Origin of the sequence: Mesorhizobium sp. BAC0120 (assembly GCF_033542235.1) — a bacterium.
Taxonomy (GTDB): Bacteria; Pseudomonadota; Alphaproteobacteria; order Rhizobiales; family Rhizobiaceae; genus JAWRCU01.
In genome coordinates this window covers 280,483-337,089 of the sequence record NZ_JAWRCU010000003.1, presented here as the reverse complement: position 1 = coordinate 337,089, position 56,607 = coordinate 280,483, and the positions used below count along the sequence as shown (strand labels likewise).

Sequence of the window (56,607 nt, the reverse complement as noted above, 5' to 3'; positions counted from 1 at the left end):
CCGCCCGTGTAGCGGAACTCGCGCATGCCGAGGAAGACGAAATTGTCGTCGCGCAGCCATTCCAGGAAGGCGATTGCCTCAGTGACATCCTCCCTGTCGAGCGGCACCGGCGCATAGCGGAATTCGGAGATGGCGCGATCGAGCCTCGCCAACATCGGCTTCCAGTCCTCGACCGCCGCCCGCACCTGGCCAAGCACCTTCGCGAGGCTTGTCTTCAGGCCTTGCGCACGTTCCTCTGAAAGCCTGGGGACATGAATCTGGATGACGCTGACGCGGTCGGCCGACTTTTCCTGTTTCTTGCCCTCGGCAACGATCTCGGCGACACCCGACTTGCCGTGAAGAACCCGGACCACGGGATGCGTGACGAGTGTCGGCTGGCCAGCGCTCTCGGTGATCTCGCCAAGCACGGAATCGAACAGGAAAGGCATGTTGTCGTTGACGATCGTAATCAGCGACACCGCCCGGCCGGAGGCCTCGATGCCCGGCTCGGTTCGGATATCGATGAGGCAGGCGCCGCGCCTATGGGTCGCAAGGACCTCGTGCGCGATCGCCACGGCCCGATCGAGATCGGCAGGGCGGTAGCCGGCGAGGTCCTCCTGCGGCGCACGCGCGAGAAGCATCTCGCGGAGATGCCGCATGTCGTCATGGACCGCGGGCACTCGCTTGGCCGCCTCGGCTTTGGTCCTTACCGCCATGGGTTCCTCCCACCCTTTGCTTTTCGACTCATCGCACCAGATCGTATCAGACGACTCGTACCAAATCGTATCAGACGACGCGTGTTTAGCGACATGCCCTGTCTGGCAGCGAAAATGCGGCGTGAAGATGATAGCCGCGTGAGGTTTCTCATCTCGATCCAGGCAACGTCGCACTCGCCGAGATCATGGAAGGCGCGACGCCGACGACCCCCTCCCCGTTGTGGAGAGGGATACAGGGTGGGGGTTCGAGGCACCAACCAAAGCCGAAAGGGGCTTCGGCTAACATTGCAGGGCAATCGCGAGGGACCCCCACCCTCAATCCCTCCCCACAAGGGGGAGGGGGTCACCGGCGCCGCGCCCGGCTGCAGCTAGAGAGTCGCCTCGGCGCGACCGATTAGACTTGGACCTGCAGGACGAAGGTCAGCTTCGCGCCGCAATCGCCGCAGCCGCGCCTGCCATTGTGCCGGCGCTGATGCGGTTGGCGATCTTCATGGCCGGCGCGCTCCGCAGCAGGCGGCGTGCCTGCGACGCCGCGGCCGCCCAGGCGACGTCGACGGTAATCAAAACCAGAACCATTGTGATCGTAAGCTCGGCCCAGCCGAGGACCGTGACCGAGTTGAGATCGATGATGGTGGGCAGCAGCGCCAGATAGAACATCATGATCTTCGGATTGCCGAGCGTGACCGCCATGCCGGCGAAGAAGAGCTTTGCCGCCGAATCGTTCTTCGGCAACTCGCCTTCGCGCACGGCGACCGGCGCGGTCCACATCTTCCAGGCGAGCCAGGCGAGATAGGCGACGCCGATCCATTTCACGACGACGAAGGCATAATGGAAGGTCTGGGCCACGAAAGCGAGGCCGAACACCGCGAGCGACAGCCAGATGCCCTCGCCGACCCACATGGCGGCCAGGAACGGCAGCACATCGCGCCAGCCTCTGGAGATGATCCTCGCAACGAGCGCGGCGATCGACGGGCCCGGTGAGCCGGCCGCGACGATCAGCGCGCCGGCGAAGATGAGCAGGGAGGTGAGCGACATCGTGAACTCCGCAACAATTCGTAGGGGATCATACCGAAACGGACGTGAAAGTGGATAGGGCGCCGCTTGCGCAGAACGACAGCGTGTTGACCAATAAAGAAGTTATGACTAGCTTAAGCTAGCTTAAATGAGGAATTCCATGCGTAGCGTAGGAGCTTTTGAAGCCAAGAACACCCTCGGGTCGCTGCTGGATCTCGTCGAGCAGGGCGAGGAGATCATCATCACACGCCACGGCAAGCCTGTCGCGCGGCTGGTCGGCCCTGCCGAGGCCGCCGTCGACAGAAGCGACGCCAGGAAGGCGGTGGAGGAGATCAAGGCAATGCGGAAAGGAGTGACTTTGGGTGGCATCTCGATCAAGGAGTTGATCGAGGAAGGCCGCAAGTGAGTATCATCCTCGATGCTTCCATCTCGCTTGCATGGGTTTTCGATGATGAAGCCACACCCACGATCGATGCAATCTTCGATCGCATAGCGTCGTCGGGTGCATTCGCTCCTGGTTTGTGGCGGCTGGAAGTTGCGAACGGCCTTCGAATGGCGGTTCGTCGAAGTCGGATGAGCCTCGAGTTCCGAGATGAGGCATTGGCTCGGCTTGCCCGTTTGCCGATCGAGATAGATCAGGAGACAAACCTGCATGCGTGGCAGGCGACATTATCTCTAGCAGATCGCTATGCCCTGACAGTCTACGATGCGGCCTATCTGGAACTCGCCCAGCGGCGGCGCCTGCCATTGGCTACGCTCGACCGGCGTCTCGACCAGGCGGCACGCGAGGCTGGAGTCGAAAGCGGGCTGCTCAATTAAAGTCGGTTACTGCGCGGAAACGGAAGTGCTGGCGCGGCGCTACAATCCCGAAACGCTGGGCCGATATCCCTCGGCCTAGCGCAGACATCTGCTTAGCTCTGATGCGGTCCTGAGCAGGGAAAGAGCTGGCCCGGTCCAGGCGCGCCAGACTGACCGGCGTCTGCGGACCGTTTCCAGGTGAGGCAACTTTAATGGCGAGGGCGCCGATAATCACTCATCATCTCTACGGGCAGCCGGATAATGAATATGAGGTGTTTCTACCGTTCGCCGAAACTCTGGTGAAGACGCCGCATCGCAGTGGCTACAAGCTGCATGTTACCGTATCAACGCAGCACCATGAGCAACTGGCGAGTGTCATACTTCCGACACTGCGTCTCTTGCACACCCATCACAAAGTGGTTCTGCCCGGCTGCTATGAAAGCTTCAATTCGGGCCCGCAGGCCGGAAAGTTCATTACGGTCTATGCCGGCCCGGACGGGCCGGCGAGAAGGATTGTGGAAACACTCGATCCCGTGCTGATGAGGCTGAGGCAGAACGGCATCCAGCCGGGACCCACGCCGAAGAACCGGCAGCTCAATCACGCTCAGGCGGAGGCGTATGTGGGTACCAGTAGAATGCTCACCTGGCTCTGGCTGGACAATCTGACACGCGGTTGAAAAGGGGTGAACGCCGGCCGTTCGGCCAATCAGGCCGCCCCGGCGCGCTGCTTCTCGAACCGCTTCCGCTCGTGCGGATCGAGATAGAGCTTGCGCAGCCGGATCGACTTCGGCGTCACCTCGACCAGCTCGTCATCCTGGATCCAGGCGAGCGCGCGCTCAAGCGTCATGCGCACGGGCGGGGTGAGACGCACGGCCTCGTCCTTGCCGGCGGCACGGATGTTGGTGAGCTTCTTGCCCTTCAAGACGTTCACTTCCAGGTCGTTGTCGCGCGTGTGGATGCCGATGATCATGCCGGCATAGACCTTGACGCCGGGGTCGATCACCATCGGCCCGCGGTCCTCGAGGTTCCACAAGGCATAGGCGACCGCCTCGCCAGCCTCGTTGGCGATCAGCACGCCGTTGATGCGGCCGGGAATTTCGCCCTTGAACGGCTCGTAGGCGTGGAACAGTCGGTTCATCACGGCCGTGCCGCGTGTGTCGGTAAGGAGCTCCGACTGGTAGCCGATCAGCCCGCGCGTCGGAGCGTGGAAGACGAGGCGCTGGCGATTGCCGCCGGAGGGGCGAAGCTCGACCATCTCGCCCTTACGCTCCGACATCTTCTGCACGACGATGCCAGCATGCTCCTCGTCGACGTCGATGACGACCTCTTCGACCGGCTCCAGCAGCTGGCCGCTTTCGTCCTTCTGCATGACGACGCGCGGCCGCGACACGGCGACCTCGAAGCCCTCGCGGCGCATGGTCTCGATCAGCACGGCCAGCTGCAGCTCGCCGCGCCCGGAGACGTAAAAGGAGTCCTTTTCCGGCGACTCCTCGATGCGCAGCGCGACATTGCCCTCCGCCTCGCGCAGCAGCCGGTCGCGGATGACGCGGCTCGTCACCTTGTCACCCTCGGTGCCGGCGAGCGGCGAATCGTTCACGAGGAAGGACATGGTCACGGTCGGCGGATCGATCGGCTGCGCCGGCAGCGGCTCGGTGACGGCCGGATCGCAGAAGGTATCGGCGACCGTGCCTTTGGTGAGCCCGGCGATCGCGACGATGTCGCCGGCGCCAGCGTCCTCGATCGGCTGCCGCTCCAGGCCGCGGAAGGCGAGGATCTTCGAGATCCGGCCCTGCTCGATGAGGTCGCCCTTGTGCGAAAGCACCTTCACGGCCTGGTTCGGCCGAACCGAACCAGAATCGATGCGGCCGGTGATGATGCGGCCGAGAAAGGGATTGGCCTCGAGGATCGTGCCGATCATGCGGAACGGCCCGGAGCCGACCTTGGGCGCGGGCACGTGCTGCAACACGAGATCGAAGAGCGGTGCGAGGCCCTCATCCTTCGGACCTTCGGGATTGGCGGCCAACCAGCCGTCGCGGCCGGAGCCGTAAAGGATCGGAAAGTCGAGCTGCTCGTCGGTCGCGTCGAGAGCGGCAAAAAGGTCGAACACCTCGTTGACGACCTCGATATGACGAGCATCCGGCCGGTCGATCTTGTTGATGGCGACGATCGGACGCAGGCCTACCTTAAGCGCCTTGCCGACGACGAACTTTGTCTGCGGCATCGGCCCCTCGGCCGCGTCGACGAGCACGATCGCTCCGTCGACCATGTTCAATATGCGTTCCACCTCGCCGCCGAAATCGGCGTGGCCGGGCGTGTCGACGATGTTGATACGTGTGTCCTTCCAAACGACGGAGGTCGCCTTGGCGAGGATGGTGATGCCGCGCTCCTTTTCCAGGTCGTTGGAATCGAGCGCGCGTTCGGCGACGCGCTGGTTCTCGCGCACGGCGCCGGATTGCTTGAGGAGCGCGTCGACCAGGGTGGTCTTGCCATGGTCGACATGCGCGATGATCGCGATATTGCGGAGGTTCATGCTTTCTCGAACTCGGGAAATGGCAGGCGCGGGCAAGCTTCAGCCGGCATCGCCTGATTACGTCGCGCGGGCTCATACATTGTTTTTCGCAACTGCGAAAGGGGCCGCACGGAAAGCTGATCGGGCGCGGGCTATCACGGCCGGCCAACTTGATCTAAACGCGCTGGGGGAATCAGGAATAAAAGAGGTCGGCGAACGATCCACGAAGCATGAGCGACATACCTGCCCCACCGCCCTTGCCACTGAGCTGGGCACACGAATCCCTTCTGCGCAATGCCAGGCTCGGCTCGGGCCTGGTGCTGATGGCGTTCGTGGTGCTGCATCTCGGCAACCACGCTCTGAACCTCATCTCGCTGGAAACGGCGGAGAGCGCCCGACGTCTTTTTGTCATGATCTGGCGTAGCCCGCTCGGCACCATCCTCCTCTACGGCTCGGCGCTTATACATGTCACCCTCACGCTTTATGCGCTCTATCGGCGGCGTACGCTCGCCATGCCGCTGCGCGAATGGGCGCAGCTGGTGCTCGGCCTGGCAATCCCGCTCCTCATTGCCGAGCATGTCGTCGGCACGCGCATCATGCACAGCATGTTCGGCGTGCAGGATAGCTACGAATATGTCGTCCGGTCGCTGTGGGTCGCGGCGCCCGCCGGTGGCGTCAAGCAGGCCGTGGCGCTCGTCGTCATCTGGGCCCATGGCTGTCTCGGCCTCTATTTCTGGCTGCGCTACCGCAACTGGTACGCCCGAGCGGCGCCGTGGCTGCTGATCCTTGCGGTCCTGCTTCCCGTGCTGGCCTTGCTCGGTTTCGCCCATGCCGGCCAGACGGTCGCGGCGATGCAGCCGAGCCCTATGCGCCTCGAAGCTTCCGTCGCCGCCCAACTGGCCGCGACAAAAGAAGAGATTGATCGCGCGATCTACCTTGCCTTCGCGATTGTCGTCGCCACGGTGCTCGGGGCGCGCCTTCTGCGCGACCAGATCGAGCGGCGCAACCTCGTCGAAATCCGCTATGGCGACGGGGTGACGGTGCGCGTGCCGAGAGGTTACAGCGTGCTCGATGCGAGCCGGCTCGGCGGCATTCACCATTATTCGGTGTGCGGGGGCCGCGGCCGCTGCTCAACCTGCCGCGTCCGGGTGGTCGAAGGACTTTCAGAGCAGCCGAAGCCGACTCCGGTCGAAGCGGCGACGCTTGGCCGCATTCATGCGGAGAGCGATGTGCGGCTGGCCTGCCAGTTGCGGCCGGTCGGAAGCCTCACGGTGGCGCCGCTGCTTAGGCCGCAGCCGCAACAGGAGATGCCGGCCGAAACTGCGGTCGCCGAGCCCGGGCACGAGAAAGTCGTGGCGGTGATGTTCTGCGACATGCGCCACTTCACCGAGTTCGCCGACCAGCGCCTGCCCTTCGACGTGGTCTTTCTGCTCAACCGCTATTTCGGTATTATCGGCAGCGCGGTGGAGAAGGCCGGCGGAAGGCTCGACAAATTCATCGGCGACGGCGCCATGGTGCTGTTCGGCCTCGAGACGCCGCCGGGCGAGGCCTGTCGCCAGGCGATCACCGCCGCGACCAATATCATCGAGGGCGTGAACCGGCTGAGTGACGACCTTGCGGCCGAACTCCGCACCTCGATCAAGGTGGCGATCGGCATCCATGTCGGCCAGACGATCGTCGGCACAATCGGCTACGGCGCGACGATGGGGGTGACGGCGATCGGCGATGCGGTCAATATTGGCAGCCGGCTCGAGGCGGCCGCGAAGGAGCTCGACGCCGACATCGTCATTTCGGAGGCCGCGGCGAAGCTGTCCGGTTTCGACTTCTCGCGCTTCCAGTCTCGTGAGATCGAGATACGCGGGCGTGCCCGGCCGCTGCGTGTGCTCGTCGTGCCGCGCGGGGTGCGAGTGCCGCTTGGGGCCGCGAAGCGCTGACCGTGCCGATGCGGTGATACGATCTTCACCAGAATGTCCATGCGACCTGGTAACGTGGCGTTGCCTCTCGCCAGCACGATGCGTAGGCTCACGCGCGAGGGTTGAAAGGTTAGAAACGCTATAGAGAAGCGTGTGTCATCCAGATCCAAAGACATGGCCGAGCAGTATCGCGACAGCCGCAAGCTGGCCGCGCGAGCCCGTCTCCACACGGAATATTCGGTTGCCGAAATACCCTGGTTTGCGTGGGTCGCGCGACAGTTGCCCCTCAAACCCGGGGATCACGTACTCGACATTGGCTGCGGTCCGGGTTGGTTTTGGGCTGGGGTAGCGGACATGCTGCCGGAAAAGCTCGAGCTGACACTTGCCGACTTGTCGCCCGGGATGGTCCAGGAAGCGATGGAACGGTTGCGGCCGCTCCCGCTCAGTTCAGTTGCCGGTGTTCAAGCAGATGCCGCAAGCCTCCCTTTCGGCGACGGCACCTTCGAGCTGGTTATCGCGATGCATATGCTCTACCACGTCGCCGACCCGGCCGCCGGCATCGCGGAAATGTACCGCGTGCTCAAGCCCGGAGGTGTCCTTGCGGTCACCACCAACGGCGCCGGCAATATGCGTGAGCTTTACGAATTGACGACCGTATTCGGCAGTGCTCCATCCGAGCCGGTGGCTGCGGTCTTCGGGTTTGATGCCGCCGAACGGCTGATGCGGTCGCAATTCGGCAATGTGACCAGAGCCCAGCATCCGGCGAGCCTGCGGATAACCGATCCCGAGGATGTATTTCTCGCACTCACTTCCTATCCGCCTGGCGACAATGCCGGCGATTCTGAGCTAAGGAGCTTCCGCGGAGCGATTGATGATGCTTTCCGCCAAGGGGGCGGTCTGCTCGAGGTTCAGAAGGAGATGGGGTTGCTTCTCAGCAAGAAGCCGTCCTGATCGGAAACCTGACCTCATGCTGGCACGGAAGCAAAATGATGATCATCAGTAATTTGCGAAGCGTTCGGGCGTTCGCGAAAACGGTTGCGGATCGCGCCTGGTACGAATGGTGGACGAACACCGACGTGTCGCTCGCTGAATATCGATCAGGCATCGAGCGGATGGTCGACGGTGATGATGACGCCATCCCCTCAGCACTGGTTGCGCATATCGGCAAACAGTATGCTGGATCCGTGCTTTTGATCGATAATGACCTCGAAACTCGCCCGCAGTATTCCCCTTGGATCGCTGCGCTTTGGGTGGAACCGGAGTTCAGAAGACAGGGGGTGGCGGGTGAGCTTATCGAAGCGGCACGGGGGCAAGCCGCGCGACTGGGTCACGGCACCTGCTACCTTTGTGCGACACCGACGAATTCTCCCTATTATCTCGCACGGGGGTTTCGCTTGCTGGAACCAGGTGTCGATGGCCTGGATGTCTTTGCCATATAAGTCTGTTTAGGGCTCAATCGAGTAGCGCGCGCTAGGTTGGGCTCAGCAAGAGGCGCAGGCGGCCGAGGACGAGCCCTTCACCCCGCCGAAGGCAGCGCCAGCCTCTGCGCCAGCGCCTCCATGCGCTCGGCGAGCGCACCTAGCGCGCCGGTAAGGGCGGCATCGTTCTTGTCGGCCTTGAGCAGTGCCTCGTCGCGGGTTTTGCGCAGCGTGCCGATTTCCCCTTCCATGCCCTGGATGCGCTTCTGCAGCTCGGCGAGCTCGTCCATCACCATGATCCCGGCCATGACTGTCAGCCGCTGGTCGCCGATCTCGCCGAACGATTCCTTGAGATGAGCGACATAGCGGTCGAAGCGCTGAGCGAGATCGATCAGGTGCTCCTCCTGGCCTTCGTCGCAGGCCATGCGATAGGCTTTGCCGTCGATCGTCACGGTGACCTGCGCCATCGTCGATGCTCCTACCTGTCGAGAACCGCGCGGATCGTCTCCATCGCCGTCACCAGCCGGCGCGAGACCTCCTTGTTGGCTTCTTCGAGCCGCTCGGCACGAGCCTCGGAATTGTCGAGCTCGGTCGCCAGCCTGGCGCGATCCGCATTCATGCGCTGCACCTCGGCCTCGGCTTCGGAATAATCCTGCTCGTGTTCGAGACGTAGGACGACCGCCTGCTCGAGCGCCTCCATGGCGCGGCCGAGCCGTCCGATGACTTCCCTAAGTGTCGCTTCCCCGGTCATGGTACTCGTCCAGACCCCGCCCATTACCGAATCGCGCGCGATCCTAACGCCTTACACAAAGAAAATTAGGCGCGGCTTGAACAGGGCGTCAACTGAGCGCTTTCGCTTTCCCCTGCAATTGGCCGGCAAATTGCTTAAAAACTTTCCACGGCGGACTGGAAAAATAGCGAATAGGGAATAGCGAGTAGCGAATAGGGAAAAAAAGAAGCGCCATCGGACAGGACCTCTGAAACCCCTATTCGCTATTCCCCATTATTTCTCGCTGTCGAGCGTGGCCATTCCGGCAGGCGCGTAGCGCTCTCCGGCGGCCGCCCCCTTCGGCACGGCCCTCTCGATCTCGGCAAAATCGGACGGATCGAGCTTGACCTTCAGCGCGCCAAGCGCCTCGGCGAGGCGGTCCCGGCGGCGGGCGCCGACGAGAGGGACGACGTCCTTGCCCTGCGCCGCGACCCAGGCGATCGCGATCTGCGCCACCGACACGCCCCTGGCTTCGGCCACTCTCCGCAGCGCCTCGACCAGAGCCAGGTTCCGGTCGAGGTTCTCGCCCTGGAAACGCGGACTGTGCGCGCGGAAATCGCGCTCGACCTTGCGGTCCTTGCTCCAATGGCCGCTGATCAGGCCGCGCGACAGCACGCCATAGGCGGTGAGGCCGATGCCGAGCTCGCGAACCGTCGGCAGGATTAGGTCTTCGATGCCGCGCGAGATCAAGGAATACTCGATCTGCAAATCGACAATCGGATGCACGGCCGCCGCACGGCGGATCGTGTCCGGACCTACCTCCGAAAGCCCGACATGGCGGACATAGCCGGCCTTCACCAGATCGGCGATGGCGCCGATCGTCTCCTCTATCGGGACATCGGGATCGAGCCGGGCAGGCCGGTAGATATCGATGTGATCGACGCCGAGACGCCGCAGCGAATAGGCGACGAAGCTCTTCACTGCCGCGGGGCGTGCGTCGTAGCCGACCCATTGATTGGCCGGATCACGCAAAGCCCCGAATTTCACGCTGATCACAGCCTTGTCGCGCCGGCCGCCGGCAAGCGCCTCGCCGATCAGCATCTCGTTGTGGCCCATGCCGTAGAAGTCGCCTGTATCGATGAGGTTGATGCCGGCCTCCAGCGCGGCGTGTATGGTTGCGATGCTCTCGACGCGGTCGGCCGGGCCATACATGTCGGACATTCCCATCGTGCCGAGACCAAGCGCCGAAACGGCCGGGCCGGTTTTGCCCAATTGACGCATTTCCATGGTCGGTTCCTTTCGTCCTGGAAGTGGAATTCAATTACGGGGGCTATATGCCTCCGCCGCGTTCGTGCGATAATGCGTCCAAAGCCGAACGGGCCGTGCGGAATTTCGAACAATGCCTTCACCGGACCTTGCCGATCTCGATGCGTTCACTGCGGTCGCCCGCGCAGGCGGCTTCCGGAGCGCGGCCGTGCTCAGCGGCGTCTCCGCCTCGTCGCTCAGCGAGGCGCTGCGCCGGCTGGAGGCGCGGCTCGGCGTGCGCCTCATCAACCGCACGACCCGAAGCGTCACTCTGACCGAAGCGGGCGCGCAGCTCTACGAGCGGCTGACGCCGGCGCTCGGCGAGATCGGAGCGGCGCTCGATGCGGTCAACAGCTTCCGCGACAGCCCGGTCGGCACCTTGCGCCTCAACGTGCCCACCGTGGTTGCCCGCGTCGTCTTGCCAGCGCTGCTCGGCCGCTTCCTGGCGGAGCATCCAGGCATTGTACTCGAGGTGACGGCCGAGGACAGCTTCATCGACGTGCTCGCCGCCGGCTTCGATGCAGGCGTGCGCTATGACGAGCGGCTGGAGCGCGACATGATCGCCGTTCCGATCGGCCCGCGCCAGCAGCGTTTCGTGACGGCCGGCGCGCCGGCCTATTTAGCGGCGCGCGGCCGGCCGACCCATCCGCGCGATCTGCTCGATCATGCCTGCATTCGCCATCGCTTTGCGAGCGGCGTCACACTGACCTGGGAATTCGAGCGGGCAGGGGAGGTGATCAAGGTCGTTCCGGAGGGGCCACTCATCGCCACGTCGAGCGATCTGGAGGTCGCACTTGCCGTGCAGGGTCTGGGCTTGATCCACACCTTTGAGGAATTCGCGGCGAAGGAGCTGGCCGACGGGTCGTTGCAGCCGGTGCTGGACGACTGGTCGCCGCCCTTTCCTGGCCCCTTCCTCTATTATCCGAGCCGGCGAAAGATGCCCGGACCGCTGCGCGCCTTCGTCGATTTCCTGAAGCGCGAGCATAGGGCTTGAAGGCGCCCGCCGCCGTCCCACTTTTGTTGACAGGCGGACGCCAACTGCTATGTGTCGCTGGCCTTCCGCACAGGCTTTGTCAATCCTCCAGCCCTGCGAGTGAACATGCACGAGCGCGCACAACATGACCGGATGGCCAACGCCATTCGCTTCCTTTCCATCGATGCCGTCGAGAAGGCCAATTCGGGCCATCCAGGCCTGCCGATGGGCGCGGCCGAAATCGCGACTGTGCTGTTCACGAAATTCCTGAAATACGACGCGGCCGACCCGCACTGGCCCGACCGCGACCGCTTCATCCTGTCGGCCGGTCACGGCTCGATGCTGCTCTATTCGCTGCTCTACCTGACCGGCTATCCCGACATAACCCTGGATCAGATCGAGCATTTCCGCCAGGTCGGCTCGCGCACGGCCGGCCATCCCGAATACGGCCATGCGGCGGGCATCGAGACGACCACCGGCCCGCTCGGCCAGGGGCTTGCCAACAGCGTCGGCTTCGCGCTCGCCGAGCGCATCATGAACGCTACCTTCGGCGACGAGCTCGTCGACCATTACACCTATGTGCTGGCCGGTGACGGCTGCCTGATGGAAGGCGTCAGCCAGGAGGCCATCTCGCTGGCCGGTCACCTGAAGCTCAACAAGCTGATCGTCTTCTGGGACAATAACGGCATCTCGATCGACGGCTCGGTCTCGCTCGCCGATTCGACCAACCAGCCGGCACGCTTCGCCGCTTCCGGGTGGAACACGATCGAGATCGACGGGCTTGATCCCGACCAGATCACGGACGCGCTGGAAAGGGCGAAGAGGTCCGACCGGCCGACGCTGATCGCCGCCAGGACGACGATCGGCTGGGGCGCGCCGACAAAGGCCGGCACGGCCAAGGCGCACGGCTCGCCGCTCGGTGCGGAAGAGATCGCCGGGGCACGCAAGTTCTTTGGCTGGGACTACCCGCCATTCGAGGTTCCGAACGACATCGTTGACGCCTGGCGCAAGGCCGGCGCCGCGTCGGCCGGCAAGCGCGCCGAGTGGCAGAAGCGCCTCGAAGCTGCCGACCCCAAGCTTCGCGCCGAGTTCGAGCGCCGCATCCGCGGAGACCTGCCGGAGCGCTTCGATGCGACGATCGCCGCGTACAAGAAGAAGCTCGTCGCCGACAAGCCAAAGGTCGCGACACGCAAGTCATCCGAGATGGCGCTGGAAGTGATCAACGGCCTCGTGCCCGAGACGATCGGCGGCTCGGCCGACCTCACCGGCTCCAACAACACCAAGACCAGCCAGACCAAGGAAATCTCGCCCGGCAATTACGGCAACCGCTACATCCATTTCGGCATCCGCGAGCACGGCATGGCCGCGGCCATCAATGGCATGGCGCTGCATGGCGGCATCATCCCTTACGGCGGCACCTTCCTTTGCTTCTCCGACTATGCCCGGCCTTCCATGCGGCTTGCCTCGCTGATGGGCATACGCTCGATCTTCGTCATGACGCATGATTCGATCGGCCTCGGCGAGGATGGGCCCACCCACCAGCCGGTCGAGCATCTGGCCGCGCTGCGCGCCATCCCGAACCACATCGTCTTCCGCCCGGCTGACGCGGTGGAGACCGCCGAATGCTGGCAGCTCGCGCTGGAATCGACGAAGAGCCCGTCGACGCTGGCGCTCACCCGCCAGAACGTGGCGGCGCTGCGCACGGAATATGTCGAGGAGAACCTCTGCCGCTATGGCGCCTATGAGCTCGCGGCGGCGAATGGCGAAGCGGCTGTAACGATCTTCGCCACCGGCTCGGAAGTGGAGATCGCCGTCGCGGCCAAGAAGCTTCTCGACGAACGCGGCCATCCGACCCGGGTCGTTTCCGTGCCCGCCTTCGAGCTCTTCGAGGCGCAGAGCGACGACTACAAGGCGAAGATCATCGGCAAGGCCAAGGTGAAGGTTGCAATCGAAGCAGCCATCCGCCAGGGTTGGGACCGCTTCATCGGCCCGGACGGCATCTTCATCGGCATGAAAGGCTTCGGCGCCAGCGGCAAGGCCGAGGACCTCTACCCGCATTTCGGGATCACCGCCGAGGCCGCGGCCAAGGCGGCCGAGGAGCGCCTCGGCGCATAAGCAGTTCCGCAAACTGTCCCATGTTTGCGACAGGAACTTGCGGCACAAAGGGATCCTGCAGGCATTCGGGGATAATCCCAGGAATGCCTGCACAGGGTGACGAAACGAAGCGATACGGTTGCCGCCGAGGTGCATTTAATCGGTTTAAATGTGAGCGCTCGGTGCTGGATTCTTTGGATACCCGACGCTATGAAGCGGCGGGCATCTATTCCCAGGACAGCCAACGCCCCGCCGCGTAGGAGGAAATCATGACCGTCAGAGTTGCCATCAACGGATTTGGCCGCATCGGCCGCAACATCGTGCGCGCGATCTATGAATCGGGCCGCAAGGATATCGAGATTGTTGCCGTCAACGATCTCGGGCCGGTCGAGACCAACGCGCACCTGCTGCGTTACGATTCCATCCACGGCAGGTTCCCGCACGAGGTGGCTGTCGAGGGTGACTCGATCAAGATCGGAACCGAGAAGTTCAAGGTCACCGCAATCAAGGACCCGTCGCAGCTCCCGTGGAAGGAGCTCGGTGTCGATATCGCGCTCGAATGCACCGGCATCTTCACCGCGCGTGACAAGGCCGCGGCCCACCTTGCTGCAGGCGCCAAGCGTGTCATCGTCTCGGCACCTTCGGACGGTGCCGACTTCACGGTTGTCTACGGCATCAACCACGACAAGCTAAGCAAGGACCACCTGGTCATCTCGAACGCTTCCTGCACGACCAACTGCCTGGCGCCGCTGGCGGCGGTCGTGCACAAGGCCGTCGGCCTCGAGAAGGGAATGATGACCACCATCCATTCCTACACCGGCGACCAGCCGACGCTGGATACGCTGCATAAGGACCTCTACCGGGCCCGCGCCGCAGCACTCTCGCAGATCCCGACTTCCACTGGCGCTGCCAAGGCGATCGGCCTGGTGCTGCCGGAACTGAAGGGGAAGCTCGACGGAATTTCCATCCGCGTGCCGACGCCGAACGTCTCTCTCGTCGACCTGAAGTTCAAGGCCTCTCGGAAGACAACGGCGCAGGAGCTGAACGAGGCAATCGTCGCGGCTTCCAAGGGCTGGCTGAAGGGCATTCTCAACGTCACCTACGACCCGAACGTCTCGGTCGACTTCAACCACGATCCGCATTCCTCGACCGTGGCGCTCGACCAAACCAAGGTGATGGACGGCGACTTCGTCTCGGTCCTTTCCTGGTACGACAACGAATGGGGCTTCTCGAACCGCATGGCCGACACCGCCGTCGCCTTTGCGAAGACAATCGACGCGAAGGTGGCCGCGGAGGCCACGGCCTGAGGGCTAAGCTTCGCTAGCCCGAGTGCTTGCAATCGGCCGTCCTGAGGGTCTCGGGACGTCCGATTTGCGCTGGGTTTGGAGCCGCCAATAGTAGATTTTAACGATTGGCGCTGCCCCTCATAGCCCTGCCGGGCACTTCTCCCCGTAAACGGGGAGAAGGACGCCGGCCGTTTATGAAGGCGCCTGTTCTGCAACGTTGGCGATTGGCGAAATCAAAGCGGCAATCGTGCCTCTCCCCGTTTACGGGGAGAGGATGCCGGCAGGCAGGTGAGGGGCAGCGCCAACGGTCAAACCTCAAAGTCGTTGGCACCCGGTCCCAACGGCTTTGCGGCTGAAGCCTGCCTCAAGCCAAAGGCAGCATGCTCTACAGCCGCAGCTGTCGGTCCATCAGCGGCTCGCGTTCCCGCTCCATGCGGCGGTAGAAGTCCGCCAGCAGCTTGCCGCGCTCGGGCTTGAAAGTGCGGCCCGCAGGCGCGACCGAAGCGAGGCGGTCGATACGAAAGGCGCGGAAGTCGTCGCGCAACTCGCACCAGGCGGCAAGGGTCCACACCTTGCCCCAGAACCATAGGCCAAGCGGACGTACGTCGCGTGCCGTCGAACGCCCGGCTTCGTCCCGGTAGTCGAGGGTCAGCACATCGCGCCGCTCGACGGCGCGCTCGAGCAGGTCGATATTGGCGCGGTCGGCGTCGGTCACAACCCACATCGGCGTATGGATCTCGGTCTTGGCGATGCGGTCCTTCTCGTTTTCGGGCAGCACCGCGCCGATCTTGACCAGCGCCTCGTCGGCCGCACGCGCCATCGCGGCACCGCCGAACGCACGGACCATGCGGGCCCCGGCGACCAGCGCCACGATCTCGTCCCGGGTGAACATCAGTGGCGGGAGATCAAAGCCCTCCCGCATCAGGTAACCCACTCCTGCTTCCCCATCGATCGGCACGCCGGTCGACTGCAGGTCCGCGATGTCGCGGTAGATTGTGCGCTCTGAGACTTCGAGCCATTCGCCGAGCTTCTGCGCGGTAACAAGGCGGCCGCCGCGCAGATGCTGGACGATCTGAAAGAGCCGGTCGGCGCGACGCATGGTTCAATCCTCAGACCTGGCTCGAGGCTCTGTCGGGCCCGCCATCGACCGGCCCTCGGCCGGTCGATGGCGACACCCGGCGAACGACGGCCTGACGCATCAGGTAGCCGACGCCGGCCTCGCCGTCGATGGGGACGCCGGTCGACTGCAGGTCGGCAATATCGCGATAGATCGTGCGCTCGGAGACCTCTAGCCATTGGCCGAGCTTCTGCGCGGTTACCAGGCGACCGTCGCGCAGGTGCTGGACGATCTGGGAAAGTCGGTCAGAACGTTTCATTCAGGTAATCCTTCCGCTCTGCGCCGGGCGCGCACGAATTCCGCGCCGAAGGTCAAACGGGCAGTGGTTGGTGTGGAGTCGTCAAGAACGCGCCAGAACGGCGCGATTTCCTGGATCGGCACGCCTCGCGCGAAGGCCTCGTATGCCGCCTCGGCAACCGTGCGCAGGTGATAGCCGGTGTAAACCGGGCAAGTCACCTCGGCGCCGTGCTCGAGCGCCATGGCGCGGCGCAGTTCCCTGACGTTCATCGAAGTGCCGGACGGGATCGTTCGCATGAAGTCGTCGACCTGCCTCGCGGTCGGAACCAGCATCGGCTGGCCTTCGACGACATCACCGATAGTGCGCGGCGAAGGCTTTACCTTCGCCACCTCCGGTGTCTCGAGCTTATCCGTCCAGCTCTTAACCATGTGTCCCTCAGACGAACAGGCCGAGGCTGTTGCCATCGAGATCGAGGCACCAGGCGAGCCGGCCTGCGGGGTTATTTATGATCGGCGAAACGACGTCGCCACCATTGCCAGGAACAAAGGAGGACATGTGAGACTCCGTTGCTTGATGTTTGGCATGACCCTCCTGACAACATTCTGTCAGGAGAGTGTCAGGAAGCGGACTGACGCTCGTTCACCAAGAGCTTGCGCCCCCGGCAAGCTGCGTCGGTTGATCAGGGTAAAGGCTCGCGAGGAATTCGAGCGCCAAAGCGATCGCTTTCGAGGCGGGCATGGCTTGCTCCTGTTTGGTAGCCGGGCCGCCCGGGGAGGAGGCGAGCGGCCCGGTGGCTCCCAATCGGCTCAGACGCTACGGCCGCGGAATTTCGGATAGCGGTCCGGCCAGCCGATGTCCTTGCGGAGGTCGGCGGGGAGCGAGTCGAGCATGCGCCGGGTGCGGACTTCGTCGCGCATGGTCTTCAGCTTGCCGGCATATTGCCTGAACGCACCGAGAAAGGTCGAGGTAAGCGGGGCCATGATCTGTCTCCTTCCTGTCGCTTTGATGGAGACACTATCGCACATGCCTCCTGCCAACAGTCTGTCAGGAGGAAGGAGGCAGGGGTTCCTTTTTCGTTCCCAATCGCGGAATCGCGGCCTCGGCGCTTCGATCCAAGGCATTGCGGGTTCGAGTAGGAACGCCGCGTCGGTCCGCTCCGAATACTTCACAAATTTTCGGCATGTGGTCTGGGCGTCCGTAGCGGCTCCTCTATCTCCCGATAGTGCACTTGTTATGCAATCGGAGGTTTTTGATGGATCGTCGATTATTTCTCACCGGGATGTTCGGGGTTGCCGCGGCCGGCCTTGCAGGCCTGGCCAGGCCTGGCCGCGCGCTGGCCGGGGTTCCGCTAGCCAGCGGCGGGATTCTCGATGAGCTGAACGCGCCGCTGGCGTCCCCCTTGAAGAACGACGAAACTCGGCCGGAAGGGGAGCCTGTCCAATATCGGCGGCCGCCGCCGCCTCCCGGGCCATATCGCGGGCCGCGTCGGTACAGGCGCCGCGTGTGGCGAAGGGTCTGCCGCCGCGAACGCTTTCGCGGCCGCTGGGTGACCCGCTGCTACCGCAGGCCCGTATGGATCTGGGTAGCAGGATGAAACGGGCGGGGTCATTCTTCCCGTTCTGACTCTTGTATTTGGAGCATGATGCCATCCGCAAAGTTTGCGACTCCCTGCTGCGCTGACCTTCGGTTCGGGATCATGCTCCGCGATTCGGCTTAACTTCCGATCCCGCGGTCCTTCAGGGCGAGCGCGATCTCGTCGAGGATTGCGGGATCGTCGATGGTCGCGGGCATCGTCCATTCCTGCCGGTCGGCGATCTTCTGCATGGTGCCGCGCAGGATCTTGCCCGAACGCGTCTTCGGCAGGCGTTTCACGGTCACTGCATTCCTGAAGGCAGCGACCGGCCCGATCTTCTCGCGCACGAGCGCCACAACCTCGCGTTCGATCGCGGCATTGTCGCGCGAGACGCCGGCATTGAGCACGATGAAGCCGCAGGGCACCTGACCCTTCATCTCGTCGGCGATGCCGACCACCGCGCATTCGGCGACGTCGGGATGCTCGGCGACCACCTCTTCCATCGCACCAGTCGAGAGCCGATGACCCGCGACGTTGATGATATCGTCGGTGCGCGACATCACGAAGAGATAGCCGTCTTCGTCAATGAACCCCGCGTCGGCCGTCTTGTAATAGCCCGGGAATTCGCTGAGGTAAGCGTCGCGGAAGCGCTTGTCGGCGTTCCACAGCGTCGGGAGACAGCCGGGCGGCAGCGGCAGCTTCACCACGACATTGCCGAGCGTGCCGGGCTCGACCGGCTTGCGGTCGTCGTCGAGGACGCGGATATCGAAACCAGGCATCGGCACGCCGGGCGAGCCGTATTTCACCGGCAGGAAGCCAAGCCCGGCCGGGTTCTGCGTCATGGGTGCGCCGCTCTCGGTCTGCCACCAATGGTCGATCACCGGCACCTTCACATGCCGCTCCGCCCACTTGATCGTGTCGGGATCGGCGCGCTCGCCGGCGAGGAACAGGGTGCGGAAACGCGAGATGTCGTAGCGGCCGATATGCTCGCCGGCCGGATCTTCCTTCTTGATGGCGCGGAAAGCAGTGGGGGCGGTGAACAGCGAAACGACGCCATGTTCGGCGATCAAGCGCCAATAAGTCCCCGCATCGGGCGTGCCGACCGGCTTACCCTCGAACAGGACCGTCGTGCAGCCGTGCAGCAGCGGAGCGTAGACGATGTAGGAATGGCCGACCACCCAGCCGACGTCCGACGCCGCCCAGAAGGTCTCGCCCGGCTCGACCCCGAACTCGTTCCACATCGTCCATTTCAGCGAGACCATGTGCCCGCCGGTGTCGCGGACGATGCCCTTGGGCTGTCCGGTCGTGGCGGAGGTATAGATGATGTAGAGGGGATCGGTCGCGGCAAGCCGCACGCAGTCGACGTAGCGCCTGGCGGCACGCGCGGCGCCGACATGATCGGCATAGTCGAGATCGCGGCCGGGAACCAGTTCGCAGGGCTGCTGCTGGCGCTGCAGGATGAGGCACTGCCGCGGCGGATATTTCGCCTGCGCGATGGCTTGGTCGAGCAGCGGCTTGTAGCTTACCACGCGGCCGGGCTCGAGCCCGCACGAGGCCGAGATCACCAGCTTCGGGCGCGCATCGTCGATACGGGTTGCGAGTTCCTTGGAAGCGAAGCCGCCGAATACGACGGAGTGCACTGCGCCGATCCGCGCGCAGGCGAGCATGGCGACGGCCGCCTCGGGCACCATCGGCATATAGATGATGACACGGTCGCCCTTGGCTATGCCATTGTCTTGAAGCACCGTGGCGAGCGCCATCACCTCGTCGCGCAGCTCGCGGTAGGTGAAGCGCTTTACCTTGCCCTGGATGGGGCTGTCATAGATCAACGCGATCTGTTCGGCACGCCCGCTGGTGATATGGCGGTCGAGGCAATTGAAGGCCATGTTGCAGACGGCGCCCGTGAACCAGTGGCCGTAGACGCCCTCGTCGGGATCGAACACCTTGTCCCAGCGTCGGAACCAGTCGATCTCCTCGGCCGCTTCTGCCCAGAAGCCCTCCGGATCGCGCTTCCAGTGCTCGTAGACCTCGTGATAGCGCGAAGCCATCGTGTCTCCTCCCACGTAGCCTTGTTTTGGGAGAGGTTAGCCAATCCTTGTGCCCGGCGTCCACCAGACTTGAGGCGAAGGACGTTTTGACAGCAAGCGCCGAGGCTGCTCAAAGGTCTCATGACGAAAGTGCTGGCGCTGGTAATTGTCCTGATGATGGTGGTCCATGTCATCAAGCCGCTCGGCCTTCCCGGCCTCAGGCAGCGCCGCGACTTCTGGAAACTGGCGTTTATAGCGCTGGCTGCAATCTCGGCGGCCGCACTGCTCAGTCACATCTTTATGCTTTGAGGGCCGAAGGGGGCGGCGATGACGCAGCCGCTCTAAATGCGAGGCCCGGACATTGCTGCCCGGGCCTGCGATATTTTCAAACCGAAGGGGCGTTAGGCTGCCTTCTCCAGCTCCTGCTTCCATTTGCCGGCCGCGGCGAGGGCATTCATCTTGGCGCGGTGGGTAAAAGCGCGCTGTCCGGCGGCGAGGTTGGCCGCCTTGCCGCCCCAGGCCTTCAGCGCCGCGGCCTGGAGCGCGCGGCCGTAGGAGTAGGTGAGCTTCCAGGGGTGCGTCCCGGTCGAGTTCAGGATCGACAGATGCGCGGTCGCTTCCTCGTCGGACTGGCCGCCCGAGAGAAAGGCGATACCCGGCACCGCCGGCGGCACGGTATTCTTCAACACGCGCAAGGTCTTCTCGGCGACTTCTTCCTGCGAGGCTTTGCGCGCGTTCTTGCCGTCGATCACCATGTTCGGCTTCAGCACCATGCCTTCGAGACGGACGCGGGCATCGTAGAGCTCGGCGAAGACGGTCTTCAGCACCCATTCAGTGACGTCGTAGCAGCGGTCGATCGAGTGCGTGGCCGGCTGGCCGTCCATCAGCACTTCGGGCTCGACGATCGGCACGATGTTCGCTTCCTGGCACAGCGCCGCATAGCGGGCGAGCGCCTGCGCGTTCTGCTTGACGGCGCCCCAGCTCGGGAGCACGTCCGAGATCGAGATCACCGCGCGCCATTTGGCGAAGCGCGCGCCGAGCTTGTAATATTCGGCGAGGCGGTCGCGCAGCCCGTCAAGGCCCTCCGTGATCGTCTCGCCGGGGTGCGCGGCGAGCGGTTTGGCGCCGGCGTCGACCTTGATGCCCGGCACGGATCCGGCGGCAGCGATCAGTTCCACCAGCGGTGTGCCATCGGCCGCCTTCTGGCGCAGCGTCTCGTCGTAAAGGATGACGCCGGAGATGTAATCCTTCATTGCCTCTTCGGTACGGAAGAACATCTCGCGATAGTCGCGCCGGCTGTCAGCTGTAGATTCCAGCCCGATCGTGTCGAAGCGCTTCTTGATCGTTGCCGAACTTTCGTCGGCGGCAAGAATTCCCTTTCCGTCGGCGACCATTTTCGCCGCAATGTCTTCAAGCCGTTCGGTCATGGCGTTCTCCCAATTGTTCAGAAGCAGGGCATCAGCTTCGATTGGCTACCGAGAGCCGGTCGTCAAGCGCAAAATCGATTGAAGAACTTGCGCCAGGACCGACTATTTCAGGCTCTTAGACCTCCTGGCCCAGCTTCAGGCTTTCAGCACCTCCACGCCCGGCAGCGGCTTGCCTTCCATCCATTCCAGGAAGGCGCCGCCGGCCGTCGAGACATAGGTGAATTGATCGGTCACCTCGGCCTGGTTCAGCGCGGCGACCGTGTCACCGCCGCCGGCGACAGAGATCAGGCCGCCTTCGACGGTGCGCTGCGCCGCGTGCTTCGCCGCGGCCACAGTGCCGCGGTCGAAGGGTTCTATCTCGAAAGCGCCGAGCGGTCCGTTCCAGACCAGCGTCGCAGCGCGGTCGATCGAGCGCTTGACCGCCTCGATCGTTTTCGGCCCGACGTCGAGGATCATGGTGTCGTCCGGCACGGCCGCGACGTCGACGGTTTCGTTCTCAGCCCCCGCCTTGAACTCCCTGGCGACAACGCCGTCGACCGGCAGCACAAGCGCGCAACCCGAGGAAGCGGCCTCGATCATGATCTGCTTGGCCGTCTCGGCGAGATCGTGCTCGCAGAGCGATTTGCCGACCTTCGTGCCTCGCGCGGCAAGGAAGGTGTTGGCCATGCCGCCGCCGATGACGAGCATGTCGACCTTCTTCACCAGATTGGTCAGAAGATCGATCTTCGTGGATACCTTGGCGCCGCCGACAATCGCGACCACGGGGCGGGCGGGATTGCCGAGACCCTTCTCCAGCGCCTCCAGCTCTGCCTGCATGGTGCGGCCGGCGAAGGCGGGCAGGTAATGGGCGAGACCCTCGGTCGAAGAATGCGCTCGGTGCGCCGCGGAGAAAGCGTCATTGACAAAGATGTCGCCGTTCTTGGCGAGCTCGGCCGTGAAAGCCGGATCGTTTTTCTCTTCGCCCTTGTGGAAGCGGGTGTTCTCGAGGAGCGAGATGTCGCCGGGCTGCATTGCGAAGATCGCGCCTGCGGCCTTCTCGCCGACGCAGTCCTCGACGAAGGCGACAGGGCGGCCGACAATCTCGGCGGTCGCTACGGCTACCGGCGCCAGCGAGAATTCAGGATCTGGCCCGCCTTTCGGCCGGCCGAAATGGGCAAGCAGGATGACCTTGGCGCCCTTGTCGGAAAGCTCGATGATGGTCGGCTTAACGCGCTCGATGCGGGTGGCGTCGGTTACCTTGCCGTCGGCCATGGGGACGTTGAGATCGACGCGCACCAGCACGCGCTTGCCATTTATGTCGCCGATCTGATCGAGCGTCTTGAATGCCATCGGCAGCTGTCTCCTTCGTGAATTGGTGTAGCCTTAGCGTTGATGCCGCCCGATGCAAGGCGGGAAATAGTCCAGCATCCATAATTCGCAGTCGCTGCGCTGTCGGCCATCAGGCACCGTGGCCCTGCCCATCCTTGGCCTGGGAGTCGGAGCCGTTAGCCGGCGTTCGACTGCGTTTCCTGATGTGTGCAATGAACGCGCGCAGCCGGTCGCCGATCTCTCCGGCACTCAGGAAAACCGGGATACGCGGCCGCGTTGCCGCAGGCTCGAAGGAGAGACCGACGGCGGTGATCTTGCCGTTCTCGTCGACGTCGCGCACGATGAGCTCGATCGATCCGAGCGGCACGCGATCGGCATATTCGGCGGAGCCGCCGAGGCGGGCCTCGATCAGCGCGCCGATCGTCAGCTTGCGCTCGGCCTCGGTCAGCCCCGGACCATATGCGGCCTCCAGATCAGCGGCAGGACGGTCCGGATCGACGGCGAAGGCGCCAAAGAAGTCGGCGTCCTCGGGGTCGACCTGGGTACGGCTCGCGAACAGTTTGTCGAGCAGGCGCGGATAGCGGTCCGGCACGAAGATGTAGACATGGTCGCCGGCTGCCAGCCGGCCTGCATCGCCAGGGCGCATCGACTTGCCGTTGCGGACTACGAGCGAAGGACGTGCCCAGCGCGGGATGCGCTCGCCGCGTGCCACCGGACTGCCGGACACGACCGTGTAGGCGAGCAGCTCATGGTGCGCTGAGCCCGGCAGCTCCAGCTCGACCTTCTCGAGCGGACCCATGCGCGCCGGGACGGTGAGACCGAGCCGGCGCGCCAGCCAGCCGACCGTCCAGCCTTGCACGAGGAGCGAGACGAGCACGACGATGAAGGCGATGTTGAAGATGTCGCGGCCACGCTCCAGCCCGCCAAGGATCGGTGTGATGGCAAGCAGGATCGACACTGCTCCGCGCAGGCCTACCCAGGAGACGAACGCCGTCTCGGCGCGCGGCAAGCGGAAGGGGAAAACGCTGAGCCAGACGGCGAAGGGGCGGGCAAAGAAGATCAGGAATAGCCCGAGCAGGATCGATATCGGGAGGATTTCCAGAAACTGACGCGGCGTCGCGTAAAGTCCGAGCACCAGGAACATGATGATCTGCGCCAGCCACGCTACGCCGTCCTGAAACCGCTTCAGGCTGGAGGCGCCGCGGATCTTGGAATTGCCTGCGACAAGGCCTGCAAGATAGACCGCGAGGAAGCCGGAGCCGCCGATCGCGCCTGCAGCGGCGAAGACGAGCAGCGACAAGGTGAGCACGAAGATCGGCTGCAGGCCCTGGTCGAGGTCGAGCTTCTCGGCCAGCCGCGCTATGGCGAGGCCGCCCAAAATGCCTACCACGCCGCCGATCACCATTGCCACGACGAAGCCGATGGCGATGTCTTCAACGAGGATATCGACCGCCGGATTGGCGCCGCGGGCGATCACTTCGACCAGCGTGATGGTAAGGAAAATGGCGATCGGATCGTTGGTGCCCGACTCGATCTCGAGAGTCGAGCGGACACGATCGCGCAGGTTAACGTTGCCGGCGCGCAGCAGGAAGAACACCGCGGCCGCATCTGTCGAGGCGACAGCGGCGCCGAGCAGGAAGGACTCCAGCCACGAGAAGCCGGTGAGCCAGCGGGCAGCGGCGCCGAAGATGACGGTGGTGAGCGCGACGCCGAAGGTCGCCAGCGACAGTGCGGGCGTGCCTGCCTGGCGAAGCGCGTTGAGCGGGGTGCCGAAGCCGGAATCGAAGAGGATCACGGCCAGCGCCAGCGAGCCGATGATGTAGGCCGCCTGCGCGTTGTCGAACTGGATGCCCAGCCCGTCGGCGCCGCTGGCGAGCCCGATGCCGAGAAAGAGGAGGAGGAGTGGAGCGCCGAAGCGAAAGGCGATCAGGCTCGAAAACGCGGCCGCCAGCACCATCGCCGTGGCAATCAGCGTTACGGCAAAAAACGCCTGATCCATCCCGTCCCTTGTCCCTGCCCGAGCATTGCGAAAAAAATGATCGCAATTCGTGCCTTAAGGCGGAGTGCGGCGAAGACAAGGCGGTGGCGCGAAGATTCTATTCGACGCGATCGATTTCGAGCAGTGCCCAGGGGGAAGTGCCGGGAACAGTTTGCTTATTTCGGCCGGAAGCCACTGCCCCATGCGGGTACGCACTTGCCGAAATAGGTAATCTGCCTCCTGAGCCTTCCCACGCTTGGCTTTACCCCTTTGCGAGGCCCGACGTCGGGCTGCAAAGGAGAGGCGGCCGCTCTTACTCCTCTTCCTCTTTCGACTTCAGCGAAGACAGCTTGGCAAAGACCTTGTCGGCGTCGAGCTCTTCCTCCTCGTCCTTCGGCTTCGGCGCCTGCTCGGGCGGCAGCCGTTCGGTGAGTGCGGCCGGCAAGAGCGTGTCGCCGGTAGGGGCCGGCTGCTCGCGGCCGCGCGAAGCACGCTGCACCTCGAAGTCGAGATCGATCTGCGAGCAGAGACCGAGCGTCACCGGGTCCATCGGCACGAGGTTCGATGAATTCCAATGCCTGCGCTCGCGAATCTGTTCGATGGTCGACTTGGTCGTGCCGACAAGCCGCGAGATCTGCGCATCCTTGAGTTCCGGATGGTTGCGAACCAGCCACAGGATGGCGTTCGGCCGGTCCTGGCGCTTGGAGAGCGGCGTGTAGCGCGGGCCCTTTCGCTTGGATTCCGGCACACGTACCTTCGGCTCCTGCAGCTTCAGGCGACGGTTCGGGTCGGCCTCGCCATTCGCGATCTCGTCGCGCGTGAGCTGGCCCGTAATCACCGGGTCCATCCCTTTGATGCCTTGCGCTGCCTCGCCGTCGGCTATCGCCTTCACTTCGAGCGGGTGCAGCCCGCAGAACTGTGCGATCTGATCGAATGAAAGCGAGGTATTGTCGACGAGCCAGACGGCAGTCGCCTTGGGCATGAGCAATGTGTTTGCCATTGGCATAAATCCTCTCTGGTCGCCCGCGTCCCGCCGCGGGCGGTGGTCAAGCCACCGATTTAGGGAAATCATGCCACATATAGTCGCTGCCGAAGCTCTAGGCAACGAATTTGCTGTTGCCGGGCTTTTTCGGCCAAAATCCAGCCGCCAAAATCCAACCGCTTGACAGACCGCATCGATGCGAGGCCCCGATCCGGGCACTCTCATCACTTCAGATCGATGCTTGGTAATGAGCCGCGATCCCCCGGCCTTGCCCGCTGGTGAATTTGGGCCACCTCAGATCGCATGCGTTTTCCACTGCAAGGGATCTGAGCATCAGCGCGTCCAGCGGCCGTGCCGCTTGGGCGCTCTCGATTACAAGAGCCGATGGGTCTCCTTGATCTCCTGCTGGCGGCGGAGCATTCCAATGGTGTCGGCATTCTTCCGCCGCTCGGCTGCCGCCTTTCGCTGCTGCTCGTAGCTGGCGATTGGCTTTTGCGGCGCAGTTGAAACCGGCTTAGGCGCTGTTGGCTTTTTCCAGAAACTCGCGAATGAGAGCATAGTATCAACCTCCCGGAACAGGTTCGGCGGCCCGAACGCATCGGACGACTACGATCCCTGAAGATGCTCGATTCCGGCGGCGTTGCACGCTACGTCGGACGTTGTCCGCGCGCCCTAGGAAGGTGCGCAGGGTTGGACGCCTGAGACCATCGCTGTATAACACACTCCGATCTCTGCTCACACTATTTTTCCTTCGCTTACATGGCGGGATTTAGGCGGCGCGCCTATTCGGGCTCAATTGCCGCGGTGCAGCTCACATTATGTTTCCATCGTGCACAGGCCGGAATGCCAGGGTCGTACCGTTGCAAGCTCCGATTTCGCGGAACGGAATTGATTGGAGAGGATTTGACGAGGCTGCAAACAGCGGCAATGTTTCTGGGATGGAACAGATCAAGGGCGTGCTGATCGACCTCGGTGGCGTCGTATATCAAGGCGGGGCGGCGATTCGGGGCTCGATCGATGCGGTCAGGCGTTTGAAGCAGGCGGGGATGCCGGTCCGTTTCCTGACCAACACGACCAGCCAGCCGCTGTCCGGCATTCTCGCCAAGCTCGCCGGGCTGGGCATAGAGGCCAGCCGCGAAGACCTCTTCACCCCGGCGATTGCAGCCAGAACCTACATCCTCAAGCATGATCTCGAGCCTTTCTATCTCATATCCCCTGCTCTGAAGCAGGACTTCGAGAGGCTGCCGATGGGAAGCCGGCCGGCCGTCGTGATCGGCGACGCACGCGACGGCTTCACCTATGCCGGCCTGAACGATGCGTTCCGGCGCCTCGACAAGGGAGCCGAGTTCCTGGCGCTTGCGAGCAATCGCGTTTTCATCGGCGAGGACGGGAAGCCCAGCCTCGATGTCGGTGCGTTCGTTGCCGCGCTGGAATATGCCACGGGCCGGACTGCCGTCGTTCTCGGCAAGCCGTCGCCAGCGTTCTTCCAGCTTGCCGTCGCGGATATGGGGCTCAAGCCAGGGGCCGTTGCCATGATCGGCGACGATGCCGAATTCGACGTGGCTGCGGCCATTGAGGCGGGGCTCTCCGGCTATCTCGTGCAGACCGGCAAATGGCGCCCAGGGACGGCGGAAAGGCTCTCCATCCGGCCCACAGGCGAACACGAGGATCTGGCCGCTGCCGTCGAAGGGTTGCTCGGCCACAACGCGTGAACGGCGGGCGCTGATCGCCTCAGGCCACGACCGTTTCGAAGGAAGGATATGAAGCCGTTTTTCAGCAAGATCGATAACCACCTCCTGCGCGTCGACGATCTCGATGCGGCAATATCCTTCTACCGGGACAAACTAGGCCATCCGCTCATCTGGCGCGATGAGGAGGCAGCCGGCTTCGCACTACCTCAAACCGATGCGGAGCTTGTCGTCCACCTTCGGATCGGCCCGGAGACGGACATGGTGGTCGAGAATGCGGACGACGCATTCGCTGCATTCCTCGCCGCAGGCGGCGCGGCCGTAGAGCCACCCTTCGACATCGCGATTGGGCGGTGTGCCCGGATCCGCGATCCGTTCGGTAATGTGATCGTCATTCTGGACCAGTCGAAAGGCAGGCTGAAAACATCGACGGACGGACGGGTCATGGGCATCGAGCCTCCTGACGCCTCGATCTAGCCTGTCGTGCCGCCGTTTCGTCGCTGAAGCAGGATCAGGCCCGCCGCGGCAATGAGCACGGCGCCGACAATGGTCGCCATGCCCGGAACGTCGCCGAACCCAAGATAGCCGATCAACGTGGCGCCGATCAGCTCGACATAGACCAGTGGCGCGAGCGTCGACGTATCGGCAAGCCGAAAGGCGACGATCGACAGCAGATGGCCGATGAGGGAAAAGGCGCCGAGCCCGGCGAAGAAGATGAGGTCGCTCAGCGCCGGCGTCGACCAGGTAGCCACCGCCTGGGGAGTGAGGAGCAACGCGCCGGCCGCGCATTGGAAAGCAAGTGTCTTGACGGGATCGCTGTGCGTCGCCGCATGCCGCGTGGCGACCATATAGAGAGCGAATGCGAAGCCTGCGCCGAGCGCCAGCAGGATTCCCGGCTCGATCGTGTGGCCAGGTTGCAGGATCACCATGGCTCCTGCAAAGCCGAGCGCGAGACTGATCCCCTTTCGGAGCGTCATGCGCTCCCTGAGGACCAGTATCGAAAGCACCACGGCCAGGACCGGCGCAATGAAGAAAGCGCTGATCGCCGTTGCCAACGGAATTCGGGCAATGGCAACGAAGTAGAGCGACATCGCCGTGACCAGGAAAATGGTGCGCAGCACATGCGAGACGAGCCGCTCGGACGGAAACAGGCGCGGCCCGTGAAGCGCTGCGGCGCAGGGCAGCAGGATGAGGAAGGCGACCGCATATCGCGCCCACCCGATGAAGAGGGGCGAATAGTCAGCGCTCAGATATTTGGCCAAGCCATCGACGATCTGAATCACGAAGGCCGTGACGGTCATCAGCGCGATGGCCTTCGCCTGACGTGAAGGGGCGGCCAAGGCTGTGGAGCTCATGTCGGAGTCCTGCGCGAGCGTTGGCGCGCTTCCCCAGAGTGCCTGCCCGGATTTCCTCGCTTGTGGCAGGCTCTCATCATGTTGAACAGGCTTGTGGGAACGTGCTTAGCAGTGGAGGCGAAGCCAATACAGCGAAAGAAATTGTGTGCGCGACCAAAGAAATTGAAGATGACCAGCCCCTTAATGCCGAAGTTCCGCGCATTGCTGACCTCGATTCCTTTGCATCACATTTCATGCAGCCTGCGTTCAAGTTGGACTGCTGTCCCTCTGTTTGTCATCGGATTCGTCTGAGACGGACGGTAAGTTTCGGGTCCGATGCGCTAGCGATAGCCAGACGCGTCGGCCGGCTTGCCCGCCTCCTGGATCTCCACGATGTAGCGCCAGGCGTCCGGGCGCGAGCCGTCCAAATCAGTGAAACCGTAGACCTTGGCCAGGCCGCCGCTGGACAGCGACTGTCCGTTCCAGCGCGATCGGTCGGGGTCTGCCGCGAGAGCCGCAACGGCGCGGCCGACGAAGCTCGGGGTCTCGGAGATCACGAAATGCGGCGTCTCGGCGAGAGCGTCGCGCCAGTTGTCTTCACCTACGCCGTAATGTTCCAACATCATCTCCGAGCGCAGCCATCCGGGCGTGATCGAGACCGAGGTCGCGCCACGCGGCCCCAGATCTTTGGCATGCGCCCAGGCCATGCGGTTAACCGCGACCTTGGCAAGATCGTAGAATGGCGAGAGCCGGTAATGGCTTGCATTATATTCCGCGGTACCGTCCGTCACCTCGACCAGGAGTCCGCCCGGCCTCTCGATCAGCAAGGGGAGGGCATAGTGCGCCGTGACAAGATGCGTATCGATGCCGAGCCTCAGCATGCGCAGGCCGTTCTCGAGATCGTGCTCCCAGACCGGCTTGTTCCATTCGAACAGCTTTTCCCCACCCCAGATGTCATTGACGAGGATGTCCAGACGGCCCTGCTCGGCGCGGATTCGTTCGACGAGGCTCCGCACTTCGTCGGCGACGAGATGATCGACCCTGACGGCGACGCCATTGCCGCCGGCCGCCGAGACCAGCTCCGCAGTTTCCTCGATCGTTTCCGGCCGGCCATATTCGGATTGATGGTCGCGCGTGGTCCGGCCGGTGACGTAGACGGTCGCGCCCGCGGCGCCCAGCTCGACCGCGATGCCACGGCCTGCCCCGCGTGTTGCGCCGGCCACCAATGCAACTTTCCCTTGAAGCATCGTCGTACTCTCCCGAAGCTGCATTCCTGCAAATTGACGGCTGTCGATATAGATATATAAATGACTATTCGGTTATAAATAGAAGGTCAAGATGCCTCGTCCCAAGACATTGTCCGACAGGGAAGTGCTGGAAGCCGCGCTGAAGCTGATCCATGAGCGGGGGCCGGAGACACTTACCTTTGCGAGCCTTGCAAAGGCCTGCGCTCTCTCACCCGCAACGCTGGTGCAGCGATTCGAGAGCAAGGCCAGGCTGAAGCAAAGCGCCCTGCTGCATGCCTGGGACCGGCTGGACGAGAAGACGGCGAGGCTTGCGGAGGCTGTTGCCAAGACACCCGATGGCGCGGTCGAGCTGCTTGTCGGGCTGTCGCGGGACTATGGCGGCATCGAATCCTATGCCGAAGGGCTGCTGGTCCTGCGCGAGGACCTGCGCGACCCGGTTCTGCGCGCGCGCGGGGCGGCCTGGAAAGCCATCCTTTCGGCTGCTCTCGACGGCTGCTTCTCTTCCGTCCCGCATGCCCCGCAAGGCATGGGCCTGCTGATCGCGGCGCAATGGCAAGGTTCGCTGCTCTGGTGGGGCTTCGACCCGCAGGGGAAGGTGGAGGATTTCGTCGCAGAAGGTCTCAGGCGCTTTGTTGCTGCCATCGTCGCGGCCGCGCCGGCGGGATAGGCGCGTGCCAATATGCGCAAAATGATATCCGATCTTGTCTGTTGCTGATTTTTTGCACAACGGTTCATTCTCGCTTCGCGTTGCCAAGTGTCGTCCAAAGCGGGACAATGCGCCTAGCAATCAATCCAGGGAGTGAAACATGATCGAGTACGGGCATTTCATCGGCGGCGAGCGCGTCGCCGGCACGAGCGGCCGCAGCCAGGAGGTCTTCCAGCCGATGGACGGCACCGTACGCGGCATGGTCGCGCTCGCTTCCAAATCGGAGCTCAGGAAAGCCGTAGAGAACGCAAAGGCGGCGCAGCCGGCCTGGGCGGCCACCAACCCACAGCGCCGGGTACGCGTGCTGATGAAGTTCCTCGAACTGGCCAACAAGGAGTACGATTCGCTCGCCGATATCCTCGCGCGCGAGCACGGCAAAACCATTGCCGACGCCAAGGGCGACATCCAGCGCGGCCTCGAGGTCGTCGAGGTCTGCATCGGCGCGCCGCACATGATGAAGGGCGAGTTCACCGATGGTGCCGGCCCGGGCATCGACGTCTATTCGCTGCGCCAGCCGCTTGGCGTGGTGGCCGGCATTACCCCGTTCAACTTCCCGGCCATGATCCCGCTTTGGAAGATCGCGCCGGCGATCGCCTCCGGCAACGCCTTCATCCTGAAGCCGTCCGAGCGCGACCCAGGCGTGCCGCTGCGCATCGCCGAACTCTTCATCGAAGCGGGGTTGCCGGCCGGCATCCTCAACGTCGTCAACGGCGACAAGGAGGTGGTGGACGCGATCCTCGACGATCCGGATATCAAGGCTGTCGGATTTGTCGGCTCAACCCAGATCGCGCAGTATATTTATGCACGGGGCTGCTCGGCCGGAAAACGGGTACAGTGCTTCGGCGGCGCCAAGAACCACATGATCGTCATGCCCGATGCCGACATGGACCAGACGGTCGATGCGCTTATCGGCGCCGGCTACGGCTCGGCAGGCGAGCGTTGCATGGCGATCTCGGTTGCGGTTCCGGTCGGCGAGAAGACGGCCGACCTGCTGATGGAAAAGCTCATCCCGCGCGTCGAGAGCCTGAAAGTCGGGCCTTCGACCGACGCCAGCGCCGACTTCGGCCCGCTGGTGACCAGGCAGGCGTTGGAGCGCGTCAAGGGCTATGTCGATCTCGGCGTGAAGGAAGGCGCCAAGCTTGTTGTCGACGGCCGCAACTTCAAGATGCAGGGCTATGAGAACGGCTACTATATGGGTGGGTGCCTGTTCGATGACGTGAAGCCCGAGATGCGCATCTACAAGGAAGAGATCTTCGGCCCGGTGCTCTCGGTGGTGCGGGCGAAGAATTACGAGGAGGCGCTGCGGCTCCCGAGCGAGCACGAATACGGAAACGGCGTCGCAATCTTCACCCGCGACGGCGACGCCGCGCGCGACTTCGCCGCGAAGGTGCAGGTCGGCATGGTCGGCATCAATGTGCCGATCCCGGTGCCGATCGCCTACTACACCTTCGGCGGCTGGAAGGCCTCGGGCTTCGGCGACCTCAACCAGCATGGCCCGGACGCATTCCGCTTCTACACCAAGACGAAGACGGTCACCTCGCGCTGGCCGTCCGGCGTCAAGGAGGGTGCCGAGTTCGTCATTCCGACGATGAACTGATTTCCTAGGAGTAGATGCAATGGAGTGCGATCCTGCGCTCCTTTGCATTGCAACTCGTCTGATTGAAAATTGCTGTCTGATCCTCTAAGTAGGCATAATAACTACTTTAGGTGCGGCATGGACGAAACCATTTCTGCTGCGGAGGCCAATCGCGAGTTCTCGCGTCTTTTACGCGAAGTGCGCGAGGGAAAGAGTTATGTCGTGACCAGCCATGGGCGGCCCGTGGCCAAGCTGGTGCCGATTGATGCCGACAAGAGCTCGCGAGAAAAGGCGAAGCAGGAGCTTTTGGCGGAGCTCCGAACTCGCCCGATTGTCAATGTCGGACCTTGGACTCGTGACGAACTCTACGACGATTGATGAAGATCGCGCTTGATACCAATGTCCTGGCCTATGCCGAGGGCATCAACGATCCCGTCAGGCATCACTCCGCCATCCGACTTATTGAAGGGCTACAGCCGCAAGACTGTCTTATCCCGGTTCAGGTGCTCGGCGAACTCTTTAATGTCATAATTCGTCGACGCCAACATACGCGGGAATATGCCCGGCAGCGCATCGAGCGATGGAGCAACACATTCCGCAAACTCGATACGACCACGGACACTTTGGTGATAGCGATCCGGTTGGCTGCCGAGCATGAGTTGGCGATTTGGGATGCTGTTGTTCTTGCCACGGCCTCCATTGCCGGTTGCCGTCTGCTGCTGTCCGAAGACATGCAGGACGGCTTTACCTGGGGTGGCGTCACGGTCGCAAATCCTTTCGCCGACGAGCCGCATCCTTTGCTGGCGGCAGCGCTTGCCGCCAGGTAGGGCCTGTCGTCGCCCGTTCGCAGCCTTACCGAACTGCCTCATCAAAGTGATGGAACGGTTAGGCCGTGAGCCGGTTGGATATGACCGGATGCTGGGAGGGCGTTCAGGTCATGAAACGAGGTGATGCTGCCGGCGCGGTGAACTGATCACATGCCGTCTCCGGCGCTTGGCGGCGAAGGAGACGCATGATGAACCGGTTTGCATTTGTCCTCGGCGCGCTTTCCTGTATCGCATTGGTTGGCCCCGCTGCAGCCCAGGCCGAACACCCAACCTGCGGGCCTCGCAAAGAGGTCGTCGCAAAACTTGCCCAGGATTTCAAAGAGAGTCAGCAGTCGGTCGGCGTCGTCAACGCGCAGGCGCTGCTGGAGGTCTTTGTTTCCGGCGCCGGAACCTGGACGATCCTTGCGACCGGCACCGACGGCAACAGCTGCATTCTTTCGGCCGGCAAGGATTGGGATAGCCTGAATTTCGTCAGAGGGCTCGATACCAAGCTGCAGCGCCCGGCCGCCGCGGTGCCGTCTTCCAGATAGCAGGATCGGGGTCCATCGACCACGATGCTGCGATCCGGCCGGTGAGTGTGCGCTGCAGGTGCTGCGGCAGGAGGCTCATTCTCGGCACGAATAATCTGTCTCATTGTGTCGCCACGGCTTCGGCGTAGCGCCGCAGCAAAGCCATCAGCCGTGCTGCTTCTTCGCCGGCCTCGACCGCGTCGCCGCTCAGGATCGCGCGGATCAGCGCCACGTGCCGCTCGGCGGCGGCGGCCACGCCGGTGTCGGCCTGATAGCGGAACCAGAAGCGCCGGCTATGGGTCTGCAACGGCGCCGCCAGCCGCGCCGCGAACGGGTTGTCCGCGGCGGCGCTGAGCGCATCGTCAAGCGCCTTGTCGGCTTCAAGAAAGGCGATGACATTGCCGGCAATCACCGCCTTCTGCATGGCGAGCGCAGCCGCATGGAACTGATCCGCAGTCTGCTGCGTGGCGAACCGCGCCGCTGAGCGCGCCAGCACGATCTCCACGCCGTTTCGAGCATCGAGGACGCGCAGCCAGTCCGCCGGATGAAGCGGAGCAATGGCCAGTCCGGCGCGCGGTCGCACTTCGACCAGCCCTTCCCAAGCGAGCCGCTGGATTGCTTCACGCACCGGCGTGCGGCCAAGCCCCACCTTTTCGATCAACGCCCCTTCCGTCGCCACGCTGCCGGGCGGCAGTTCGAGCGTGACGATTAGCCGTTCGAGCGCGCGATAGGCGCGTGCGGCGGCAGGGGCAGCCTCAAGGGCCGGATCGGCTGTAAGCAACTGTGGCTCCATTGATATATCTTTAATATATCAGACGCGAAAGTCGATTGACAGCCTCGCCCGGCTTGAGATATATCACTGATATATCAGAAGGAGAACAGTCATGTGGGCCGGCGTCTTCCCAGCAGTCACGACCAAATTCACCGAGGACGATCGCCTCGACCATGCGGAAAACGAGCGCTGCTTTGCCTTGCAGCTCGAAGCCGGCGTGGATGGCCTGATCGTCTGCGGCTCGCTCGGCGAGGGGCCGATGCTGTCGCATGACGAGAAGCTCGAGGTCTTTGCGACGGCGCGCAAGATCGCCGGCAAGAAGCCTGTACTTCTGACAATCAACGAGCCGGCCACGCGCGACGCTGCCGCCCTTGCGAAGCGGGCCGCCAAGGCGGGCGCCGATGGTTTGATGGTCGTGCCGAGCCCGATCTATCACACCAACCCGGATGAGACGGTGGGCACGCTGAAGGCAGTTGCCGCCGCCGGCGGCCTGCCGGTGATGATCTATTCCAACCGCATCGCCTATCGCGTCGACGTCACCATCGACATCATGGCCGAGCTGGCATCGGATCCGCTCTTCGTCGCCATCAAGGAATCCTGCGACGACATTCGCCGCTCGACCGAGATGATCAACCGCTTCGGCGACCGCTTCGACCTTTTCACCGGCGTCGACAATCTCGCTTTCGAGGCACTGGCTGTCGGCGCCGTCGGCTGGGTAGCCGGGCTGGTCTGCGCCTTCCCGAAGGAGACGGTCGCAATCTACAAGCTGATGAAGGCCGGCCGCACGGCGGAAGCTCTCGCCATCTACCGCTGGTTCCGCCCGCTGCTCGACCTCGACGTCTCGACCTATCTCGTCCAGAACATCAAGCTCGCCGAGGTTTTCGCCATCGGCACCAATGATCGGGTACGCATGCCGCGCAAGCCGCATTCAGGCGAGCGGCGCGCGGCAATCGAGAAGCTCGTCAAGGACGCCATCGCGACGCGGCCGGAACTGCCGAAGATTTGAGCGACGCCATCGCGGCAGGCGTTCTTCTCCCCGTTAACGAGGAGAAGATGGCGGCAGCCAAATGAGGGGCGGCGCAAGCCATGCAGGAAATTTCTACATCTGACGAGGGGAGGCGCAGCCCCTCATCCGCCCTTCGGGCACCTTCTCCCCGTAGACGGGGAGAAGGGGACGGAGATGAGGCCGACATCATCATCGTCGGTGCCGGCATCATCGGCATCTGTGCTGCTGCCTACCTTGCCGAGGCGGGACGCTCGGTCACGCTGATCGACCGCACGGGCGTCTGCGAAGAGACGAGCTCGGGCAATGCCGCGGCCTTCGCCTTCTCCGACGTGCTGCCGCTAGCGCATAAAGGGATGATCGCGCAGGTGCCGAAATGGCTCACCGACCCGCTCGGCCCGCTGTCCATCCCGCCCAGCTATCTGCCCAAGCTGCTCCCCTGGCTGCTGCGCTTCTGGCGGGCAGGACGACCCGGCTGCTACGAGGCGAGCCTTGCCGCGCAAGGCGCAATGATGAAGCTTGCCGAGGCTGAATGGGCCGCGCTGATGGAGCGTTCAGGCACCAGGCCCATGCTGCGGGAGGACGGCTCGCTCGAGCTCTACGAAAGCGAGGCCGAATTCCAGGCGTCGCTACCTGGCTGGGCAGCGCGCGACAGGTTCGGCATCGACTACAGGCATCTCGGCAAGGACGAGATCGCCGAGTGCCAGCCTGGCCTGTCGCCGCAGTTCGTGCGCGGCACTTTCGTTCCCGGCTGGAAGACGGTCGCCGACCCGAAGCTGCTCGGCAAGGCGATCTGGAGACACGCCGAGGAAAAGGGCGCCGCCTTCCTTCACGGCGATGTGGGTCTCGTGCTTCCGTCCGGCGGGCGCATCGCGGTCCAGCTGCGGCAGGGCCGTACGCTGCTTGCGCGGCAGGTCGTGATCGCCGCCGGCGCCTGGTCGCATCTCATCGCGCGTCAGCTGGGCGATGCGATCCCGCTAGAGACGGAGCGCGGCTACAACACGACGCTGCCTACGACCGCCTTCGACGTGAAGCGGCAACTGATCTTCTCCGGCCACGGCTTCGTCATCACGCCGCTGGAGACGGGGCTACGCGTCGGCGGCGCCGTCGAGCTCGGCGGCATCCGGCGTCCACCCAATTTCGAGCGTGCGAAGGCGATGCTCGCGAAAGCAAAGCGCTTCCTGCCCGGGCTCGACGATCGGGGCGGATGCGAATGGATGGGCTACCGGCCGTCCCTGCCCGACTCGCTTCCCGTCATTGGCCAGGCCCGCTCGAACCCGAACGTGTCTTACGCCTTCGGTCATGGCCACCTCGGCCTCACCCAGGCGGCCGCCACCGGGCGGTTGATCCGCGATCAACTCCTCGGGCAGACTCCGGCGATCGATATCTCGCCATTCAGCCCGCGACGGTTCTAGTGCAGCATGTATTGAACGGAGTCATTCATCCTGCTCTAGATTTTTGATTTCGCAGCATGATCTTTTCCGAAAACGCTGCAACCTTCGGGATCTTGCTCAAGCCAGGGAACAGACAATATGGCCCGCCATTCCTTCTTCTGCATCGACGGTCACACTTGCGGCAATCCGGTCCGCCTGGTCGCCGGAGGCGGTCCGCGGCTCGAGGGCGCTACCATGATGGAACGGCGCGCGCATTTCCTCGCCGAATATGACTGGATCCGCACCGGCCTGATGTTCGAGCCGCGCGGCCACGACGTGATGTCGGGCTCGATCCTCTACCCGCCGACCCGCGAGGATTGCGACGTTGCGATCCTTTTCATCGAGACCTCCGGCTGCCTGCCGATGTGCGGCCACGGCACGATCGGAACGGTGACCATGGCGATTGAGAACGGGCTGGTGAAGCCGAAGAGTCCGGGTGTGCTGAGGCTCGACACGCCGGCCGGGCTTGTCGTGGCCGAGTACAGGCAGGTCGGCGAATATGTCGAGGAGGTGAGGATCACCAACGTGCCGTCCTTCCTCTATGCGGAAGGCCTGACGGTCGAATGCCCGGTGCTCGGCGAGATCAAGGTGGATGTCGCCTATGGCGGCAATTTCTATGCGATCGTCGAGCCGCAGCAGAACTATCGCGACATGGCCGATCACTCCGCCGGCGAACTGATCGCTTGGAGCCCGGTCGTGCGGCAGCGCCTCAACGAGAAGTACAGCTTTGTCCATCCGGACAATTCGGGGATCAACCGGCTCTCGCACATGCTCTGGACCGGCGCACCCAAGAAGGAGGAAGCCGACGCGCGCAACGCCGTCTTCTATGGCGACAAGGCGATCGACCGTTCGCCCTGTGGCACGGGAACCTCGGCACGCATGGCTCAGCTTCACGCCAAAGGCAGGTTGAAGGCCGGCGACAGCTTCGTCCATGAATCGATCATCGGCTCGCTCTTCAAGGGCCGCGTCGAACGCGAAACGAGCGTCGCCGGCAAACCGGCGATCATCCCTTCGATCGGCGGTTGGGCGCGCATGACCGGTCACAACACCATCTTCATCGACGACCGCGATCCCTTCGCGCATGGCTTTGTGGTGGCCTGAAACATCATTTCGTCTTGCGGCGCTTTCCCTTGGGATAGCGCAAGAATTCTTCGATAATCGATCAAGTCGCGCAAAACGCTTTCGTGAAAGCACCGCACAAAAACGGAATCGCCAAAGACATTGCGTTGTGCCAATGATAGCGTCGCGCTAGTCCAATAAGCCGCACGGCATCAATGCATGGAGCCCGCGCGAGATGGGGAGAAGCGCGGGATATCGGAAAATGCCGTTGCATTCCGGGCTTGACCGATTAGGACTAGGGGCAAGATCAAAAAGGAATGCGACCGAAAGGCGACATTCCTGGGGAGCCGTTTACACATGGAATATTTCTTCCAGCAGCTTATCAATGGGCTGACGCTGGGGTCGATCTATGGGCTGATAGCCATCGGTTATACGATGGTCTACGGCATCATCGGCATGATCAACTTCGCCCACGGCGATGTGTTCATGATAGGTGCCTTCGTCGCACTGATTGTCTTTCTGATCCTGCTCAGTCTCTTCTACAGCGTGCCGGTGGCGATCGCGCTGCTCATCATGATGATCGTCGCCATGCTGGTGACCAGCCTCTACAACTGGGTGATCGAGCGCGTCGCTTACAGGCCCTTGCGCGGGTCTTTCCGGCTGGCGCCGCTGATCACCGCGATCGGCATGTCGATCACGCTCTCCAACTTCGTCCAGGTCGCGCAGGGACCGCGCAACAAGCCAATCCCGCAGCTGGTCTCGCAGACATACCAGGTCGCCGGCATCACCATCTCGCTCAAGCAAATCGTCATCTTCCTGATAACGGCGGCGATGCTGGTCGTGTTCTGGTACCTGGTCAACAAGACCCCGCTCGGTCGCGCCCAGCGCGCCTGCGAGCAGGATCGCAAGATGGCGGCGCTGCTCGGCGTGGACGTCGATCGCACGATATCGATCACCTTCATCATGGGCGCGGCGCTTGCCGCCGTCGCCGGGACGATGTTCGTGATGTATTACGGCGTCGTCGTCTTCTCCGATGGCTTCGTGCCGGGCGTGAAGGCCTTCACCGCGGCGGTCCTCGGCGGCATCGGCTCGCTTCCAGGCGCGGTCGTGGGAGGCCTCCTGATCGGCGTCATCGAATCGATGTGGTCGGCCTATTTCTCGATCGATTACAAGGACGTCGCCGCCTTCTCGATCCTTGCCATCGTTCTGATCTTCCTGCCGTCCGGCATTCTCGGACGTCCGGAAGTTGAAAAGGTCTAAGCTCATGGCGCAAGCAGTCACCACTGCCCGCGAAGAGGCTGAGAACGTCTTCCCCAACGCGCTGAAGGAAGCCGGTTACGCGGCACTCATCTCCTTCGGCCTTTTCGTCCTCTTGATCGGACTGAAGACCGACCAGAACATTCGTAATGAATTGATCCTGGTGCCGCGCTGGGGGCTGCTCGCGATTGTGGTCGCCATCACGGCGATCGGCCGCTTCCTCTATGTCGCATACGCTGCGCCCTACTTCACGGCGTCGCGACGGGCCGCAGCCAAGCGCGAGGTGCGTGTCGAGGAGGCCGAGCCCGGCCTCATCCGCAGAAACTTCAACAAGATCGGGATCGCAGCGCTGCTGCTCTACCCGGTCGTCATGGTGGGGCTGTTCGGCTTTCAGGGATCGCTGAAATGGGTCGATAATTTCGGCATCCAGGTCCTGATCTATGTGATGCTGGCCTGGGGCCTGAACATCGTCGTGGGCCTCGCCGGCCTGCTGGACCTGGGCTACGTCGCCTTCTATGCCGTCGGTGCCTATTCCTATTCGCTGCTGGCCACGCATTTCGGTCTGTCCTTCTGGATTCTCCTGCCCGCGGCCGGCATCCTCGCTGCCTTCTGGGGCATCATGCTCGGCTTCCCGGTGCTCAGGCTCAGGGGCGACTATCTGGCAATCGTCACGCTCGCCTTCGGCGAGATCATTCGCCTCGTGCTGATCAACTGGCGCGAGGTCACGAATGGCTCGGCCGGTATTTCCGGCATTCCGAAAGTCACCTTCTTCGGACTGATGTCGTTCGACATCTCGGCTCCCAACTACATCGGCAAGGTGCTCGGCATTGCCGCCTCGGGCGCCTATTACAAGATCTTCCTCTACTATCTCATCTTGATGCTCTGCCTGCTCACGGCTTTCGTGACGGTCAGGTTGCGGCGGCTGCCGATCGGCCGTGCCTGGGAAGCATTGCGCGAGGACGAGATCGCCTGCCGCTCGCTCGGGATCAATACGACCAAAACCAAGCTCACCGCCTTCGCCATGGGCGCGATGTTCGGCGGGTTCGCTGGCTCGTTTTTTGCCGCCCGCCAAGGCTTCGTCAGCCCCGAATCCTTTGTCTTCCTGGAGTCGGCCATCGTGCTGGCGATCGTCGTGCTGGGAGGCATGGGCTCGCTCGGCGGCATCGCCGTGGCTGCCCTGGCGATGATCGGCGGGACCGAGATCCTGCGCGAGTTGACGTTCCTCAAGGTGATCTTCGGAGAGAGCTTCACCCCGGAACTCTACCGCATGCTCCTGTTCGGGTTGGCCATGGTGATCGTCATGCTGTGGAAGCCGAGGGGCTTCGTCGGCAGCCGTGAACCGACGGCCTTCCTGCACAAGCGCAAAGCCGTGTCGGCATCATTCGCCAAGGAAGGCCACGGTTGATGAACGAGAGTACCAGCTCAATGGACAGTCCGATCCTCAAGGTCGATCATCTGTCGATGAAGTTCGGTGGACTGGTCGCTATCGGCGATCTTTCGTTCGAGGCCAGGCGCGGTGATATCACTGCGCTGATCGGGCCGAACGGCGCGGGCAAGACCACTGTCTTCAATTGCATCACCGGCTTCTACAAGCCGACCGAGGGCATGATCACCCTTGCCGGACGCGATGGCCGCCAGTTCCTGCTCGAGCGCATGCCCGATCACGAAATAACGGCCAAGGCCAAGGTGGCGCGCACGTTCCAGAACATAAGGCTGTTCACGGGCATGACGCTGCTCGAGAATTTGCTCGTCGCGCAGCATAACAAGCTGATGCTCGCCTCCGGCTATACGGTGCTCGGGCTGTTCGGCTTCCCCGCCTACCGGCAGGCGTCGCGCGCCTCGATCGAGCTGGCCGAGCATTGGCTGGAGAAGGCAAAGCTGGTGGACCGGGCGGACGATCCGGCCGGTGATCTTCCCTACGGCGCGCAGCGCCGGCTGGAAATTGCGCGTGCCATGTGCACCGGTCCCGAGCTGCTCTGCCTCGATGAGCCGGCGGCCGGCCTCAACCCCCGCGAGTCGGCCGATCTCAACGGGCTCCTCAACGACATCAAGAATACGACCGGCACTTCGATCCTGCTCATCGAGCATGACATGTCGGTCGTCATGCAGATTTCCGATCACGTGGTGGTGCTCGAATATGGGCGCAAGATCTCGGACGGCAATCCGGAGCATGTGCGGACAGATCCGCGCGTGATCGCCGCCTATCTCGGTGTTCCCGACGAGGAGGTGGAAGAGGTGCTCACCACGGTCGGAGATGACGCGGTGCTCGAGCAGCTCGACGCAAGACCTGATGCGCAGCATGGACCACAAAGCTCCTCGTCCATGATGGCCGGTTCCATGTGGGATTCCATCGAACACGCCGATCCGGAAGGCGAGCGCGTCACGATCTCCCCGTATGCGTTCCGGACCGGTCGCGATGCGCCAGCGGCGCCGGACGGCTCCACGGACGGGGCGCCGAACAATGCGCCGGGCGCGAAGACGTCTGCAGCGAAGCCGTCCTCGAACTCGAAGCGCGGGGGTAAGTGATGGCGTCGGGAAGGGCCCTGCTCAGCGTCGAGGGCGTTGAGACCTATTATGGCAACATCCGCGCCTTGAACGGCGTCAACGTGTCGGTGGACGAGGGTGAGATCGTCGCGCTGATCGGCGCAAACGGCGCCGGCAAATCGACGCTCATGATGACGATCTTCGGCAACCCGCGCGCCCGGCGCGGCATGATCCGCTTCGCCGGCCGGGACATCACCGAATTGCCGACGCATGAGATCGCACGGCTGAGGATCGCGCAGTCCCCGGAAGGCCGGCGCATTTTTCCGCGCATGACCGTGCTGGAAAACCTGCAAATGGGCGCAAGCCTCGACCGGCTCAAGCATTTCGATGAGGACGCGGAGAAGGTCTTCACGCTCTTTCCCCGGCTCAAGGAACGGCTGCGTCAACGCGGCGGCACGCTGTCGGGCGGCGAGCAGCAGATGCTTTCCATCGGGCGGGCGCTGATGGCGCGGCCCAAGCTCCTCATGCTCGACGAGCCGTCGCTAGGCCTTGCCCCGCTGATCATCAAGCAGATCTTCGATGCTATCAAGGAGCTCAACCGGAGCCAGGGCCTCACCGTGTTCCTTGTCGAGCAGAACGCCTTCGGCGCGCTGAAGCTGGCGCATCGCGGCTATGTGCTGGTCAACGGCAGCGTGACGATGAGCGGCACCGGCAAGGACCTGCTTGCCGACCCGGATGTGCGGGCCGCCTATCTCGAAGGCGGGCATCATTAGGAGCGCAGGATGCAAGGCATTTTGTACGAGCAAGGCTTGGCGCAGTTCCTGGGCGTCACATGGGTGCTCGGCGGCGGTGCCGCCTGGATGACCGGACGCGCCTGCGCGCAAACCTGGCGGCCCTTTACGATCCTTGTCCTGTACCTGCTCGGACTCGGCATCGCCGTCCGCTTCATCCACCACGCGCTCTTCCTGGGCACGATGTTCTCGCTTCACTACTACATCGTGGATACAATCGTGCTGTTGATCTTCGGCACGCTGAGCTACAACTACACACGTACCAACCAGATGGTCACCCAATATTACTGGCTTTATGAAAAGGCATCGCCCTTGACTTGGAAGCCCAAAAACCAGAGCTGAGGGATATTCACCAATTGCGCCGGTTCCGGAGTGAATCGGCGTGACAACTGCCGGGAAATCGGCAAACTAGGCTTTCTGCGATATGGGTGGGCATCGCATGAAAGCAATATCCTCGCCCACCCAGTACAATGGGAGTGTTTCTATGAGAAAAGCACTATTGTCCGCCGTTGCCGTAGCCGCCGTCATGGCGTTCAGCGGCAGCGCCTGGGCAGACGTCCTGATGGGCGTCGCCGGCCCGATCACCGGCCCGAACGCAGCCTTCGGCGCGCAGCTCCAGAAGGGCGCTGAGCAGGCGGTGGCCGACATCAACGCAGCGGGCGGCATCAACGGCGAGAAGATCGTCCTCTCCATCGGCGACGACGTCTCCGACCCGAAGCAGGGCATCTCGGTCGCCAACAAGTTCGTCGCCGACGGCGTCAAGTTCGTGGTCGGTCACTTCAACTCGGGCGTCACCATCCCTGCCTCGGACGTCTATGCCGAGAACGGCGTGCTGGTCATCACGCCTGCGGCGACCAATCCGCAGCTCACCGAGCGCGGCCTGTGGAACGTGTTCCGCACCTGCGGACGCGACGACCAGCAGGGCGGCGTCGCGGGTGGCTATCTCGCCGCCAACTTCAAGGACGGCAAAGTCGCGGTGATCCACGACAAGACCCCATATGGCCAGGGTCTCGCCGACGAAACCAAGAAGGCGATGAACAAAGACGGCATGCAGGAAGTCCTCTATGAGGGCATCAATGTCGGCGACAAGGACTTCTCGGCGCTCATCGCCAAGATGAAGCAAGCCGGCGTCACCATGGTCTACTACGGTGGCCTGCATACCGAAGCCGGCCTGTTGATGCGCCAGATGGCCGACCAAGGCCTCAAGGCAGGCTTCATGTCGGGTGATGGCATCGTGTCGAACGAGCTTGCCTCGATTGCCGGCGACGCTGTCAACGGCACGCTGATGACGTTCGCTCCCGATCCGCGCAAGAACCCGGCCGCAAAGGAGCTCGTCGAGAAGTTCCGCGCAAACGGATTCGAGCCGGAAGCCTACACGCTCTACGCCTACGCTGCGACGCAGATCATCGCTGAGGCCGCCAAGAAGGCCGGCTCGCTCGATCCGCAGAAAGTCGCAGAGACGATCAAGTCGAGCGGCCCGTGGGCGACCGCCATCGGCGACATCGGCTACAACGAGAAGGGCGACATCACCCGTCCGGACTACGTCATGTACCAGTGGAAGAAGGGTGACGACGGCAAGTACACCTACTTCGAGAAATAAGCCGGCGAAACTCGGCTAAACGAATGCCCGGCGCCCGGCGCCGGGCATTTTTTTTGAGTAAGCGGCGCATTTTCGATTGATCGGCCGGGCTGCCAATTATGTTTGCACTGCAGCATTTTCACGCTAGAACGCGATGAACTGGAGTGGAGTCATTCAGCTCTTTCCAGCTGTCCTTGCAGCATGATCTTAGCCGAAAAGCATGCAACTTTCCGGGATCACGCTCTAGTTGTTGCAGCATAGCTTTCGCCGGCTCCGGAGCTTCCCCTTTGCCGATCACCAAGATCCTCGTCGCCAACCGTTCCGAGATCGCCATCCGCGTTTTTCGCGCTGCCAACGAGCTCGGCATCAAAACGGTCGCCATCTGGGCGGAAGAAGACAAATATTCGCTGCATCGCTTCAAGGCTGACGAATCCTACCAGGTCGGCCGCGGCCCCCATCTGGAGCGCGACCTCGGACCCATCGAGAGCTACCTGTCGATAGCCGAGGTGATCCGAGTCGCCAGGCTGTCGGGCGCGGACGCCATCCACCCCGGCTACGGCCTGCTGTCGGAAAGCCCCGAATTTGCGGAGGCCTGCGCGGCGAACGGTATCATCTTCATCGGCCCGTCGCCTGAGACGATGCGCAGGCTCGGCAACAAGGTTGCGGCGCGCAACCTGGCAAAAGAGGTCGGTGTGCCCGTCGTTCCCGCCACCGAACCGCTGCCGGACGACATGGCGGCCGTAAGGGAGATGGCGGCCGAAATCGGCTTTCCCGTCATGCTCAAGGCCTCATGGGGCGGTGGCGGCCGCGGCATGCGCGTGATCCGTTCCGAGGCCGATCTCGCTCGCGAGGTGATGGAGGCCAAACGCGAAGCCAAGGCGGCGTTCGGCAAGGATGAAGTCTATCTGGAGAAGCTCGTCGAGCGCGCCCGCCATGTCGAGGTGCAGGTGCTCGGCGACAAGCACGGCAATGTCGTCCATCTGTTCGAGCGCGACTGCTCGATCCAGCGCCGGAATCAGAAAGTCGTCGAACGCGCGCCGGCGCCTTATCTCGATGCCCTCCAGCGAGGCGAGCTCTGCGATTACGCATTGAAGATCGCGAGGGCTACCGACTATGTCGGCGCCGGCACGGTCGAATTCCTGATGGATGCCGATACCGGCAAGTTCTACTTCATCGAGGTCAATCCGCGCATTCAGGTGGAGCACACAGTCACCGAACAGGTGACGGGCATCGACATCGTCAAGGCGCAGATCCACCTTCTCGAAGGCGAAGTGATCGGCACGCCGGCTTCGGGCGTGCCGCCACAGTCGGACATCCGCCTCAACGGCCACGCGCTGCAGTGCCGCATCACCACCGAGGATCCGGAGCACAATTTCATCCCGGATTACGGCCGCATCACCGCCTATCGCGGCGCGACCGGCTTCGGCATCCGCCTCGACGGCGGCACTGCCTATTCGGGCGCCGTGATCACCCGCTACTACGACCCGCTGCTCGAAAAGGTCACCGCATGGGCGCCAACGGCGAGCGAGGCGATCGCCCGCATGCACCGCGCCTTGCGTGAGTTCCGCATCCGAGGCGTGGCGACGAACCTCACTTTCCTGGAAGCGATCATCAGCCACCCGCATTTCAGGGATAACAGCTACACGACGAAGTTCATCGACACGACGCCGGAGCTCTTTGCCCAGGTGAAGCGGCAGGATCGCGCGACCAAGCTCCTCAACTATCTCGGCGACGTCACGGTCAACGGTCATCCCGAGGCGCGCGGCCGCCCGCGGCCGAAGGCAGACGCCGCGCCCCCGGAAGTGCCCTATCTCAATGGCACCATCTCTCCCGGCGCCAGGCAGAAGCTCGATAAGCTCGGGCCCGAAAAGTTCGCCGAGTGGATGCGCGGCGAGACGCGCGTCCTGGTCACCGACACGACGATGCGCGACGGCCACCAGTCGCTGCTGGCGACGCGCATGCGCACCTACGATATCGCCCGCATCGCCGGCATATATGCACGGGCACTGCCGCAGCTTCTGTCGCTCGAATGCTGGGGCGGTGCGACCTTCGACGTCGCCATGCGCTTCCTCACGGAGGACCCATGGGAGCGCCTGGCCCTGGTTCGGGAGGCCGCGCCCAATCTCCTCATGCAGATGCTTCTGCGAGGCGCCAACGGAGTCGGCTACACCAACTATCCCGACAATATCGTCCGCCATTTCGTGAAACAGGCCGCGACCGGCGGCATCGACCTCTTTCGTGTTTTCGACTGCCTCAACTGGGTCGAGAACATGCGGGTCGCCATGGATGCCGTGCGCGCGGAGAACAAGCTCTGCGAAGCGGCGATGTGCTACACTGGCAACATCCTCGATCCCGCCCGAGCCAAATACGACCTGAAATACTATGTCGATCTCGCCAAGGAGCTGGAGGCGGCTGGCGCCCACATCATCGCCGTGAAGGACATGGCGGGATTGCTCAAGCCGGCTGCGGCCCGCGTGCTCTTCAAGGCGCTGCGCGAGGAGACGGACCTGCCGATCCATTTCCATACGCATGATACGTCCGGCCTGTCGGCGGCCACAGTGCTCGCCGCAGTGGAGAGCGGGGTCGATGCGATCGATGCAGCCATGGACGCGCTGTCCGGCAACACCTCGCAGCCCTGCCTCGGCTCGATCGTCGAGGCGCTGAAGGGCAGCGACCGCGATCCCGGCCTCGACACCGAATGGATCCGTCGCATCTCCTTCTACTGGGAGGCCGTCCGCAACCAGTATGCGGCCTTCGAGAGCGACCTCAAGGGGCCGGCCTCCGAGGTCTATCTGCACGAGATGCCGGGCGGACAGTTCACAAACCTCAAGGAGCAGGCGCGCTCGCTCGGGCTCGAAACACGCTGGCATCAGGTCGCGCAAGCCTATCACGACGTCAATATGATGTTCGGCGACATCGTCAAGGTGACGCCGTCGTCCAAGGTGGTCGGCGACATGGCGCTGATGATGGTGAGCCAGGACCTTACCGTCACCGATGTCGAGAACCCGGCCAAGGACATCGCCTTCCCGGATTCGGTCGTCTCCATGCTGCGCGGCGACCTTGGCCAGTCGCCCGGCGGCTGGCCTGAGGGGTTGCAGAAGAAGGCGCTGAAGGGCGACAAGCCGATCACCGTGCGGCCCGGCTCGCTGCTCAAACCCGCCGACCTCGACGCGCTGCGCAAGGAGCTCGAGGAGAAGCTCGGTCGCAAGGTCAGCGAGTTCGAGCTGGCCTCCTCGCTGATGTATCCGAAGGTGTTTGCCGACTTCGCCGCGGCACAGGAAATTTACGGCCCTGTCAGCGTGCTGCCGACGCCGGTCTATTTCTACGGCATGCGCCAAGAAGACGAGATCTTCGTCGAGATCGAGCGCGGCAAGACGCTTGTGATCCGCTGTCTCGCGATCGGCGAAGCCGACGACAAGGGCATGGTTACCGTCTTCTTCGAGCTCAACGGCCAGCCGCGCCGCGCCAAGGTGCCGGACCGCAGCCGCGCGGCCAGCTCAAAGGCTCGCCGCAAGGCGGAGCCGGGCAATGAGGCGCATGTCGGCGCGCCGATGCCGGGCGTGGTCTCGACGGTCGCGATCTCCGCCGGGCAACCGGTGAAGGCGGGCGACGTGCTGCTCTCGATCGAGGCGATGAAGATGGAGACGGCGCTGCACGCCGAGCGCGATGGCGTCATCGCGGAGCTTCTGGTGCACGCCGGCGATCAGATCGACGCCAAGGACCTGCTGGTGGTTTACGGCTAGAGCCGGGGTGCGCGTGGCCCACCACTTTCGCCCCCGCCGGCCTTGACTTCCGATTAGATCGATTCAATTCCCTGCGGACCGAAACAGCGGGTTCGCCATGGACGCCACCAATTCGACTGTCACCGCTGCTCGCGGCCGCTGGGCCGTGGCGGCGATGTTTCTCGTCAACGGCTTTCTGACCGGCAGCTGGGCACCGCAGATTCCGCTGGTGCTCACGCGCCTCGAGATCACCGAGTTCACGCTCGGCCTGCTGATCCTGTGCTTCGGGCTCGGCGCATTGTCGGCGATGCCTTGGAGCGGCTATTTGATGTCGAAGCACGGCACGCGCAAGGTACTGACGGTGTTCGCCTTGCTGGCGAGTTTCGGGCTGCTCGCCGTCGCGCTCTCGCCCAATGTCTGGATCGCGGCCGTCGCGCTCTATGCCTTCGGGGCGCTGGCCGGCAGCATGGACGTCGCCATGAACGCCAATGCCGTGGTGGTCGAGCAGAAGCTCGGGCGAGCCGTGATGTCGTCCTCGCATGGTTTCTGGAGCCTCGGCGGCTTCGCAGGCGGCGCCCTTGGCGGCATCTTCATCCAGAGCTACGGCTATCTTCCACATGCCGTCATCGTCACGGTGATTGCGCTTGCCGCCGTCGCGGTTGCGATTCCACGGCTGGTGAGCGAGGAGCGGCCGGTTCATCACGAGCACGCCAAATTTGCGCTGCCGCGCACGCCGACGGTCTATCTGGTCGGACTGCTGGCGCTCTTTTCCATGATTCCCGAAGGCGCCGTGCTTGACTGGGGGGCGCTCTACCTGCGCCAGGAGCTCGGCGCCGACCTTGCGACCGCCGGCTTCGCCTACGCAGGTTTTGCCGCCACCATGGCGATGATGCGCTTCCTCGGCGACCGCGTGCGCAACCGCTACGGTGCGGTGACGACCTTGCGTGTCTCGAGCCTGATCGCTGCGGCTGGCATGTGCGTGGCCGGCCTTTCACCGTGGCCATGGCTGGCGATCGCGGCTTTCGCCTTCTGCGGCTTCGGAATCGCCAACATGGTGCCGATCGCCTTCTCGGCAGGCGGCAACCAGCCGGGCATGGCCTCCGGCACCGGTATGGCCATCGTCACGACCATGGGTTATTCCGGCATCCTGATGGCGCCGTCGGGAATCGGCTTCACGGCCGAGCACACCGGCTTTGGCCCCGTCTTCATCGCCCTGTCGGCCCTGCTCGTCGTGGTCTGCCTGATGGGCTCGCTCGCGCGCACGGCGGATTTCACGGCTCAGCCGGCGGAGTAGCGTCTTAGTTCGGTGTACAGGAAGTCGGCCAGGCGACGTATGCGCAGGCTGGTGCGCACATCGGCATGCATGGCGAGCCACACCGGCAGCGACGGTAGCTTCAGGTCAGGCAAGATGATCTCCATTGTGGGATCGCCTCGCACAAGCGGCAGCTGAGCAACGCTGATCCCATTGCCTGCCCGAACGGCCTCCCAGCAGAAGATCTGGTTGTCGCTGCGCAGGCGAAAGGCGTCGCGGGCCAGCGGCAGGCCGAGCTCCGCGAGGCCGTGGATGAGCTCCTCGCCGCGGTCGAAGCCGACCAAATCGTGGTCGCGCAGCTGTTCGAGCCGTGTCGGCCGGCCGCGCCGATCGAGATAGGCGCGCGCTGCGCAGGCGACGAGCGGAATGTCGGTGACCTTGCGCGCGACGAGCTCGTTCTGCATCGGCTCGACCATGCGGATCGCTATGTCGGCGTCACGGCTGAGCAGGTTCTCGACCCGGTTCGAGGCGACCACCTCGACCTGAATGCCGGGTTCCTCCTCGGCCAATCTCGCCAGCATTGCCGGCAGCACACAGGCCGCGACGACCTCGCTCGCCGCGACCCGGACCGATCCTTCGATCGCCTCTACGGCGCCGAGCGCCAACCGCGAAAAGGCGGCAGCCTGGTCGCTTACCGCCTTGCCGCGCTCATAAAGCGCGGTTCCCGCATCGGTAAGCACATAGCCGCCGCGGCCACGGCGGAAGAGGGTGACGTCCAGTGCCTTCTCCAGCTCGGCGATGTGGCGGCCGATCGTAGGCTGGCTGGAAGACAGCGTGCGGGCCGCCGCCGACAGGCTGCCGGTCTGGGCAACCGTGACGAAGCTCTTGATGAGGTTCCAGTCCAGCTCGGCCATATTCAATATTGAATATCAAGCCATCGAAATCAGTCAATTATCACTCGGTTTCGAATGTCGCATATCTCGGTCATCCAAAACTAAAGGAGAAAACCGAGATGAGCACGATTGCAGTTCTGGGCGCCAGGGGCCGGCTCGGCCGCACGGTCGCCAAGGCCTTCCTCGATGCCCGCTACAAGGTGCGCGCCGTCACACGCGACGGCAGGCTGCCGGCCGAGCTCACCGGAGCGACTGGCATCGCCGCGGACGCCCTGGATCAGGCTTCGCTCGTCGCGGCGACGAAGGGCGCAGACATCGTCTTCAACGGGTTGAACCCGATCTATTCGGACTGGAGCAGCTGCCTGCCCATGGCCGAGAACGTCATGGCGGCGTGTCGCGCCAATGGCGCGCTGCATCTCTTCCCCGGCACGGTCTACAATTTCGGCTCGCCGATGCCGCCGGTCCTGACCGAGGGCATGCCGCAGCGGCCCACCACCGAGAAGGGTCGCATCCGTGTCGCAATGGAAGCGCTGTTCCGGAGCGAAGCGGAGACGGGCCGGGTCCGCACTTCTATCGTCAGGGCCGGCGACTTCTTCGGCGGCAAGGGCACCGGCTCATGGTTCGATCTCGTGGTCGCGAGCAAGCTCGACAAGGGCATCTATACGGCACCCGGCGAGGTCGATCTGGTGCATGAATGGACCTACCTGCCGGACTACGCGGCGGCCTTCGTCGCCCTTGCAGGCAGGCGCGACGCGCTCGGCAGCTACGAGGATTTCAACTTTGCCGGCCATCCGGTCACCGATCTCCAACTCAAGGCAGCGACCGAAGAGGTGCTTGGCCGCAGCCTGAAGCTGGTCTCGATGCCTTGGTGGGTGCTGCGCCTCGGCAGCCCATTCATGCCGATGTGGAAGGCGATCGTGTCGATGTCGTATCTACGCTTCGAGGAGCATCGGCTGGCGGCGGGGCGGTTGGAAAGCGTGGTTGGCCCGCTTCCGCACACGGCGCTGCCGCAAGCTGTCGCGGGCGCGCTCGCCGATCTCGGCTGGTCGCAGACACATGCCAGAGTTGCCGCCTGAGAGACAATCCGCTGGTTCGGGCCGGTCGGCCACGCCAGTCGCTGTTGGGCTCAGATCCTGTTGGTGAGCATCAGGATCAACATGATGATCACGAGCAGGCCGAGAATGCCCGAAGGACCGTAGCCCCAACCGCGGGAGTAGGGCCAGGACGGGATAGCGCCGACCAGAATCAAGATCAGGATGATGAGCAGGATTGTCGTAAGGGTCATGGAGGCCTCGCGGCAAAAGTCCCGGATGCAGGTCAATGCGAGACCTGCATCTAAGTTCCTCCAGTGCCCGATTCTGAAATTCGCCAGAATCGAATATGGGCTCCGTGCCGGCGTTCCCTTGCCGATGGCCTATTCGGCGGCCTTCGGGAAGGGGATTGCCGGCACGATTTCCGGCGCTCGAGACTTGCCCGCGGGCTCCTCGATGCGCTTGCCGCGCCGGAAGAGCACCGCGAACCAGTTGCGCCGGGGCCGCTTGCGCTTCTCGCGCGTGAACACCATCAGCATGGACGGCGTCACAACCAGGGTGAGCACGGTCGCGAAGGACAGGCCGAACACGATGGCCGAGGATAGCGATATCCACCATTGCGTCGAGGGCGCGTTGATCGTGGTCTCGCGATGGAAGATCTCGAGGCCGAGCCCGAAGGCGATGGGCAGCACGCCGAGCACTGCGGAGAGCGCCGTCAGCACGACGGGCCGAGCACGCTCGCGGCAGGTCTGCAGCACCGCATCGACCTTGCTCCAGCCTTCCTCGCGTAGCCGGTCATAGGTGTCGATCAACACGATGTTGTTGTTCACCACCACGCCGGCGAGCGCGATGACGCCGATGCCGGACATGACGATGCCGAACACACCACCGGTCAGCAGCATGCCAAGGAACACGCCGCCTGTCGCCATCACCACGCAAGAGAGCACGAGCCAGACGCTGGTGAACTTGTTGAACTGCGCGAGCAGCACCAGGAAGATCAGGAAGATCGCCGCGCCGAACGCCTTGCTCAGGAAGGCGCTTGCCTCGGCACTATCCTCATTGGATCCAGCGAGCTTCCAGCGCGTCCCGCTGCCAAGATCCATTTCGCCGATCGCCTGGCTGACCTGCTGCTGCACGGCCGAAACCTGCATGCCGGCGGCGACGTTCGCCTGGACAACGATGGTGCGCATGCCGTCGATGCGGTTGAGGATGCCGACGGTCGGCTCAGCCTTGCGCTGGACGAAATTGGAGATGGGCACCGAGCCCTGCTGGGTCTGCAGCCGCAACTGGTCGAGCGTGGAGAGCGTGCGCCGGTCTTCGGGCAGGCGCAGCCTGATGTCGACGGCATCGTCGACGCCCGCCGGCCGGTATTCGCTGAGCTTCAGCCCGTTGGTGACGAGCTGGACCGCTGTGCCGACCGAGGTCGGGTTGACGCCGTACTGCGCCGCCTTGGCGCGATCGACCTGGATCGCCCAGTCGACGCCGGGCGGCGGCAGGCCGTCCGAAATGTCGATGACGCCGGGAATCTGCGCAATGCGCGCAGCGACGGCCTTCGCCTTTTTGTCGAGGCCCTGCGGATCGGGGGCGGAAAGCCTGACCTGGATCGCTTTGCCGGTTGGCGGGCCGGCTTCCGGCACGCGCACCTCCACGTCGACGCCCGGTATGCCGGCCATGACCTTGCGCAGATCGTCGAGGATCTCGTTGGCCGGCTTGCGCTCGCGCCAGTCGATGAACTCGTACTGGATCACGCCCACCACGTCTTCGGGGACATCCTGGCCGCCACCCTGGGTCTTGCCGGCACGGGTATAGACCGACTTGACGCCCGGCCAGCCGAGCAGCCTATTCTCGGCCTCCTTCGTCGCCGCATCCATTTCGGCGAGCGACAGGTTGCCACGGGCGTGCACGTAGAGGAGACCGTAGTCCGGCTCGACACTCGGGAAGAACTCGACGCCCGAGCCCCATTTGCCATAGGCGACGAACACGCCGGCGAGCAGCATCACGGTGAGAATGCAAACGGTTTTCGGGAAGCGGATCGCCTGTTTGACGATCGCCATATACCAGCCGTCGCGGGTTTCCTCCTCATGGTGGAGCGGTGCCTTGGCGAAGAGAGCCCCCAGCGTCGGCGTGAACACCAAGGCGTAGAGCATGGAGGCTGCCAGCGTCACGATCAGCGTGATCGGCAGGTACTTCATGAAGTCGCCGATGACGCCCGGCCAGAACAGCAGCGGTGAGAAGGCGGCGATGCGCGTCATGGTCGCGGCGATGACGGGGCCCGCCATGCGTTTGGCGGCGAGCGCGAAGGCTTCGTCCTTCGGCATGCCCTCCGTCATGCGGCGCTCGGCGAACTCGGTGACGATGATGGCGTCGTCGACCAGCATGCCGACAGCCAGGATCAGGCTGAACAGCACGATCATGTTGATCGTGAAGCCCATCGAGGCGAGCAGCAATATGCCGATCAGGAAGGACGAGGGGATGGCAAGCCCGATCAGCAACGAGGCGCGGCCGGACAGCACATAAAGGATGACGATGAAGACCAGGATCACGGCGATCAGAACATGGTTCTGCAGATCGCTGAGAAGCTGGTTCACGAAGACGGATTTGTCCTGCGTGTAAGTGACGTTCATGCCTTCAGGCAGCGTCTTGGTATAGGCGTCGGCCACCGCCTTCACCTTGCCGAGCGTGTCGATCAGGTTGGCGCCGATGCGCTTCTTCACCTCGATGGCGATGGCCGGCTTGCCGTTGAGGCGGGTGATCGTCTCGGCGTCCTTGAAGGTCGAGCGCACTGTCGCCACGTCCTTCGCCTGGACCACGGCAGTCGGTGTCGCAACGACCGGCAGATTGGCGATATCCTCAGGCGTCTCGATCAGGGAGGGCACTTTGACGGCGTATTTGCCTTGCGAGCCTTCGATGTTGCCGGCCGCGACGAGGCTGTTGGACACTGCGACGCCTTGCATCAGCTGGTCGAGCCGGAGCCCGTAGGAGGACAGCTTCACCGGATCGATGACGACCTCGACGAGGTCGTCGCGGGCGCCCTGCAACGTGCCTTCCAGCACGCCTGGCACCTCCTCGATACGGTCGCGCAGGTCGCGGGCGGCGGCCGTCAGCACGCGCTCCGGCACGTTGCCGGAAAGGGTGACGACCAGCACCGGGAATTCCGAGACATTGACCTCGTTTACCGTCGGCTCATCGGCCGCCTGCGGCAGGTCGGCCTTGGCGTCCTGCACCTTGCTGCGGGTGTCCTGCAGCGCCGTCGCCAGATTGACGGAGGGCTGGAACTCGACCAGCACATAGCCGCCGCCCTGGAAGGCCGCGGATTTCATTTCCTTGAGGCCTTTGAGGTTCTTGAGCTTGGTCTCGACGGGCCTCAGCAGGAGCCTCTCCGAGTCCTCGGGCGAAATGCCCTGATAAGTCAGCCCCACATACATGATCGGAATCGGAACGTCCGGCTCCGCTTCCTTCGGGGTCGACTGATAGGCGATGGCGCCTGCAAGGAGGAGGAAGAGCAGGACAGAGATTGTGAGGCGCGCGTTCCTGATCGCGAGCTTGACGATATCCATGATTACTGCGTCCCGCCGCTCGCGCCGCCTGCCATCAGCTTCTTGATCGTCTCAGCGTCGGCTTCGGCCGGATTGACCGTATCCCCATCGGTCACCAGCTCCTGGCCGGCGATGATGATGCGCGCATCGTCAGGGATGCCGCCGAGCACCAGCCCGTCAGGGGTGTCGTCGATGATGTCGATGGGCTGGAACGCGACCTTGTTGTCCTTGTCGACATAGCGGATGCCGAGATCGCCCGCGTTGCTCAGCGTCACGACCGAACGCGGCAGGACGACGGCGTTCGTCGGTTCGGACCAGAGTGTGATCTCGGCGGTCATGCCGGCCGGCAGATTCTTTTCCTCGTTGGGGATGGCGACCTCGATGCGGAAGGTCCGGGTCGCGGTCGAGGCGTCGCGGCTGATGTAGCGCAGCGTGCCTTTCACCGTCTGGCCGTTGATCAGCCGGATGTCGGCCTCACTGCCGAGCTTCAGATATGGCAGGTCGCGCTCGCTCACCTCGCCGACCGCGAGCAGCGGGTCGAGATTTATGAGCGTCGCCACTGTGGTGCCCGCCATGATGGTGCTGCCGCGTTCGACCGGCACGCGGTCGATGACGCCGTTGAATGGCGCGTAGATCTCGTTTCGGGCCAGCTCGGCGCCAGCGGTCTCGAGCTGTGCCTTGGCGGCGGCGAGCGCCGAGCGCGCCTGGTCGAACTGCAGCTTCGGTGTGTTGCCGCTCTTCAACAGGCGCTCCGCCGCATCGGCTTCGGCCTGCCGCTGGTCGACAAGGGCCTTGGCCATATCGACGGCGGCCTCCTTGTCCTCGGCGTCGAGCCGCATGACGAGGTCGCCCTTGTTGACGTGGTCGCCCTGCTTGACGGGCAGCTCCTTGATCACACCCATGACGCGGATCGCAAGTGTCGCGCGCTTGTCTGCATCGGTCTGACCGGAAATGCGGATCGCACGGGCATGCTGGACGTGCGGTGCCTTCACCACGCCGACAGCCCGGGCAGGCGCCTTCGGCTGCTCGACCTCAGTCGGCTTCTCGACGTTCTCCGTCGCTGCGCTTCCAACGGAGGAGAACTTCCCGGTTCCCATCCAGGCAGCGAAACCTGCAAGCACACAAAGTGCCGCAAGCTTGGTATACCTCACTTTAGGCATGATCGGTTTGTCCAGTGTGGGGCGCCGGCTTGTTCCCCTGAAATCAATATCCCCAGCGCTGCCGGAATGTGGGCATGCGCACAGCCGTGTTCAACTGTCGCACACGCGCGCGTGAGCAAGTCGCGCCTTCTATAGCATTGTTGCAACGCAATATAGTCACAAAAATTCATGGGACATTATCTGCTTGGTTAATGGGTCCGGCCTTGCCGGGGAGGTCGCGTAGCGGCCGCCGGATGCCGCCCAACACCGCTCATCCAAACTCACAGAGGCGTGACGCCCTACGGCGCCCCCCTCTGTCCTGCCGGACATCTCCCCCACAAGGGGGGAGATTAGACGGCCGCTTTGGTTTCGCTAATCGCCAACGTTGGAGATTGGCGAAATCACGAATGACAGCCAATCTCCCCCTCGAGGGGGAGATGTCCGGCAGGACAGAGGGGGGCGCGATGGGCGCCAAGAAACGCGGTTGGCCTCGTCCTCACGCCGCCGTCCAGCCGCCGTCCACCGAGACATGCGTGCCGTTGATCTGCGCTGCGGCGTCAGAGACAAGGAACGTCGCCGTCGCCGCGATCTGTTCGACGGTGACGAATTTCTTGGTCGGTTGCTTGTCGAGCATGACGTCGCGGATCACCGTCTCGCGGTCCATGTCATGCGCCTTCATCTGGTCGGGTATCTGCGCCTCGACCAGCGGGGTGAGCACATAGCCGGGGCAGATGGCGTTGCAGGTGATGCCTGCGGTGGCCACTTCCAGCGCCACCGTCTTGGTGAAGCCCACGATGCCGTGCTTGGCCGACACATAGGCCGACTTGAAGGGCGAGGCGACCAGCCCGTGTGCGGAAGCGATGTTGATGACGCGGCCCCAGCCTGCCTTTTTCATCAGGGGAATCGCCGCCGCAGTGGTGTGGAAGGCGGAGGAGAGATTGATTGCAATGATCGCATCCCATTTCTCCGGCGGAAATTCCTCAACCGGCGCCACATGCTGGATACCGGCATTGTTGACCAGAATGTCGACCGAGCCGAACTTTTCCGCCGTCTTCGCAACCAGAGCCCGGCAATCGACGCCGTTCGACATGTCGGCCTGCAAATAAGCCACCTCCGTCGAATGCTCATTAGCGATCGTTTCGGCGATAGCGTGGTCCTGCGCCGTGTCGGAGAAGGAATTGACGACGACATTCATGCCGCTTGCTGCGAAGGCCTTGGCAATGGCGAGACCGATGCCGGAGGTCGATCCGGTGACGATGGCGGTGCGGCTTGTCATGAGGTGCTCCACTTCAGCGGCCATGTTGCGATGCAGCAGATCTAGCGCACTGCCTTACGACCGCCAAATGGCACTCCGAAACTTACGAAGATGTAATTACATTTTAGAACGGTTCTAAGCTATGTCGGG

At 63.4% G+C, this 56,607-nt stretch carries 50 protein-coding genes and 2 pseudogenes (1 of these 52 only partly in view); 29 read left to right on the top strand and 23 right to left on the bottom strand.

The annotated features are described in order from the left end of the window. Positions 1-695, bottom strand: the start of a protein-coding gene (locus tag SAZ10_RS08505) for an NAD-glutamate dehydrogenase (RefSeq protein WP_412535181.1). 4,075 nt of this gene lie to the left of the window's left edge; the window shows 695 of its 4,770 coding nt (coding positions 1-695); the start codon lies at positions 693-695; its stop codon lies beyond the left edge, outside the window. Positions 696-1,115: 420 nt separating this feature from the next. After that, complete coding sequence (locus tag SAZ10_RS08500; RefSeq protein WP_318608771.1) at positions 1,116-1,730, bottom strand: LysE family translocator; 615 nt, start codon at positions 1,728-1,730, stop codon at positions 1,116-1,118. Between the two features lie 139 nt (positions 1,731-1,869). Between SAZ10_RS08500 and SAZ10_RS08495 the strand changes: the two genes are divergently transcribed. From SAZ10_RS08495 to SAZ10_RS08485, 3 genes are all read left to right on the top strand, one after another. After that, positions 1,870-2,115, top strand: a complete 246-nt coding sequence (locus SAZ10_RS08495; RefSeq protein ID WP_318608770.1) for a type II toxin-antitoxin system prevent-host-death family antitoxin — start codon at positions 1,870-1,872, stop codon at positions 2,113-2,115. After that, positions 2,112-2,528: a type II toxin-antitoxin system VapC family toxin gene (locus tag SAZ10_RS08490; protein ID WP_318608769.1), complete on the top strand. Its 417-nt coding sequence runs from the start codon at positions 2,112-2,114 to the stop codon at positions 2,526-2,528. Before SAZ10_RS08495 ends, SAZ10_RS08490 begins: the two co-directional genes overlap by 4 nt. A gap of 191 nt (positions 2,529-2,719) precedes the next feature. Then, the gene (locus SAZ10_RS08485) at positions 2,720-3,184 is read left to right on the top strand and encodes a hypothetical protein (RefSeq protein ID WP_318608768.1); all 465 of its coding nucleotides are present in this window, start codon (positions 2,720-2,722) and stop codon (positions 3,182-3,184) included. A 29-nt stretch (positions 3,185-3,213) separates the two neighbouring features. Here SAZ10_RS08485 and typA read toward each other — a convergent pair whose 3' ends face one another. Then, a complete protein-coding gene (gene typA, locus SAZ10_RS08480; RefSeq protein ID WP_318608767.1) occupies positions 3,214-5,037 on the bottom strand; it encodes a translational GTPase TypA in 1,824 nt (607 codons plus the stop codon). Between the two features lie 209 nt (positions 5,038-5,246). Here typA and SAZ10_RS08475 point away from each other — a divergent pair, with 209 nt between their 5' ends. The 3 genes from SAZ10_RS08475 to SAZ10_RS08465 all read left to right on the top strand — a co-directional run bounded on the left by SAZ10_RS08475 (position 5,247) and on the right by SAZ10_RS08465 (position 8,368). Beyond that, complete coding sequence (locus tag SAZ10_RS08475; protein ID WP_318608766.1) at positions 5,247-6,950, top strand: adenylate/guanylate cyclase domain-containing protein; 1,704 nt, start codon at positions 5,247-5,249, stop codon at positions 6,948-6,950. A gap of 132 nt (positions 6,951-7,082) precedes the next feature. Then, positions 7,083-7,880, top strand: a complete 798-nt coding sequence (locus SAZ10_RS08470; RefSeq protein ID WP_318608765.1) for a class I SAM-dependent methyltransferase — start codon at positions 7,083-7,085, stop codon at positions 7,878-7,880. A 35-nt stretch (positions 7,881-7,915) separates the two neighbouring features. Continuing rightward, complete coding sequence (locus SAZ10_RS08465; RefSeq protein ID WP_318608764.1) at positions 7,916-8,368, top strand: GNAT family N-acetyltransferase; 453 nt, start codon at positions 7,916-7,918, stop codon at positions 8,366-8,368. Between the two features lie 77 nt (positions 8,369-8,445). Here SAZ10_RS08465 and SAZ10_RS08460 read toward each other — a convergent pair whose 3' ends face one another. The 3 genes from SAZ10_RS08460 to SAZ10_RS08450 form a co-directional block, all read right to left on the bottom strand. Beyond that, positions 8,446-8,814 (bottom strand): cell division protein ZapA, encoded by a 369-nt coding sequence (locus SAZ10_RS08460; protein WP_318608763.1) that lies wholly within the window; start codon positions 8,812-8,814, stop codon positions 8,446-8,448. A gap of 11 nt (positions 8,815-8,825) precedes the next feature. Further along, positions 8,826-9,098 (bottom strand): DUF4164 domain-containing protein, encoded by a 273-nt coding sequence (locus SAZ10_RS08455; protein WP_318608762.1) that lies wholly within the window; start codon positions 9,096-9,098, stop codon positions 8,826-8,828. 252 nt (positions 9,099-9,350) lie between these two features. After that, on the bottom strand, positions 9,351-10,343 hold the full coding sequence (locus SAZ10_RS08450) for an aldo/keto reductase (RefSeq protein WP_318608761.1): 993 nt from the start codon (positions 10,341-10,343) through the stop codon (positions 9,351-9,353). A gap of 112 nt (positions 10,344-10,455) precedes the next feature. On the opposite strand from SAZ10_RS08450, the gene SAZ10_RS08445 reads away from it, so the two are divergent. The 3 genes from SAZ10_RS08445 to gap all read left to right on the top strand — a co-directional run bounded on the left by SAZ10_RS08445 (position 10,456) and on the right by gap (position 14,735). Continuing rightward, entirely contained in the window at positions 10,456-11,355 is a 900-nt protein-coding gene (locus SAZ10_RS08445) for a LysR family transcriptional regulator (protein WP_318608760.1), read from the top strand. A 105-nt stretch (positions 11,356-11,460) separates the two neighbouring features. Further along, a complete protein-coding gene (tkt, locus tag SAZ10_RS08440) occupies positions 11,461-13,449 on the top strand; it encodes a transketolase (protein WP_318608759.1) in 1,989 nt (662 codons plus the stop codon). A gap of 248 nt (positions 13,450-13,697) precedes the next feature. Continuing rightward, positions 13,698-14,735, top strand: a complete 1,038-nt coding sequence (gap, locus tag SAZ10_RS08435; protein WP_318608758.1) for a type I glyceraldehyde-3-phosphate dehydrogenase — start codon at positions 13,698-13,700, stop codon at positions 14,733-14,735. A 364-nt stretch (positions 14,736-15,099) separates the two neighbouring features. On the opposite strand, the gene SAZ10_RS08430 is transcribed toward gap, so the two are convergent. The 5 genes and pseudogenes from SAZ10_RS08430 to SAZ10_RS08405 all read right to left on the bottom strand — a co-directional run bounded on the left by SAZ10_RS08430 (position 15,100) and on the right by SAZ10_RS08405 (position 19,690). Further along, positions 15,100-15,813: a YafY family protein gene (locus tag SAZ10_RS08430; RefSeq protein ID WP_318608757.1), complete on the bottom strand. Its 714-nt coding sequence runs from the start codon at positions 15,811-15,813 to the stop codon at positions 15,100-15,102. Positions 15,814-15,904: 91 nt separating this feature from the next. Next, positions 15,905-16,090: pseudogene (locus tag SAZ10_RS08425) on the bottom strand (helix-turn-helix transcriptional regulator); the annotation flags it as partial. Beyond that, positions 16,087-16,497: a hypothetical protein gene (locus SAZ10_RS08420; protein ID WP_318608756.1), complete on the bottom strand. Its 411-nt coding sequence runs from the start codon at positions 16,495-16,497 to the stop codon at positions 16,087-16,089. The gene SAZ10_RS08420 and the pseudogene SAZ10_RS08425, both read right to left, overlap by 4 nt. A 378-nt stretch (positions 16,498-16,875) precedes the next feature. Next, positions 16,876-17,049, bottom strand: coding sequence for a hypothetical protein (locus SAZ10_RS08410; protein WP_318608755.1), 174 nt, complete (start codon positions 17,047-17,049; stop codon positions 16,876-16,878). A gap of 733 nt (positions 17,050-17,782) precedes the next feature. Next, positions 17,783-19,690, bottom strand: a complete 1,908-nt coding sequence (locus SAZ10_RS08405; protein WP_318608754.1) for a propionyl-CoA synthetase — start codon at positions 19,688-19,690, stop codon at positions 17,783-17,785. A 120-nt stretch (positions 19,691-19,810) separates the two neighbouring features. Between SAZ10_RS08405 and SAZ10_RS08400 the strand changes: the two genes are divergently transcribed. Next, positions 19,811-19,978: a hypothetical protein gene (locus SAZ10_RS08400; protein WP_318608753.1), complete on the top strand. Its 168-nt coding sequence runs from the start codon at positions 19,811-19,813 to the stop codon at positions 19,976-19,978. 92 nt (positions 19,979-20,070) lie between these two features. On the opposite strand, the gene SAZ10_RS08395 is transcribed toward SAZ10_RS08400, so the two are convergent. The 4 genes from SAZ10_RS08395 to SAZ10_RS08380 form a co-directional block, all read right to left on the bottom strand. Further along, complete coding sequence (locus SAZ10_RS08395; RefSeq protein WP_318608752.1) at positions 20,071-21,096, bottom strand: class I fructose-bisphosphate aldolase; 1,026 nt, start codon at positions 21,094-21,096, stop codon at positions 20,071-20,073. 135 nt (positions 21,097-21,231) lie between these two features. After that, entirely contained in the window at positions 21,232-22,425 is a 1,194-nt protein-coding gene (locus tag SAZ10_RS08390) for a phosphoglycerate kinase (RefSeq protein ID WP_318608751.1), read from the bottom strand. Positions 22,426-22,534: 109 nt separating this feature from the next. After that, on the bottom strand, positions 22,535-24,403 hold the full coding sequence (locus SAZ10_RS08385; RefSeq protein ID WP_318608750.1) for a potassium/proton antiporter: 1,869 nt from the start codon (positions 24,401-24,403) through the stop codon (positions 22,535-22,537). A gap of 292 nt (positions 24,404-24,695) precedes the next feature. After that, on the bottom strand, positions 24,696-25,382 hold the full coding sequence (locus SAZ10_RS08380; protein ID WP_318608749.1) for a DUF1013 domain-containing protein: 687 nt from the start codon (positions 25,380-25,382) through the stop codon (positions 24,696-24,698). Between the two features lie 920 nt (positions 25,383-26,302). Between SAZ10_RS08380 and SAZ10_RS08375 the strand changes: the two genes are divergently transcribed. Then, positions 26,303-27,076, top strand: a complete 774-nt coding sequence (locus tag SAZ10_RS08375; protein WP_318608748.1) for a TIGR01458 family HAD-type hydrolase — start codon at positions 26,303-26,305, stop codon at positions 27,074-27,076. Between the two features lie 48 nt (positions 27,077-27,124). After that, complete coding sequence (locus SAZ10_RS08370; RefSeq protein ID WP_318608747.1) at positions 27,125-27,529, top strand: VOC family protein; 405 nt, start codon at positions 27,125-27,127, stop codon at positions 27,527-27,529. Here the strand turns inward: SAZ10_RS08370 and SAZ10_RS08365 are convergent. Further along, a complete protein-coding gene (locus SAZ10_RS08365; protein ID WP_318608746.1) occupies positions 27,526-28,407 on the bottom strand; it encodes a DMT family transporter in 882 nt (293 codons plus the stop codon). The genes SAZ10_RS08370 and SAZ10_RS08365 overlap by 4 nt on opposite strands. 320 nt (positions 28,408-28,727) lie before the next feature. Continuing rightward, positions 28,728-29,633: an SDR family oxidoreductase gene (locus SAZ10_RS08360; protein WP_318608745.1), complete on the bottom strand. Its 906-nt coding sequence runs from the start codon at positions 29,631-29,633 to the stop codon at positions 28,728-28,730. A 91-nt stretch (positions 29,634-29,724) separates the two neighbouring features. Between SAZ10_RS08360 and SAZ10_RS08355 the strand changes: the two genes are divergently transcribed. The 5 genes from SAZ10_RS08355 to SAZ10_RS08335 all read left to right on the top strand — a co-directional run bounded on the left by SAZ10_RS08355 (position 29,725) and on the right by SAZ10_RS08335 (position 33,272). After that, positions 29,725-30,300, top strand: coding sequence for a TetR/AcrR family transcriptional regulator (locus SAZ10_RS08355; protein WP_318608744.1), 576 nt, complete (start codon positions 29,725-29,727; stop codon positions 30,298-30,300). Positions 30,301-30,439: 139 nt separating this feature from the next. Continuing rightward, a complete protein-coding gene (locus SAZ10_RS08350) occupies positions 30,440-31,936 on the top strand; it encodes a CoA-acylating methylmalonate-semialdehyde dehydrogenase (protein ID WP_318608743.1) in 1,497 nt (498 codons plus the stop codon). A 117-nt stretch (positions 31,937-32,053) separates the two neighbouring features. Beyond that, entirely contained in the window at positions 32,054-32,293 is a 240-nt protein-coding gene (locus SAZ10_RS08345) for a type II toxin-antitoxin system prevent-host-death family antitoxin (protein WP_318608742.1), read from the top strand. Next, complete coding sequence (locus tag SAZ10_RS08340; protein ID WP_318608741.1) at positions 32,293-32,742, top strand: PIN domain-containing protein; 450 nt, start codon at positions 32,293-32,295, stop codon at positions 32,740-32,742. Before SAZ10_RS08345 ends, SAZ10_RS08340 begins: the two co-directional genes overlap by 1 nt. Before the next feature lie 185 nt (positions 32,743-32,927). After that, on the top strand, positions 32,928-33,272 hold the full coding sequence (locus tag SAZ10_RS08335) for a hypothetical protein (RefSeq protein ID WP_318608740.1): 345 nt from the start codon (positions 32,928-32,930) through the stop codon (positions 33,270-33,272). Positions 33,273-33,372: 100 nt separating this feature from the next. Here SAZ10_RS08335 and SAZ10_RS08330 read toward each other — a convergent pair whose 3' ends face one another. Beyond that, the gene (locus SAZ10_RS08330; RefSeq protein WP_318608739.1) at positions 33,373-34,044 is read right to left on the bottom strand and encodes a GntR family transcriptional regulator; all 672 of its coding nucleotides are present in this window, start codon (positions 34,042-34,044) and stop codon (positions 33,373-33,375) included. 91 nt (positions 34,045-34,135) lie between these two features. On the opposite strand from SAZ10_RS08330, the gene SAZ10_RS08325 reads away from it, so the two are divergent. The 11 genes and pseudogenes from SAZ10_RS08325 (at position 34,136) to SAZ10_RS08275 (ending at position 48,645) form a co-directional block, all read left to right on the top strand. Next, positions 34,136-35,029, top strand: a complete 894-nt coding sequence (locus tag SAZ10_RS08325; protein WP_318608738.1) for a dihydrodipicolinate synthase family protein — start codon at positions 34,136-34,138, stop codon at positions 35,027-35,029. Positions 35,030-35,109: 80 nt separating this feature from the next. Next, positions 35,110-36,441, top strand: coding sequence for an FAD-binding oxidoreductase (locus SAZ10_RS08320; protein WP_318608737.1), 1,332 nt, complete (start codon positions 35,110-35,112; stop codon positions 36,439-36,441). A gap of 117 nt (positions 36,442-36,558) precedes the next feature. Then, positions 36,559-37,560, top strand: coding sequence for a 4-hydroxyproline epimerase (locus SAZ10_RS08315; RefSeq protein WP_318608736.1), 1,002 nt, complete (start codon positions 36,559-36,561; stop codon positions 37,558-37,560). Positions 37,561-37,875: 315 nt separating this feature from the next. Beyond that, positions 37,876-38,778 carry an ABC transporter permease subunit gene (locus tag SAZ10_RS08310; protein ID WP_318608735.1) on the top strand — a complete coding sequence of 301 codons (903 nt, stop codon included), beginning with the start codon at positions 37,876-37,878 and terminating at the stop codon, positions 38,776-38,778. A gap of 4 nt (positions 38,779-38,782) precedes the next feature. Further along, entirely contained in the window at positions 38,783-40,180 is a 1,398-nt protein-coding gene (gene livM / locus SAZ10_RS08305) for a high-affinity branched-chain amino acid ABC transporter permease LivM (protein ID WP_318608734.1), read from the top strand. Then, positions 40,180-41,268, top strand: a pseudogene (locus SAZ10_RS08300) (ABC transporter ATP-binding protein); the annotation flags it as partial. The gene livM and the pseudogene SAZ10_RS08300, both read left to right, overlap by 1 nt. Before the next feature lie 32 nt (positions 41,269-41,300). Continuing rightward, positions 41,301-42,032: an ABC transporter ATP-binding protein gene (locus tag SAZ10_RS08295; RefSeq protein WP_318608733.1), complete on the top strand. Its 732-nt coding sequence runs from the start codon at positions 41,301-41,303 to the stop codon at positions 42,030-42,032. Between the two features lie 9 nt (positions 42,033-42,041). Further along, on the top strand, positions 42,042-42,392 hold the full coding sequence (locus SAZ10_RS08290; protein ID WP_318608732.1) for a DUF6867 family protein: 351 nt from the start codon (positions 42,042-42,044) through the stop codon (positions 42,390-42,392). A 142-nt stretch (positions 42,393-42,534) separates the two neighbouring features. Then, positions 42,535-43,650 (top strand): branched-chain amino acid ABC transporter substrate-binding protein, encoded by a 1,116-nt coding sequence (locus SAZ10_RS08285; RefSeq protein ID WP_318608731.1) that lies wholly within the window; start codon positions 42,535-42,537, stop codon positions 43,648-43,650. 266 nt (positions 43,651-43,916) lie between these two features. After that, positions 43,917-47,372, top strand: a complete 3,456-nt coding sequence (pyc, locus tag SAZ10_RS08280; RefSeq protein WP_318608730.1) for a pyruvate carboxylase — start codon at positions 43,917-43,919, stop codon at positions 47,370-47,372. A 97-nt stretch (positions 47,373-47,469) separates the two neighbouring features. Continuing rightward, positions 47,470-48,645 carry an MFS transporter gene (locus SAZ10_RS08275; protein ID WP_318608729.1) on the top strand — a complete coding sequence of 392 codons (1,176 nt, stop codon included), beginning with the start codon at positions 47,470-47,472 and terminating at the stop codon, positions 48,643-48,645. Here SAZ10_RS08275 and SAZ10_RS08270 read toward each other — a convergent pair. Next, on the bottom strand, positions 48,630-49,517 hold the full coding sequence (locus SAZ10_RS08270) for a LysR family transcriptional regulator (protein ID WP_318608728.1): 888 nt from the start codon (positions 49,515-49,517) through the stop codon (positions 48,630-48,632). The two genes, SAZ10_RS08275 and SAZ10_RS08270, sit on opposite strands and share 16 nt — an antisense overlap. A 98-nt stretch (positions 49,518-49,615) precedes the next feature. Here SAZ10_RS08270 and SAZ10_RS08265 point away from each other — a divergent pair, with 98 nt between their 5' ends. Continuing rightward, positions 49,616-50,572 carry an NAD-dependent epimerase/dehydratase family protein gene (locus SAZ10_RS08265; RefSeq protein WP_318608727.1) on the top strand — a complete coding sequence of 319 codons (957 nt, stop codon included), beginning with the start codon at positions 49,616-49,618 and terminating at the stop codon, positions 50,570-50,572. 50 nt (positions 50,573-50,622) lie between these two features. On the opposite strand, the gene SAZ10_RS08260 is transcribed toward SAZ10_RS08265, so the two are convergent. The 4 genes from SAZ10_RS08260 to SAZ10_RS08245 form a co-directional block, all read right to left on the bottom strand. Then, positions 50,623-50,781, bottom strand: a complete 159-nt coding sequence (locus SAZ10_RS08260; protein ID WP_318608726.1) for a DUF3309 domain-containing protein — start codon at positions 50,779-50,781, stop codon at positions 50,623-50,625. A 129-nt stretch (positions 50,782-50,910) separates the two neighbouring features. Further along, positions 50,911-54,084 carry an efflux RND transporter permease subunit gene (locus SAZ10_RS08255; protein ID WP_318608725.1) on the bottom strand — a complete coding sequence of 1,058 codons (3,174 nt, stop codon included), beginning with the start codon at positions 54,082-54,084 and terminating at the stop codon, positions 50,911-50,913. A 2-nt stretch (positions 54,085-54,086) separates the two neighbouring features. After that, positions 54,087-55,223: an efflux RND transporter periplasmic adaptor subunit gene (locus tag SAZ10_RS08250; RefSeq protein WP_318608724.1), complete on the bottom strand. Its 1,137-nt coding sequence runs from the start codon at positions 55,221-55,223 to the stop codon at positions 54,087-54,089. A 475-nt stretch (positions 55,224-55,698) separates the two neighbouring features. Next, positions 55,699-56,478 (bottom strand): 3-hydroxybutyrate dehydrogenase, encoded by a 780-nt coding sequence (locus tag SAZ10_RS08245; protein WP_318608723.1) that lies wholly within the window; start codon positions 56,476-56,478, stop codon positions 55,699-55,701. Between the last annotated feature and the right edge of the window lie 129 nt (positions 56,479-56,607).

Coding starts and splice junctions, on each gene's coding strand:
- livM (WP_318608734.1), top strand. CDS start 38,783: ATGGCGCAAGCAGTCACCACTGCCCGCGAAGAGGCTGAGAACGTCTTC.
- SAZ10_RS08245 (WP_318608723.1), bottom strand. CDS start 56,478: ATGACAAGCCGCACCGCCATCGTCACCGGATCGACCTCCGGCATCGGT.
- SAZ10_RS08250 (WP_318608724.1), bottom strand. CDS start 55,223: ATGCCTAAAGTGAGGTATACCAAGCTTGCGGCACTTTGTGTGCTTGCA.
- SAZ10_RS08285 (WP_318608731.1), top strand. CDS start 42,535: ATGAGAAAAGCACTATTGTCCGCCGTTGCCGTAGCCGCCGTCATGGCG.
- SAZ10_RS08460 (WP_318608763.1), bottom strand. CDS start 8,814: ATGGCGCAGGTCACCGTGACGATCGACGGCAAAGCCTATCGCATGGCC.
- SAZ10_RS08370 (WP_318608747.1), top strand. CDS start 27,125: ATGAAGCCGTTTTTCAGCAAGATCGATAACCACCTCCTGCGCGTCGAC.
- SAZ10_RS08390 (WP_318608751.1), bottom strand. CDS start 22,425: ATGGCATTCAAGACGCTCGATCAGATCGGCGACATAAATGGCAAGCGC.
- SAZ10_RS08275 (WP_318608729.1), top strand. CDS start 47,470: ATGGACGCCACCAATTCGACTGTCACCGCTGCTCGCGGCCGCTGGGCC.
- SAZ10_RS08400 (WP_318608753.1), top strand. CDS start 19,811: ATGACGAAAGTGCTGGCGCTGGTAATTGTCCTGATGATGGTGGTCCAT.
- SAZ10_RS08350 (WP_318608743.1), top strand. CDS start 30,440: ATGATCGAGTACGGGCATTTCATCGGCGGCGAGCGCGTCGCCGGCACG.
- SAZ10_RS08255 (WP_318608725.1), bottom strand. CDS start 54,084: ATGGATATCGTCAAGCTCGCGATCAGGAACGCGCGCCTCACAATCTCT.
- SAZ10_RS08495 (WP_318608770.1), top strand. CDS start 1,870: ATGCGTAGCGTAGGAGCTTTTGAAGCCAAGAACACCCTCGGGTCGCTG.
- SAZ10_RS08265 (WP_318608727.1), top strand. CDS start 49,616: ATGAGCACGATTGCAGTTCTGGGCGCCAGGGGCCGGCTCGGCCGCACG.
- SAZ10_RS08485 (WP_318608768.1), top strand. CDS start 2,720: ATGGCGAGGGCGCCGATAATCACTCATCATCTCTACGGGCAGCCGGAT.
- SAZ10_RS08385 (WP_318608750.1), bottom strand. CDS start 24,403: ATGGATCAGGCGTTTTTTGCCGTAACGCTGATTGCCACGGCGATGGTG.
- gap (WP_318608758.1), top strand. CDS start 13,698: ATGACCGTCAGAGTTGCCATCAACGGATTTGGCCGCATCGGCCGCAAC.
- SAZ10_RS08270 (WP_318608728.1), bottom strand. CDS start 49,517: ATGGCCGAGCTGGACTGGAACCTCATCAAGAGCTTCGTCACGGTTGCC.
- SAZ10_RS08395 (WP_318608752.1), bottom strand. CDS start 21,096: ATGACCGAACGGCTTGAAGACATTGCGGCGAAAATGGTCGCCGACGGA.
- SAZ10_RS08315 (WP_318608736.1), top strand. CDS start 36,559: ATGGCCCGCCATTCCTTCTTCTGCATCGACGGTCACACTTGCGGCAAT.
- SAZ10_RS08430 (WP_318608757.1), bottom strand. CDS start 15,813: ATGCGTCGCGCCGACCGGCTCTTTCAGATCGTCCAGCATCTGCGCGGC.
- SAZ10_RS08345 (WP_318608742.1), top strand. CDS start 32,054: ATGGACGAAACCATTTCTGCTGCGGAGGCCAATCGCGAGTTCTCGCGT.
- SAZ10_RS08330 (WP_318608739.1), bottom strand. CDS start 34,044: ATGGAGCCACAGTTGCTTACAGCCGATCCGGCCCTTGAGGCTGCCCCT.
- SAZ10_RS08410 (WP_318608755.1), bottom strand. CDS start 17,049: ATGGCCCCGCTTACCTCGACCTTTCTCGGTGCGTTCAGGCAATATGCC.
- SAZ10_RS08310 (WP_318608735.1), top strand. CDS start 37,876: ATGGAATATTTCTTCCAGCAGCTTATCAATGGGCTGACGCTGGGGTCG.
- SAZ10_RS08360 (WP_318608745.1), bottom strand. CDS start 29,633: ATGCTTCAAGGGAAAGTTGCATTGGTGGCCGGCGCAACACGCGGGGCA.
- SAZ10_RS08475 (WP_318608766.1), top strand. CDS start 5,247: ATGAGCGACATACCTGCCCCACCGCCCTTGCCACTGAGCTGGGCACAC.
- SAZ10_RS08455 (WP_318608762.1), bottom strand. CDS start 9,098: ATGACCGGGGAAGCGACACTTAGGGAAGTCATCGGACGGCTCGGCCGC.
- SAZ10_RS08405 (WP_318608754.1), bottom strand. CDS start 19,690: ATGGCTTCGCGCTATCACGAGGTCTACGAGCACTGGAAGCGCGATCCG.
- SAZ10_RS08465 (WP_318608764.1), top strand. CDS start 7,916: ATGATGATCATCAGTAATTTGCGAAGCGTTCGGGCGTTCGCGAAAACG.
- SAZ10_RS08295 (WP_318608733.1), top strand. CDS start 41,301: ATGGCGTCGGGAAGGGCCCTGCTCAGCGTCGAGGGCGTTGAGACCTAT.
- SAZ10_RS08500 (WP_318608771.1), bottom strand. CDS start 1,730: ATGTCGCTCACCTCCCTGCTCATCTTCGCCGGCGCGCTGATCGTCGCG.
- SAZ10_RS08320 (WP_318608737.1), top strand. CDS start 35,110: ATGCAGGAAATTTCTACATCTGACGAGGGGAGGCGCAGCCCCTCATCC.
- SAZ10_RS08340 (WP_318608741.1), top strand. CDS start 32,293: ATGAAGATCGCGCTTGATACCAATGTCCTGGCCTATGCCGAGGGCATC.
- SAZ10_RS08420 (WP_318608756.1), bottom strand. CDS start 16,497: ATGGTTAAGAGCTGGACGGATAAGCTCGAGACACCGGAGGTGGCGAAG.
- SAZ10_RS08335 (WP_318608740.1), top strand. CDS start 32,928: ATGATGAACCGGTTTGCATTTGTCCTCGGCGCGCTTTCCTGTATCGCA.
- SAZ10_RS08365 (WP_318608746.1), bottom strand. CDS start 28,407: ATGAGCTCCACAGCCTTGGCCGCCCCTTCACGTCAGGCGAAGGCCATC.
- SAZ10_RS08325 (WP_318608738.1), top strand. CDS start 34,136: ATGTGGGCCGGCGTCTTCCCAGCAGTCACGACCAAATTCACCGAGGAC.
- SAZ10_RS08450 (WP_318608761.1), bottom strand. CDS start 10,343: ATGGAAATGCGTCAATTGGGCAAAACCGGCCCGGCCGTTTCGGCGCTT.
- tkt (WP_318608759.1), top strand. CDS start 11,461: ATGCACGAGCGCGCACAACATGACCGGATGGCCAACGCCATTCGCTTC.
- SAZ10_RS08260 (WP_318608726.1), bottom strand. CDS start 50,781: ATGACCCTTACGACAATCCTGCTCATCATCCTGATCTTGATTCTGGTC.
- SAZ10_RS08355 (WP_318608744.1), top strand. CDS start 29,725: ATGCCTCGTCCCAAGACATTGTCCGACAGGGAAGTGCTGGAAGCCGCG.
- SAZ10_RS08375 (WP_318608748.1), top strand. CDS start 26,303: ATGGAACAGATCAAGGGCGTGCTGATCGACCTCGGTGGCGTCGTATAT.
- SAZ10_RS08380 (WP_318608749.1), bottom strand. CDS start 25,382: ATGGCAAACACATTGCTCATGCCCAAGGCGACTGCCGTCTGGCTCGTC.
- SAZ10_RS08290 (WP_318608732.1), top strand. CDS start 42,042: ATGCAAGGCATTTTGTACGAGCAAGGCTTGGCGCAGTTCCTGGGCGTC.
- SAZ10_RS08445 (WP_318608760.1), top strand. CDS start 10,456: ATGCCTTCACCGGACCTTGCCGATCTCGATGCGTTCACTGCGGTCGCC.
- typA (WP_318608767.1), bottom strand. CDS start 5,037: ATGAACCTCCGCAATATCGCGATCATCGCGCATGTCGACCATGGCAAG.